This is a genomic window from Bacillus chungangensis (assembly GCF_030812995.1).
Taxonomy (GTDB): Bacteria; Bacillota; Bacilli; order Bacillales; family Bacillaceae_C; genus Bacillus_CF; species Bacillus_CF chungangensis.
The window spans coordinates 1-57,671 of sequence record NZ_JAUSTT010000001.1; the positions used below are offsets into that span (position 1 = coordinate 1).

Sequence of the window (57,671 nt, forward strand, 5' to 3'; positions counted from 1 at the left end):
GATTCGGGAATCGTTTTTACCTAGGTAACGTATTCCAACCTTTAACAATTCATTTGTGTAGCAAAGCTACACAAGGTGCGACTGCCCGTCGCACATGAAAAAACACACAATCATTCGATTATGTGTTGATATTTTTTTGAACATGATCTAGAATCGTATTTGCTGTTTCCTCAACCGCTTTATGCGTCACATCAATCACCTTGCAGTTGATTTTGCGAGCAATCTTATCAAAATATTCGATTTCTTTTTTGATTCTTTCAATGTTTGCATAACTTGCTTGATCATTCAGCCCCAGTGATTTTAATCTTTCCTTGCGAATATCATTAAGTTTTTCTGGACTAATTTTTAGTCCAATGCATTTTTTAGCAGAAATTTGAAATAGCTCCTCCGGAGGATCTACTTCTGGTACAAGCGGAACATTGGCAACCTTGATGCGCTTGAGTGCTAAATATTGGGATAAAGGCGTTTTCGAGGTTCTTGATATACCAACTAGAACAATATCAGCCTTTAAAATTCCACGTGGATCTCTGCCATCATCATATTTAACTGCAAATTCAATTGCTTCTACTTTTTTGAAGTATTCTTCATCCAACTTGCGAACTAAACCAGGCTCGTATAAAGGCGTTTTTCCATATAGTGCCTGAAATTTATCCATTAAAGGTCCAATCAAATCGATTGCACATAAATTTTCTTTTTCAGCTTGTTCGAATATATAATGGCGCATTTCCGGTACAACGAGTGTATAGACAATCAAACCGCGCGTTACTTTTGCTAAAGAAATGACTTCATCAATGTGAGAGTAGTCCTCTACATAAGGAAAACGTTTCAAGGTCGCACTAGACCCATTAAATTGGCTGATTGCTGCTTTTGTGACAAGGTCAGCTGTTTCTCCAACCGAATCTGAGACAATATAAATAATCGGTTCTATCACCTTTTTCACCTTCCTTTATAGATCTTCGTTGGCAAGCGCTACGAAGGCTTTTGTAATGTTTGTCTTTGTGATACGGCCAATAACCTCATATCCGTCAGCTTTTCTTTTGACGATTGGCACTGCATCAATTTGCTTATCGATCAGCTTAGTAGCAACATCAATTAATAAATCTTCTTTTTCACAGACAGTGATATTTGGCATTCTTGTCATAATAATATGAACTGGAATGGAAGATAGTTCTTGCTTGCCTAGCGCTGCCCTCAAAAGATCTTTGCGCGAAAGTACTCCAACAAGGCAGGACGCCTCGTCCACAACAAAAAGGGTGCCAATATCTTCTAAAAATATCGTGCAAATTGCATCGTAAACCGATGCACTTTCACTAACTACTACTGGTACAGATTGATGGTCTTTCACATATATTTCTTTCAAATTATCCGTAAGCAGCTGCGTTTTTGTTTTTCCTGTATAAAAATAGCCGACTCTCGGCCGCGCGTCTAAAAAACCTGCCATTGTTAATATTGCCAAATCTGGCCTTAACGTGGCACGTGTCAAATTTAAGCGTTCGGCAATATGCTCTCCAGTGATCGGACCGTTTTCTTTCACGATTTCCAAAATTTGGTGTTGCCTTTTATTGAGATCTATCGTTACCACCACCTAATAACTCAATTCTGGAACACTTTTTGTATTTCTCGATTGTTATATGCTCATTATATACGATTTTATGAAAAAAGACAGTTTTTAAGACACACTCCTCCTTGGAGCAGCTGCTTTTTATGGTGAATCCTATCCTTTTGATCAAACGTTAAAAATGAAACATCCATCAGTGGGGGTTTTCTCTCATCCCCTACTAATGGGAAGTAAACAAAGGCTAAGGTCGCACGTCCTCGAAAAAGGGGAGAATAGAGGTTGGCGGTCCTACTGCCAGTTAGGTTAGATGTGGGATAAAATTTTATCTTCTAAGAACGGATGGAGAAGCTCTCCATCCGTTTATACATTCATCTCAATCAATCGTATTATTTTACAATAATGTCATTCATCGCTGCATAGTTTTTAATCAAATCAGCTAATTCCTTCATTTGTGCCAAGCGATTCATTTTAAGTGATTCATCCTCAGACATAACCATCGTATGATCAAAATAATGTTCAATCGCTTGTTTTAATGCTCCTAATGCTTGAAAGGCTGCCTTCATATCTAGCTCATGCAAGTTTCCTTTTAACGCTGTAAATTGCTTGTACAGTTCCTTTTCATATTCATTATCAAATAATGTTGGATTAATAGGCTGTGATGTCTCTACATTTTTAGCAATATTCATTACCCTGCTTAAAGCTTCAATCGTCGATTTAAACTCATTGGAATCTTTCGCCTTATTTAATACTAATGCCCGTTCAACTAACTTTGGAACTAAGTCGACAGAGCTTTTTAGTACTGCTTCAATGATATCATAGCGAATGCCAATATCTTGCAAGGTGTTTTTAATCCGAAGTTTTAAGAAAGCGAGAAAAGTCTGTCTTAAATCTATGTCACTGTCGGCACCAATTTTATCTTCTTCTATGATTTGCACCGTTTTATCCAGCAGATGTAAAAGTGATACATCCCATTTATGTGCAATTAGTATTTGGACGATGCCTGCTGCTTGCCTTCTAAGTGCATACGGATCTTGTGAACCAGTTGGAATAATACCAACAGCAAAACAAGACACGATTGTATCAATTTTATCGGCAATTGCAACAACAGCAGAAACATTGGATGCCGGTGCCTCTTCTTTAGCATGACGTGGCTGATAATGCTCTTTTATTGCTTTAGCTACCTCAGGAGATTCACCTTTTTGCAATGCATACTGTTCGCCCATCCAGCCTTGTAGCTCTGGAAATTCATTAACCATGTTCGTAACAAGATCAAATTTGCAAATCTCAGCAGCACGATCAGCTGCTGCTTTTTCTTGTTCAGATAATCCAAGCAGATCTGTTAGCATGTTTGTAATCCGACGAATACGCTCCACTTTATCAGCAATAGTGCCAATTTTTTCATGATACACTACCTGTCCTAGTTTCTTTAAAGCTGTGGAAATGTCTAATTTCTGATCTTCAGCAAAGAAAAAAGCAGCATCAGCAAGGCGAGCGCGCAATACTTTTTCATTTCCCTTTGCTACTTTTTCCAGGTGGCGATGATCACCATTACGGACTGTCACAAAATATGGCAATAACTGTCCTTCTCGATTTTTCACCGGAAAGTAGCGTTGATGCTCTTTCATTGAAGTAATCAGAACTTCCTCAGGAAGCTGTAAAAAAGAGTGATCAAAGGAACCGTATAGAGCAGTAGGATATTCAACAAGATTATTAACCTCTTCTAACAGGGCTTCATCGATAGGGATGAGCCAGTCTTGCTCCATCTCTAGTTTGTGAAGCTGCTCACGAATCGATTGCTTACGATCCTCTGGACGAACGAGTACATATTGACTTAACAATGTTTTTTCGTATGCAAGTGGTTCGGCTAATGCTACTTTACCGCCGAGAAAACGATGTCCATGGGATATATTGCTTGTGCCGACCCCTGCAATCGAAAATGGGACAATCGTTTCTCCATAAAGGCAGACAAGCCATTTGATCGGTCTAATATACCGAAGGTCTTGATTTCCCCAATGCATATTTACCGGAAAAGTTAAGCCGCTAATAATGGTTTGCAAACTAGGTAATAAGCGAACCGTCTTTTGGCCCTTTTCCTCTTTCTTTACAAAGGCATATTCCACGTTATACTGTTCTTTATAATAAATATCATCTGTCGTTGCCCCCTGACCTCTGGTAAAGCCTAGAGCCGCTTTTGACCATTCGCCATCTTCTGTTTTCGCTACTTTTTTGGAAGGCCCTTTTACTTCAATAACTCGGTCTTCCTGGGCCTCAGCAACGTCCTTTATGATAAACGCCAAACGTCTAGGAGTTGAATATAGTAGTACTTCTCCGTATTCAAGCTGATGTTCTTGCATCCATTTCTTTGCTTTTTCACCAAGCTGCTCCATTGCAGCTTCCACAACCCGCGCTGGCATCTCTTCCAGACCGATTTCCACTAATAAATTCTGCTTATTCATTCTCCTGGTCCTCCTTTTTATTCAGAATTGGAAAGCCCAGTTTTTCTCTTTCAATATAAAAGGCTTTGGCAACTTTTCGAGCGAGCTTTCTCATTCGGCCAATGTAAGCCGTACGTTCCGTAACCGAAACTGCTCCACGTGCATCTAATAAGTTAAAAACATGGGAGCATTTTAAAATGTAATCATATGCTGGATGAACCAAGCCTTTTTCGATTTGCTTTTTTGCTTCCTCTTCGTATGTATTAAAAAGGTCAAAAAGCATCGTTTGGTTCGAAGTCTCAAATGCATAGGTTGAATGTTCAAATTCAGGCTGATAAAAGATATCATGGACAGTAAAGTCTTCCGTCCACTTTAACTCAAACACATTTTCTTTCTCTTGAATGTAAGAGGCTAGGCGTTCTATTCCATACGTCAGCTCAACCGAAACTGGTTTACAGTCAAGACCGCCAACTTGTTGGAAATAAGTAAACTGCGTGATTTCCATGCCATCTAGCCATACTTCCCAACCTAGACCTGCACAACCAAGAGATGGATTCTCCCAATTATCTTCTACAAAACGAATATCATGTTCCAATGGATCAATACCAAGTGCCCGCAAGGAATCTAAATACATATCTTGGATATGATCCGGCGAAGGCTTCATGATTACTTGAAATTGATGGTGTTGATACAAACGGTTTGGATTCTCCCCATAACGTCCATCAGCAGGACGCCTTGATGGTTCTACATAAGCGACATTCCACGGCTCAGGACCAATCGCTCGTAAAAATGTGTAAGGGCTCATCGTTCCAGCACCTTTTTCTACATCATAGGCTTGCATCAACATACAGCCTTGGCTAGACCAATAGTTTTGCAGTGTTAAAATCATTTCTTGAATATTCACAGCTCTCTACCTCCAAATTTTTTCACAAAAAAACTCGTCTCTATGCCTTTTAAAAGCATAGGGACGAGTTTTATACTCGCGGTTCCACCCTATTTGCTGTCCTCTAAAGCGACAGCCACCTCTCTACAATCTGTTCAGGAGCGCCTTTCATGTATGTTTGATCACCCTGCTTTCACTAATCCAGGTTCGCTTTTGATCAAGTGCACACATTACTCTTTTCCATCATTACAGACATATGTTATTGTTCTCACAGATTCTCATTCATCATTAAAGTCGCTTCATCTAACTATTAGAAGCTGATGAAAGAGAAAATAAAGAATCATTTTATTATTAAATAAAATACTCGAAAATTCGTTTGCTGTCAATGATTAAATGATAAGCCAATTTACATCTTACTTGAATATCTATAAAGACATTGAAGATACAAATACGACTTGTTATTTTCATACTGAACTCATTTGTCAGGCTGTTCGAAAGCATTTCACATCTTTCAGCCGTATACTTATAGCAATCCTTTTAAACGATCCATTTGCTCTAAAAATCGTTTCGTCTTTAAATTCAAGCCCGAATACTCATTGTAATACAATGATATTGCTGTTCGCAATTCTTTTTTTGTCTCTCGTTTAACAGAAATCGTACCAAGCCGGTTTAAATCAAAATGATAGAACAGCCGCAGCAGCTTCACTGCCGCTTGTGACATTGATAATCGATAGGGGTCTTTTTCATAACAACGATGACATATAAGGCCATTCTCTCTAATAGAAAAAGCAAAATGCCCCTCATGATTACCACAAACGGCACATTTGTTCATACATGGATATAATCCCAATACAGCTAACATTTTCATTTCAAATATATTGGTGATAATCTCCATATCATAATCCTCATCAATATAGCATAAAGATTGATAGATCAGTTCAAATAAAAAAGGATTAGGTTTCCGTTCTTCTGTACTCTTATCTAATAAATCCACCAGATAAGATACATAAGCGGTCTTGAAAATGTCTTCACGAATACTTCTTAATGAGGAAAGTATTTCACCCTGTTGAAGCGTTCCTAGACCTTTGCTTTTCATGTACAAAAAGGAGCCATGCATAAAGAGTTGGGAGATGGCTGAAAGGCGGCTATTCGTTTTTTTTGCTCCTCTCGCCATAAAGCCAAGTTTCCCAAACTCTCTTGAATATATGGTGACAATTTTATTCGTCTCACCATAATCTGTCGTTCTAATCACAATTCCTTCACATTTTTGCAGCATTATTTTCCCTACCCTTCCAAAGCAATGCTATTTGCCTCTTTCGGGTGATGTTAGAAAGATAGCGGCCTGCATCTGATTACACAACAGGAAAATCCACCTCAATTTTTTTCTCGCCTGTAATCCGGTTTTCAGGATGCTCTTTTTCAAGCTCTTTAAAAAGCAAATAGGTATCAATACTTCCTGTTTCCTTGAAAATATTCCAGGTAAACTCTAACATTAATAACCACGCCTTTCATGTTCTTATGCTATCTGGATAGCTTCATGAGCCTTGTAAGTTAGGATAACCTGTGACCTTTAAAAAATGTTACACAAAAATTGTTAATCGATTTTTAGTATAATAACTTGGCGTTGAATTTATTTCACATTCAAGGATTATTCGTAATCATCTTTGCTATATCCATAATCTTGCAAATAAAAACTTTTATTGCGCCAATCTTTTTGAACTTTTACCCAAATTTCTAAAAAAACTTTTGAACCAAGCAAATGCTCAATATCTGCACGAGCTTGCTTTCCAACTTCTTTTAGGAGCCACCCTTGTTTGCCGATAATCATGCCCTTTTGTGATGGGCGTTCTACAATGATTGTCGCCATAACATGGACAAGATTCCTGTCTTTTTTTTTCTCGACTTTATCAATAAGTACAGCAATAGAATGAGGAATTTCCTCTCTCGTCAAATGTAAAACTTTTTCCCGAATAAATTCTGCAATAATAAACCTTTCTGGATGATCTGTCACTTGATCTGCAGGATAGTATTGAGGGCCTTCCTCTAAGTACAATTTACACTGTTCCAACAGACGTTCGATATTATTTCCTTTTAATGCAGAAATGGGGATGATCTCTGTAAATTCATGCAGCTGCTGATAGCTAGTAATGAATGGCAGCAACTCATCAGGATGAACTTGATCGATTTTGTTCACTACCAAAAAGACCGGTGTATTTACTTCTTTCAGCTTCTCAATAATAAATTGATCACCGCGGCCAAGACCTTCTGCAGCATCGACCATTAATAATATGACATCGACCTCCCGCAGTGTATTTGTTGCAAGCTTTACCATAAAATCACCGAGCTTGTGCTTAGGTTTATGAATACCTGGCGTATCAATAAATACAATTTGGGCATCATCTGTTGTCAATACCCCTTGGATTTTGTTTCTTGTTGTCTGAGGCTTATCACTCATAATGGCAATTTTTTGACCAATTACATGATTTAAAAAGGTTGATTTTCCGACATTTGGCCTTCCAATGATTGCAATAAATCCTGATTTAAACGTTTGTTGTTTTTCGTTATTCATGTAAATCCTCCGGGGAAAAAGCGTCTGGCAATAGCGCTTCTATTGTCAATTCTTTACACTCACCTTTTAAATTCGTTAAATAAACTTTCATTTCTTTAGGACACAATTCAGCTATTACTTGCCGACAAGCGCCGCACGGGGAAACAGGACGCTCTGTATCAGCTATAACGACAAGTGCGGTAAAGTTTCTTACACCTTCTGCATAAGCACTAAATATCGCAGTTCGTTCTGCACAATTGCAAACACTGTAGGCAGCATTTTCAATATTGCAGCCATGATATATTTTACCGTCAGCCGTCAATAATGCAGCACCAACTGCAAATTGTGAATAGGGAACGTACGCTTTTTTTCTAGCTAATTTCGCTTCACTAATTAATGTTTCCAAATTCATATAACTTTCTCCTCTTTAATCAATCATCGCTATAGAAAGTTTCATTTTATGTCTTTAATTTCTATTTTACTACATTTTTACGGGAAAAAGGAGTGCAAAAGTGCACAACTAATCATTTGTTCTTGTATTTTAACCGATAAATAAATCGTTTTCAAATAGATAAAAGAAAGCTGTCCGAATAAGGGCAGCTTTCTTTTATCATCATGTTAAATAAGAGTACGAAATAATGATATTAATTTTGGCAAAAAAATGACAGAGCCAATGATCACCGTCATTAACGCATAGAGCAAGACGGCAGCAGCACTGACATCCTTCGCATATTTGGCCAATGGGTGGAAATCTTCTGTAATAAGATCGATTGTCTTTTCAAGTGCTGAATTTATTAGCTCTAATGAAAGCATGCCAAAAATACAGAAAAGAATGAACATCCATTCAAGTGCAGAAAGGCCGAAGAGAAAGCTAGCAATGACAACAATTACTGCCGCAAGCAAGTGGATTTTGATATTTTTCTCCTTCTTGATAACAGCACTCAATCCTTGTAATGCAAACCTAAAAGAGGACAACAGCCGCTTCTTATTAAAGGGATGATTATCGTTCAAGCCCATAGATGGATAGGATTTCCTTTTGTTTAGTGAACATAATGGCCTCTTCCTCTTCTGTCATATGGTCATAGCCAAGTAAATGTAGAAAGCCATGCAGCGCTAAAAACCCTAATTCACGCTGTAGCGAGTGGCCATATTCAATCGCCTGCTCTTCTGCTTTTGGGAGCGAAATGACAATATCACCTAACATTCGTGGCTCCTCTATCCCTAATATCTCAATCTCACCTTCACCGAGTTCCTCCATAGCAAAAGAAAGAACATCTGTAACTCGATCATACTGGCGATAATCTCGATTAAGTGCTTGAATAGTCGCGTTTGTGACAAACGTGACAGATATTTCCGCATCATGCTCCAACTTTTCATATTCAGCCGCAGTTTGCAGCAGCGCTTCTAGCGGCTGGAAATCTGTTTCGCTTAATTGATTCGTTTCATCATGAAAATCAATCACTAATGGCATGTTTTTTCTCCTTCTGTTTTTTAAATTCTGGATATTCAATTCGAGAATGGAAAATTCCGTTTAAGGTTTCACAAAAAATATTTTTAATGATTTCCAACTCTTTCAGCGTAATATCACACTCATTCAACTGTTCGTCTTGCAAACGATCTTGAATAATATTTTGAACAAGTGATTTGATTTGGTCATGAGTAGGATGTGACATTGATCGGACAGCTGCCTCAACGCTATCTGCAATACTGACAACTGCTGCTTCTTTCGTTTGCGGCTTCGGCCCTGGATAGCGAAAGTCCTCTTCTAATACATCTTCATTTTCCTTCTTTGCTTTATAATAAAAATACTTTAATAATGTTGTCCCATGATGCTGCTCGGCAATATCAACAATTTCTTTTGGAAATTTATTTTTCTTCAGCATATGTACACCATCTGTTACATGCGCTACGATAATATCTCTGCTCGTTTCCGGCGACAGATCATCATGCGGATTATGAATATTCATTTGATTTTCAATAAAATAATGCGGTCTTTTCGTTTTGCCTAAATCATGATAATAACAACCGACTCTTGCTAAAAGTCCATTTGCTCCAATGGCCTCACAGGCTGCTTCTGAAAGATTTGCAACCATTACACTATGATGGTATGTACCTGGTGCTTCCGTTAAGATTTTTTTCAAGAGTGGATGGTTTGGGTTCGATAGTTCAATTAATTTCATTGTTGATAACAAACCAAACCCGGCTTCAAAAAATGGCAGGAGCCCCATCGTAAGGACTGCTGATGATAATCCTGATACAACGGCATAGATGACGTTATACAAATAATCAATTCTTGTAAATTGACCTCCTCCGATAAACAGAATGAAAAAAATCAGCATAATATTTACGACTGCAGCACAAAGGCCTGCTTGTAAAATATTTGGGCGTTGATTCCTGTTGGATAAAAACATCACTCCTGATAAGCCGCTAAATAAAATATAGATGGCAATCTCGAAATTAATTGTTCCGGTAATATGATCATGAAAAATGATGCTTCCACATGCGGATAAGATAATCGTTATGATTAAAGCAAATCGCTCGTTCATCATAATCCTTATTAACATCGGCGCCATCGCTGCAGGAAAAATATAGCCGATATTATTAAGCTGTAGGTCTCTCATGAACCCAATAATATTCATAAGTACTAAGGCAATAATCAAAATAATGCTTGTCAAGAAAATGTAATTTTGCTTTTTTTCTTCGGGCGCTTTCATATTGTAAAAATACAAATACAGAGTGCCAATAATCATAAAGACAAAGATCACTAAGCCGATGTACGGCTTCACAGTAGGATTACTTTTTAATAACCCTAATAATTCTAGCTGACGATACGTTTCACGATCAATTAAATGGCCTTCTTGAACAATTACTTGCCCTTGTAAAATTTTTACAGGCTCAACATTCTCTTTCGCATAGCTTTTCTGCTCTTCTGTTAACTGTGGGTCATAGATATCATTCGCTACAATAGCATATTGTGCAAGTGCGATTGCCGCTTCTTTCAAATGATCACTAATGGATGAATTTCCAATCTTAATGGCAATATCTTCCTTTATTTTTGACACTTGATCTTCACGGATTTTTTCGTCCATGATTCCTTCAACCTGTTTTCCCACTTCTTTTTTTGCTTTTGTCAAATCTTCATTACTGGCTTTTAAAAGGGTAGAAAAGATTTGATCAGGAATCGCTTTTGTCACATCTTCACTCACATTTTTCGTAAGTGTTTCTTTTAACAGCTCCAACTTTTCTTCATGGGTCAACGGCGCTGCCTGCTTTTCAGAAGCATCGGTACTATCATTAGGTGTACCTGATTTTGCATCCTCTTGCATATCGAGAACAAAGTCAAAAATAGATGTAACTAAAGAAATCCGATTTTGAGCAATTTCTTTCTTAAAAACATATACTTTCTCGACTTCATCTACCGCTCGTTTGCGCTCTTCCTCCGTTTTCGCCTCATCCTCGACCGTTTTCGGTGAACGAATGGTCTTTTCAGCAACAGAAAACAATTCAACATCATATGTTTCTGGTTTTACATTATGATAAAGACCACCATAAATGAGCAAGGCCAGCAAAATAAAAATGATCGTAGTAAACACTTTATAGTTAAGTAAAGATTTAATTTTCATTTGTTTCCTCCATCACCTAAATTTGGTAGGTTGAAACGTGTCGTTCATTATCAGTATTCTTTTCGGCTTAAAATATTATGAAGCAGACTCTTTCTCTCAAACAGGTAAAGTTAACTTTCATCAATAGCTTTTTCTCAAACCCTATAGATAAAGTGAAACTTCCATCAGTGGGGGTTTTCTCTCATCCCCCACTGATGGTTAGTTGAACCAATCGGACATTTACTGGCAGTTATCCCCCACCTAGACTTCTTCGATTCCTCTTACTCTTGAGGTGGGGGTCTTACTGCCAGTTAGATGTGGGATAATCTAAGATCCTCAAAAAAGAAATACATTTTTTTCGAGCGATCTAAATCAAGAAGCTTTTCTTTTCCTGTAGGCCGGATTCATCCGATATTCGCCTGTCAGTTTCATCCCCTGCTATGCCAGTTAGAAGTGGGGTAATACACTATCTTGCTTTCGATGTTTATATACAGCAAAATGAGTTCACTAATTATGTAAGATGATACCATTTTCCCAAGTATATTTCATTAAAAAATTTTGCCTATTACAACATTTAAGATTTACAATCTATTCCACCTTTACTTATTGAAATTGGAAAGGTGAAATTTCCATAATGAAGGGATTATCTAATCATCTGCTGATGTGAAGTTGAACAAAGGCTAAAGCATTTTTTCTTCGTGCGATCTGATTCAGGTTTTCCTTCTTCAGTCGACCCCGAACGAATCGGACTTTGCCTTTCACTGATCCTACATGTTCCTCTAACACTTAAGTGAGAATCTTACATAGATGTGGAAAAAAAGAACCCGAACGAATAAAAACGGTTCGGGTTAATGAGTATGACGCTCATAAGCTTCAATAATTTTTGCCACTAATGGATGTCGTACAACATCACTTTGCTCTAAATAAACAAAAGAGAGGTCTGACACGTTTCTCAACATCTTTTCGGCTTCCACTAATCCCGATGGTGCTTTCATTGGCAAATCAATTTGTGTTTTGTCTCCGGTTACGACCATTTTAGAACCAAATCCCAAGCGAGTTAAAAACATTTTCATTTGCGCCTGTGTCGTATTTTGAGCTTCATCTAAAATCACAAATGCATCATCCAATGTTCGTCCTCTCATATATGCCAAGGGAGCAATTTCAATCGTTCCCCTCTCAATGAGCCGCTGTGTATGTTCAGCGCCATATATATCGTGTAATGCATCATATAAAGGACGTAAATAAGGGTCTACTTTTTCTTTTAGATCACCAGGCAAGAAGCCAAGGCTTTCACCAGCTTCTACTGCGGGTCTCGTTAAAATAATCTTATCTACTTGTCCGCTTTTTAAAGCTGATACTGCCATCACAACTGCTAAATATGTTTTTCCTGTACCTGCAGGACCAATTCCAAAAACCAAATCATTTTTGCGGATCGCATGTATATATTTTCGTTGGCCAAGCGTTTTCGGACGAATTGGTTTTCCCTTTACATTTCGAGCAATTTCTTCTGTATACAAGTCTGTAAAATAGGCAATAGTTCCTTTTTTCGCCATTTGAATAGCATACATCACATCTTGAAGTCCAATGCTAACTCCATTTTGAATTACTTTTAAAAGATTGTCTAATGTTTCTTCAGCGAGAGCGGCATTTGTTTCAGTACCAGTGACAGCAATCGTTTCGCCTCTAGTAACAAACGTCACTTGGAACTCATTTTCTATTGCTTTTAAATGCGTATCTGCATTGCCAAATAAAGCGAAGGCTTCGTTCGGGTTTTCAAGTTGCATTTGTATTGTTTTTAATTCTTCTGTCATTCCTCAGTCTCCTTGATGATTGGTTGCTCTACAGCAATGTTTTCAATCACTTGAAAATATATAGTTAGTTTCACTTTACCATTCTTAACCTGTTCATGTAAAATATTTTCCTTTATTACTTTTGCATCCTTTGGCAAAAAAGCGCGTAAATCTTTCAAAGCAAGCTCCTGTGCTCTTTTTACCCCTTCTTTTTCAGTCCATTCTCGCGTGACTGTTTCTTTTTCACGAATCGTTCTCTTTACGTATTTAACAGGCAAGGTAAAGCCGAGAAATTGAAACGACTTTTCATCATCTTCTTGATGATATTCACGAAAAGAATGCTTGCCAAATCCCCAGAATAAAAGATTCAAATTGCCAATTCTTAAATACCGGCGCTCTTTTTCACTTCCACTCAGTACTTCAAAATCAGTTTGTAATGCAACTTCTGTTGTCGTTTTGTACCATGTTTGTCCCCATACTTTACCACGTGAAGAGACTATTTTAGGCTTGTCTTCCAAACCAATAAAACCAGAGACGAGGAGCTGCCCTTTTTTCACATAATCGTGAACTTGTACAACAGGCTTCCCTTCTTCAACAAACATATCAACAATCACTGCTTTTTTGTTAGCAATGAGATGTTGAGCTGGTTGACTTTCCCTTGGTTTTGGAGTATTTTTCTCTACTACTTGAAAATCAAAGGTTGTCCCTTTTATTTGTACACCAACCCAAGTTAAATCAGGGATGCGATTTGTTAACTCATGTTGAATTTTTTCCACATTTTGCACAAAGAATAACAGTTTGCCTCTATAAACACCTAAATCTTTCAATTCGTTCTGAATTTTATGCTCAATTTCCGGGCTGGCACCTTTTATTTGTATATTCCAAATAATATTGGAAAGAAAGAAAAGAAGGGCAATAAATAATGTGAACCCGAAAAGAAAACCATTGTTTTTCCAAATTCTTTTCCATAGAAAGGGCAATCCTTTTCCGTACATTAATTTAATGCTGCATTCAGATTTCCTTGCTAATTTTCTTAATTGTGAAAGATCCTGCAAGCGGATAAAAAAAACAATCGCATCTGTTCCTACTCTTCTAACATGCCAAATAGATAAATGTGCTCGATTTAGGCTGTTGATAAAACGCTCCATTCCTTTTCCAGTTAATTTTACCAAAACCATGCCCCTTGCAAAAGCCATCCACTGGTTTTTCACTTTTTAATCCCCTCTTCATCCAAATATATAACCTCCACGATTCGGCCTTCTAGCAGTATCTCTTCCGGTAAAATCGTCTTAATGACAAATCCATTTCCTTTCACCAATAATTGGCCATGTTCAAGCAGTAATCGAACTTCATGTTCACTAAATGCTAGCAGCCCTCGGTGATTCTCGATGTAAATATGGATTTGACCAATCATTGTAATGCGTGGAAGGTCTAACATCGCATCCCCTGGAAGGTCCATTTGGTTTGTGACCCAGTGCAAAAACTTTTTGTAAACTTTTTTTGGCATAAAAAGACCCCCCTCTCCTACATTTGTATGAAGGAAAAAGGAGGTTCAGCACTAAATACTTCATATTCGTCGATAGTGTTTTTTTGCTCTTGGCGGGCCAAGGACTTCTGCCATTACAATTCCTTTTACTAAATCATTGGAATCAAGCAGGAAAGAGGCTTGCCTTTTCGGTTGTGTCTCTTCTACCTGTTTCTTTAATGACGTTTGTCTCGAACGCCTTGCTTCTTTTTGCTTTAATTCCATATACTGTTTTTCCGTTGCCTGTTTCTTTTCCAAAATATTTTTTTGAATATTATTATATTCATTCTTCTCAGGCACTTTTTGCACAACCTGTTTAATCCGTCTCTCGATAGGTTCAGTATGAGGGATATCTATTTCTATTGATTCTGGATTTTTCGTTTCTATTTCGTTCTTATTGGCATTTGTTACACGATTAAAAATAGCACTAATTACGGCAACAATAATGAGCAACAGAAAAGACTCCAAAGGAGCAGCCTCCTTTCATTTTTAACTTCTAAGATCGAGTTATCGCTTCAATGATGAAAGCTTTCTATCAGAAATCTATTATACTGCTTACTGGTGTGTCAGCTTTCTTCGGAGTGATCTTTATGCTGATCGTTAGCTGTCATTTTCCCAATTGCATCACGCATATCAGTATCAGCATTAATATTTCTGTAATTCATATAGTCCATTATTCCGATGTTGCCGTTTTTTAACGCATCTGACATGGCAAGCGGCACTTCTGCCTCTGCTTCAACTACTTTCGCTTTCATTTCAATTACGCGTGCCTTCATCTCCTGCTCAGATGCAACCGCCATTGCACGGCGCTCTTCTGCTTTTGCTTGCGCAATCTTTTTATCAGCTTCTGCTTGTTCCGTTTGCAGTTGCGCTCCGATATTAATGCCAATATCTACATCTGCAATGTCGATAGACAAAATTTCAAAAGCAGTTCCGGCATCTAATCCTTTTGTTAACACTGTTTTCGAAATCATATCAGGGTTTTCCAATACTTTTTTATGGTCGTCAGATGAACCGATTGTACTAACAATTCCTTCACCGACACGGGCAATCACTGTATCTTCCCCAGCGCCCCCAACAAGCCGTTCAATATTTGCTCTTACCGTAATTCTCGCCTTAGCCTTTACTTCAATTCCATCCATGGCAACACCTGCGATAAATGGCGTTTCGATTACTTTTGGGTTAACACTCATTTGAACTGCTTCTAATACATCACGACCTGCCAGGTCAATGGCTGCACATCGTTCAAATGTCAATTCAATATTTGCACGTTGGGCAGCGATCAAAGCATTCACAACACGGTCTACATTCCCACCTGCTAAATAGTGGCTCTCTAGCTGGTTTATCGTGACATTAATGCCAGCTTTAGACGCTTTAATAAGTGGATTGATAATTCTCCCTGGGATAACTCGGCGCAGCCTCATTCCAATTAACGTGAAAATACTGATTTTGACACCGGCTGCAAGTGCAGAAATCCACAGCATTACTGGTACAAACGTCAGCAACACTGCAATTAAAATAATGGCCGCAATGATGATAATTAAATAAAAGATAACTTCTGGTGTTAAATCCATTATAAAAAACTTCCTCCTTCTTTAACATGAACTTAAGTTCAAGTATTGTCCACTTTCCGAACAACGATTCTAGAACCTTCTACTTTTATCACTTTGACAGAGATGCCTTTGTCGAGAAAACCACCCTCGCTTACAACATCAATTCTTTCGTCGTCAATCGTGATCGTCCCAGCTGGTCTCAATGGTGTAATCGTTAAACCAGTACGTCCAATCAATTCTATACGATTCACATTCGAGACATAGCCGCTTTCTGCATTGGTGGATTCAGTTAAGATTATTTTTTTGAAAAATTTCATACGTTTTCCAAACACCTTTACCATAATAATTAAAACGATTGCTGTTAAAAATAATGCAATGAGAACAGAAATTGCCATATTTAAGACATTTTCGCCTGCCAAAAAAACGCTTGTTATTACTGCAATGGTACCGATAATACCAGCAATGCCGCCTACTATAAAGAATTCAAGGATAATCAAGCCTATCCCAATCAAAAATAAAATAAGCGATTCATAGCCAGCCAAGCCTGCTACAAGATGTCCGTAAAAAAACAAAAGCAATGCAGAAATTCCCATTGTACCAGGCAGCCCAAAGCCGGGTGAATAGAGTTCCAACACAAGACCCAAGCTTGCAATCGATAGCAAAATTGGAACAACGATTGGATCCGTAATAAAACGGGCAAGCTTTTCAGCAAATGTTTCATCAACTGACTTTACTGTTGCATTCTCTAATTTAAGCTTGATCAAAAGATCATCTAAGTTTTTTACAGTACCTTCAGAATAACCTACTTGATAAGCTTTGTCAGCTGTTAAGGTCAACGGCTTTGTTTTATTCGTCATTGCAACCGCAATTTCAAGGTCGCGTTGATGCAGATCAGCAACTGCTACCATTTTCTCACGCCAATAGCTTTCTGCTTTTTCCCCTGCAGTGTTGCCCTCGTTGTCAATAATCGCTGCTGCCCCAATCGTCGCATGCGGCACCATATAAATCTCATCAGCAGCAAGAGAAATAAACGCACCTGCTGAGAGGGCATTAGAATTGACGAAAGCTACTTTCCTTAAGCTTGTGGATTGAAATAAGTCACCAATATCGCTTGCAGCTGTGACTGCACCTCCAGGCGTATTAATGTCGAAAATGATTGCCTTTGCCTGCTCTTCTTCAGCAAGGTGAATGGCTCTTTTTAGAAAAGCATGCAGTCCTTTCTCGACATTTTGTTCGATTGGTACAACGAAAACGACATCCTCTTTCCCATCTGCCAAAGCTGGAAAAAAAGACAAAAAACCTGCAGCTAGAAAACAAAAAATAATAATAGCTTTTCGCAAATTATTTCCTCCTTTCCTAAAATAATTCATTATTGGAGCGAAGGACATGCTTGAGAATGAGATGAATGAATTTATTACATGTATCTACGTAAAAAAAGCGAAAAAGGTTTCATTGTACATATCTTTATTGTATCTCTTTTTCTCCTTATATACATCTTTTTTTCCTTTGTACATGAAAAAAAGCTAGAAAACGACTTACGTTCGCTTTCTAGCTTAGTTGCCTTATGTTGCAATGGGTCAGCACCACGCCTAAGATATTCAATATCTCTACGTGTGTTGTTTTGGCATATATAGGTTCACATAAGTTATTTCATTTTGAACTTTTTGGACGAGATCTTCCCGGCCTGCGTTTTCTAATTCATGGAGGGAGTCTTTGCGTTGCTTTACTTCGCGAGAAAGGACTGTCAACTCTTCATCTTCTGCCAATTTTTCTTTCCCTTGTTTAATAGCCTCGTTTTGTAAAGCGACTTTTAGCATCCGAATAACAGAGAGCTTTTCTTTTTCTTTCATTTTCATCGCTTGTTTCATATCTTCATTTAAACGCTCAAGAAGACTCATTGTTCCACCCTCTAATCAGAACTTGCGCTTTCTTGCTGCTTCAGATTTTTTCTTACGTTTTACGCTTGGCTTTTCATAATATTCGCGCTTTCTAAATTCCTGTAAAGTTCCTGTTTTAGAAACTGTACGTTTGAAGCGGCGAAGAGCATCTTCAAGCGATTCGTTTTTACGAACAACTGTTTTTGACATCTCTCTTTCCCTCCCTCCGAACACTTGCATTTACATGTTCATGCATGGAAATCCATGTACTTTGCAATTATAATATAACCTTTTTATTAGGTCAACAATCTTTCCTTTTAAAATAAGTAATCTTCATTAGAAGCATGTCTCTTTATGTACCACCATATGTATAGTATGAGGTGGTTGACATGTTATTATTGCTTGTTTTTATTTTTTTTGTTCTTTGTTTCTTATTAGGAATGACTTGGATGCGTATCGGACTTTTTAACCTTTCTGGCAAAAAGCTTGAAGGCTGGATCAAAAAAGTAACTCATACTCCATTTAAAGGAATGCTTGCAGGAATACTAATGACAGGAATGCTGCAAAGCAGTTCTGCTGTTATGATCATTACTGTCGGTTTTGTTTCGGCCAGACTGTTAATGTTCCCACAAACAATTGGAATTGTTTTAGGAACAAATATCGGGACAACGATCACATTGGAATTTATATCCTTCCACTTTACCAATATTATCCTTCCATTTTTCATTACTGGAAGCATGTGCCTCTTTTTTAAAAAAGCGAAAATAAAAAGCGTCGGTTTTATTTTTATCGGTTTTGCCTGTATTTTTGCTGCTATGGAAGGATTTGAAAGATTAGCAATACCGCTAACAAATAGTTCAGTAGGCAAGTCTATATTGCTTTTGCTAGATCGTCAGCTGCTCTACGCTTTTATTTTTGGCATCGTGCTAACCGCCATCATTCAATCTAGTACAGCCGTCACTGGAATGGCGATGAGCTTTCTCAGTGCCGGAATTTTCCCACTTGAAATAGGCATCGCGATGATGCTTGGCAGTAATATCGGGACGTGCGCTACTGCCTTCTTGGCAAGCGTTGGAGCAGGAGAAGAAGCACGGCTTACTGCGTATGCCCATGTCTGGCTGAATATAGGCGGGGCTATTCTTTGCCTTCCTTTTATCTCTCAGCTTGCTGAAATCAGCAGCATGCTCAGTCAATATCCTAACGTTCAGCTTGCTCATGCAAGCGTCCTTTTTAATATTGCTTCTTCCCTTCTAGTCTTGCCTTTCGCGGTAAAATTTGGCCATTTTATTATTTGGCTGCATGGAAAAAAAACAAGCATACCTTGATCAACGGCTTAGAATAAGTTGATCAAGGCCATATTAATAGTCGCTGTTTCCATTTAATCCTTGCAAAATTGCAACACCTGCACTTGCACCAAGTCTTGTTGCACCAGCTTCCAGCATGTCTTTAGCGTTTTGGAGATTGCGTATTCCTCCTGAAGCTTTTACACCCATTTCTGGGCCTACTGTTTCTCTCATTAAGGCTACGTCTTCAGCTGTTGCTCCGCCGCCTGAAAAGCCTGTTGAGGTTTTCACAAAATCGGCACCAGCTTCCTTTGCAAGTTCACATGCAAGAATTTTCTCAGCTTCTGTCAACAACGCTGTTTCAATAATTACTTTAACGAGCGCCTTCCCTTTCGCTTCTTTAACAACCGCTGCGATATCTTCTTTCACCATCGCATTGTCTTTACTTTTTAAAGCACCGATATTGATGACCATGTCAATTTCATGCGCACCATCTTCGATCGCTTTTTTTGTCTCAAACACTTTTGTCTCTGTCGTATTAGCACCAAGTGGGAAGCCGATTACTGTACAGACCTTTACTTCTGTTTGTTCCAGCCATTTGCTGGCAGTTGCAACCCAAAAAGGGTGAATGCAAACGGAAGCAAAACCATATTGTTTTGCTTCTAAGCAAATGGCTTGAATGTCCTCTTTAGCAGCATCTGGCTTTAAAAGTGTATGATCGATCATTTTAGCCATATTTGTCATGAATGTGGCTCCTCTCATTTCGTTTTCTCCAGCTTTTGATGTGCTAAAAGCCCTTGCTTTGATCTTTAACAGTAAAGTACAGCAAGGGGCATCTCATCACTTAAGTGAACTACTCACCACTTATTGACCTTGCGGTCTGATTGAAGTGAGAGAATTCTTTTCGGAAATCACGTTAAATTGCAGTTCTTGTTTGTTCATTCTCTCCAGTATCATCAAGGACACGCACAAATTGCCCCTCATTGTAAGGATAGCCAGCCTTTAAAATCTTCACCTTCACTAGCTTTCCTACCATCTCTTCTGTTGCTGGGAAAACAATTTTTAGATAATTATCTGAATAGCCTACATATAGACCACTTTTCGGATCATCTTTGAAAGGCTCTTCAGGGATTACTTCCAACACATCGTTTTCGAAACGTGATGCATATTGTTTGGCCAATTGATCAGATAGTTCGATTAAGCGGTGTACTCGTTCATTTTTCACCTCTTCATCAATCTGATCTTTCATTCTGGCAGCAGGTGTTCCAGTTCGTTTTGAATAAGGAAATACATGAAGCTCTGAAAATTGATGAGCTTTCACAAAGTCATACGTTTCCTTAAATTCTGCTTCTGTTTCACCCGGAAAACCAACAATGATATCCGATGTCACTGCCAACCCAGGCAGTGCTTCTTTTAAGCGTTCAAGTCTTTCCGCAAAAAATTCCATACGGTATTTGCGCCGCATTCTTTTTAACACTGTATCTGAACCAGATTGCAGTGGAATATGCAGGTGGCGCACAACTAATTGAGACTGAGAAATGACTTCGATTACTTCATCTGTTATTTGGCTCGCCTCAATAGAAGAAATACGAATTCTTTTTAAACCTTTGACATGCGCTTCTAAATCGCGCAGCAGTGCAGCAAGGTTGTAATCCTTCATATCCTCGCCATATCCGCCTGTATGAATCCCTGTTAAGACAATTTCTTTATAGCCAGCATCTACAAGCTGCTGGGCTTGTTTTATTACCTCTTGTGGATCACGAGAACGCATCAGCCCCCGTGCCCATGGAATAATACAAAATGTACAAAAATTATTGCAGCCTTCCTGAATTTTTAAGGAGGCACGCGTACGATCAGTAAATGCAGGCACATCTAATTCTTCATAAACACGGCTCTTCATAATATTTCCGACCGCATTAATCGGCTGCCGTTCTTTTTGATAGTGGTTAATATAATCAAGCATTTTCGAGCGATCTTGAGTTCCTACAACAATATCAACTCCAGGAATCGCCATAATTTCAGCTGGCGATGTTTGTGCATAGCAGCCTGTTACACAAATAACAGCATCAGGATTGCTGCGGATCGCTCTGCGAATCACTTGTCGACTTTTTTTATCTCCAGTATTTGTAACTGTACAAGTGTTAATAACATATACATCAGCAATCGCTTCAAAATCTACACGTTCGTAGCCTTGTTGCTTAAATAATTGCCAGATAGCTTCGGTTTCATAATGATTTACTTTACAACCTAATGTATGAAATGCCACTGATGACATTGAAATCACCCCATTAATTCAAAATGATAAGCGATTGCCGATAAAGCAAACAATGGCGCTGTTTCCGTTCGTAAAATCCTTGGTCCTAAGCCGCCAATAACAAAGCCATGTTTCTGAAGGGCATCTATTTCATGCTCTGAAAATCCGCCTTCAGGTCCGAAAACAAGCAGCAATTGCTCTTCTGTTTTCATTTTTTTTAATAGTGAAGAAAACTGCTTCGTCTCTCCTCGGCGTGCTGTTTCTTCATAAGCGGCCATCTTATAATGAAAGTTATCACTAAATGCTAGCAGTTCATCAAACGAAAGCAGATCGACTAATGTCGGTACACGCTGACGATGAGCTTGTTCAGCAGCCTCTTTTGCAATTTTTTCTAAACGTTCACGTTTTTTCTGCTGTTTTTTTCTCTCCCATTTTACAATGGAGCGAGCCGCAATAAAAGGGACAAATTGAAAAGCCCCTAATTCTGTTCCTTTTTGGACAATGAGTTCTAATTTGTCCCCTTTCGGCAACCCGCTCGCAATTGTTACATTAATTGGCAGTTCACGCTTGTCTTCTTCCCACTTTACGATGCTTGCGTATACTTCGCTGCTTGTCATTTTTTCAATCTGGACGAGCACCGTTTTTTCATCTTGAAATCCTACAAAAAATTGATCACCAATCTGCATCCTCATCACGCGAGCAATGTGATGATACACATCATCCTGAAGAACGACATAACCTTTTCCATTATATGGATCTGATAAAAAATAACGCTGCATCCGTTTCACCCACGCTTTGCAATAATTGCTGCCCAATCTTCCATCACGTTTACTTCTTCAATAAAAAATCCAGAAGCAATCATTGCTTCCTGTACTGCTTCCTTCTTTTGCAAGATAATTCCTGAAGCGATAAAATAACCATCTTTCTTTACATATTTTGCCGCTTCATTGGTAAAACCAATAATCACGTCTGCTAAAATATTAGCGACAATCACATCTGCTTTTGGAAAGCTGCCCTCTAATAGATTATTTTGTGTAACCTCGACAATATGGTGGCACTGATTGTGCCGTACATTTTCTTTTGCAACCCGAACGGCTACTTCATCTAAGTCCAAGGCATACACTTTCTCAGCACCAAGCTTAGCAGCAGCGATGCTCAACACTCCTGACCCCGTACCGACATCAATAACCTGGTCTTGTTTTGCAACAAATCTTTCCAGCGCTTGAATACAAAGGACTGTTGTTGGATGCGTTCCTGTTCCAAATGCCATGCCAGGATCTAATTCTATAATGATTTCATCGCTCGAGACAGGCTCATATATTTCCCATGTTGGTACAATTGTGCATTTCTCTGAAACTTTTACAGGATGATAGTATTTTTTCCAAGATGTCGCCCACTCCTCCTCATCAATCTCATTCACAGATAGATGGGACTTGCCAATATCAATTCCATAGAGTGGAAGATTCAAAATCGATTCCTTCACAGCTTCAAATGTTTCTTTTAAAAAGCTATTAACTGGCAAATAACCTTTGATGATAACTCCTTCATCAGGATAGTCATTTGTGTTCAGCTCATAGAGTTCACCATATACATTGTCCCAGTCTGCTTGAAGATCACTAGGGTCTTCAATAACAACGCCACTTGCTCCAGCTTCATGAAGAATATTCGATATCGGTTCAATTGCTTCATTTGTTGTTTGAATACTAATTTCAGACCATTTCACAGTCTGCCAACTCCGTTTCTGATTAATCTCCTTTGACTTTTCGCTTAATTTTGTCAAAAAAGCTTTGATGCTGTTCATCAGGCGTTTGTCCACTTATTTCAGCAAATTCACGCAGCAGCTGCTTCTGTTTTTCGGTTAATTTCGTTGGGGTAATAATTTTTACATGCAAGTGTTGATCACCGACACCGTATCCTCTCACATTCGGTACACCTTTTCCTTTTAAACGGAATTTTGTGTTTGTTTGTGTACCAGCCGGGATTTTCAACTTTACTTTTCCATGTAATGTGGGCACTTCGATTTCATCGCCCAAAGCAGCCTGAACAAAGGTGATCGGCATCTCAAAATAAATATCATCGCCATCTCGTTCAAAAAATTCATGTTCACGCACATGGAAAACAACGAACAAATCTCCTGGTGGGCCGCCATTGATTCCAGGTTCTCCTTGACCGCTCACCCGCATTTGTTGACCGTCATCAATTCCTGCTGGAATTTTCACATGAATTTTCCGACGTTTTTTCACTTTACCTGCTCCAGCACATGTGCGGCATTTCTCCTTAATAAATTTCCCAGTACCGTTGCAATGATGACAAACTCGCCTATTCACAATCTTGCCAAAAGGAGTATTTTGCTCAATATTAAGCTGTCCACTACCGTGGCAATGTGAACATGTTTCGATTTTAGAGCCAGGTTTAGCGCCAGTTCCTTTACATGTATCACAATTTTCTTCACGAGGGATTTCTATATCTGTTTCCTTTCCGAATACTGCTTCTTCGAAAGAAAGACCCATTGTATATTGCAAATCGGCTCCTTGTCGAGGTGCATTAGGGTCGCGACGCCTGCCACCGCCGCCAAAAAATGTATTAAATATATCTTCAAAGCCGCCAAAACCGCTTGCATTAAAACCGCCGCCGCCAAAGCCTTGAGTTGGGTCACTATGTCCAAACTGATCGTAGTTGGCACGCTTTTGATCATCACTTAACGTTTCATAGGCTTCCGAAATTTCTTTAAATTTTTCACTTGCATTGGCTTCTTTATTAATATCAGGATGATATTTCTTGGATAGCTTCCTATATGCTTTTTTTATTTCATCTTTAGAAGCCCCCTTGCTTAAACCAAGAACTTCGTAATAATCACGTTTGCTCATGTAACCACTCCCGCTTCTTTTCACATAAAGGTAATTTTATCATTGACCTACTTGACAATCAACTGACCACAGACAAAAAGTCAAAGCCTGAATCGCCTGACTTTGACTTTTTGCTTACCGTTTGATGCATGAAGCTATTCTTTTTTGTCGTCATCTACCTCTTCAAATTCTGCATCTACAACGTTATCATCTTGTGCTTTTTCTGCTGTTTCGCCGCCTTCTTGCTCCTGTGCCTGTGCTTGTTTTGCTGCTTCTTCATAGAGCTTCACGGATAAGTTTTGCACGATTTCCTGCAATGCATTTTTCTTTTCCTTGATTTCTTCTAAATCTTTTGTCTCTTTCTCTACAGCAGTTTTTAAAGCATCTTTCGCCTCTTCAGCTTTTTTCACTTCATCTTCGCTGACTTTTCCTTCTAAATCCTTCAATGTTTTCTCTGTTGTAAACACAAGCTGATCTGCTTCGTTTAAGAGTTCTACTTCTTCTTTGCGCTTTTCATCTGCTTCAGCATTTTCTTCCGCCTCTTTTACCATACGTTCGATTTCATCATCAGAAAGGCCGGAAGAGGATTTAATGGTAATATTTTGTTCTTTCCCTGTCCCTAAATCCTTCGCGCTTACATTAACGATTCCATTTTTATCAATATCAAATTTAACTTCAATTTGCGGAATTCCTCTAGGAGCTGGCGGAATATCAGTTAATTGGAAACGCCCTAATGTTTTATTATCAGCTGCCATTGGACGCTCGCCTTGCAATACATGGATGTCAACGGCTGTTTGATTATCAGCGGCAGTCGAGAATACTTGTGATTTAGATGTTGGGATCGTTGTGTTTCGTTCGATTAATTTCGTAGCGACGCCACCCATCGTTTCAATTCCTAGTGATAATGGCGTTACGTCAAGAAGCACAACATCTTTTACATCTCCTGTTAAAACGCCGCCTTGGATTGCAGCTCCCATCGCAACAACCTCATCTGGATTTACACCTTTGTGCGGCTCTTTTCCTGTTTCTTTGCGAATAGCCTCTTGAACGGCTGGGATTCTCGTAGAACCACCAACTAAAATAATTTTATCAATATCTGAAGCCGATAAATTAGCATCTTTCAACGCTTGACGTGTCGGCCCCATCGTACGTTCTACAAGATCTGCAGATAATTCCTCAAATTTCGCCCGTGACATTGTGATTTCCATATGCAATGGACCTGCTTCGCCTGCTGTAATAAATGGCAGGGAAATTTGTGTGGAAGCAACTCCAGAAAGATCCTTTTTCGCCTTTTCAGCTGCATCCTTCAATCGTTGTAAAGCCATTTTATCTTTGGAAAGGTCAATGCCATTCTCTTTCTTAAATTCAGCGACAAGATAATCAATAATGACTTGGTCGAAATCATCTCCGCCTAGTTTGTTGTCCCCAGAAGTTGCAAGGACATCAAAAACACCATCGCCAAGTTCTAAAATAGAGACGTCGAATGTACCACCGCCAAGGTCATAGACGAGAATTGTTTGGTCTTCGTCCATTTTATCTAGGCCGTATGCTAAAGCGGCTGCTGTCGGCTCATTAATAATCCGTTCAACTTCAAGACCTGCAATCTTCCCTGCATCTTTTGTCGCTTGACGTTCTGCATCATTAAAATAAGCTGGTACAGTAATAACAGCTTTATTTACAGGCTCGCCAAGATAATCTTCTGCATAGGATTTCATATATTGAAGAATCATTGCTGATAATTCTTGCGGTGAGTACTCTTTGTCTTCGATCTTTTCTTTATAATTTGTACCCATATGACGTTTAATAGACATCACAGTATTAGGGTTTGTAATTGCTTGACGTTTTGCGACTTCCCCAACTTGACGCTCTCCATTTTTAAAAGCAACAACAGAAGGGGTTGTTCGATTTCCCTCTGGGTTAGGGATAATTTTAGACTCGCCCCCTTCTAAAACCGCTACACAAGAGTTGGTTGTACCTAAGTCTATACCAATGATTTTGCTCATAATTCTAAAAAACCTCCTATAGCTTTATGTAATTGCATCGTTATAGCTGGCTGCAAAGTAGATGAATGCTTGCCATGATGATAACTCAGGAATATGTCGTTCTTACTTGAGTAAAGTATCTGTAAATAATTACTGATTTACCTTTACCATCGAAGGACGAATGACACGATCCTTTAATTGGTACCCTTTTTGAAATTCCTCAACAACAATATTGGAGTCATAGCTTTCATCCTCTACTTGCATCACTGCTTGATGGAGATGGGGATCAAACTCTTTCCCAACCGCTTCAATTTGGACTGCACCTTCTGCTTCTAAAGCCTTGATTAGCTCGCGGTAAATCATATCCATTCCCTGAATCAATGTTTTCGATTGCTCATTTTCTGGCTCTACCTGCATAGCACGTTCAAAGTTATCTAAAGCTGGCAGCAATGAAGAAATAAGGTCCTGTGCTCGATATTTTTTGTAAGACTCTCGCTCTTTTTGTTCTCTTCTGCGATAGTTATCAAAGTCAGCTCGTAAACGCAAGTAGCTATTTTCATATTCCGCTAATTTTTGCTCTAATTCCTTGATTTTCTCGCTTGGATCTATTTCTTCATCTGCAACTGCCTCTTGAACCTCCCCTTCATCTTTTTTCTCTTCTTCAAGATTCGGAGTTTCTTCAGCAGTTGCATTTGCTTCATTTTCTTGATCTTCTCGTTGTTCTTCTAATGGCTGTTCTTCATTTGCCATTTTATTCACCTCCCTTAAATCGTCAAAAAAGACTAGAAATCAGCTGTAATATGCCGATTTCCAGTGAGCAGTGAGTATTTTTGGATTTCTAGACAATTATCCGTGATAAAGCCTTGTCAACGCTTTAGACAAATCATCACTTAAAAAGTCTAATAAACTAATCACACGAGAATATTCCATTCTTGTCGGTCCAAGGATTGCAATAGTCCCTACTGGTTCATTGCTTATTTCATAGGTAGCCGTAATCAAACTGCAATGATTCATCACATTATGCTGATTCTCAGTTCCTATTTTAACATGAATACCATGGGGACTGTCTCGGAATAATTCATATACACCCTGTTCTTGCTCAATCATATCAAGCAGTAACCGAATCTTTTGCAGATCATGGAATTCAGGTTGATTAAGCATATTAGTTTTTCCGCCAAAAAATACTTTTTCATGAGAAGACAGCTCGAAAGCACTCATGATCGTCTGTAAAACAAAATCATCGTGTAAAATGTGGTGTCTTAGCACATCTAACACTTCATTTTTCATCTTTCTTTTTAAATCCATAATTGGTACACCAACAAGTTGGTCATTCAAGATGTTCACTACTTTTTCTAAGTCGCGAGAAGAAATAGCTGGGTGAAGTGTAAACATTTGATTCTCAACATGCCCAGTATCCGTTATTAATATCGCAACCGCTGTTTCTTCATTCAAAGGAACAAGTTGAATTTTTTTCAATTTGTTATCTTTCACAGCAGGTCCAAGTAAAATGGCAGTATAGTTTGTCATCTCTGATAAAATACTCGCAGATTTTTGCACAACCTTTTCTAATTCATACATCCGTTCGGAAAAGATCGAATGAATTTTAGATTTCTCATATGCATCTAGCTTTTGTGGTGATATTAGATGATCCACATAGTAACGATAGCCTTTTTCTGAAGGTATTCTTCCAGATGAAGTATGGGTTTTTTCAATATAGCCCATATTCTCCAAATTCGCCATTTCATTCCTAATCGTTGCTGTGCTAAAAGAGATATTGCCTATTTTAGAAATGGTACCAGAACCAACAGGGTGTGCATTCTCAATAAATTCATCAATAATGATCTGTAAGATGAGAAGCTGACGATCTGTTAACAATACAAATCACCTCTGTTAGCACTCTGCTGTAAGGAGTGCTAAATCTAATAATAAATTAACAAAATGAAAAACCATTGTCAATCATTTAGATTTCCATTTTAGACAAGTGCTATACTCCCAAAAAACAATAAATCGCAGCTCTTCTTTTTTAATAATACTTGTTACGAAAGCAAAAAGGCTTGAAATACTTCATTACCAAAAAATTTCCCTCGTGTCGTTAGGCGGAGCGCTCCTTCTTTTTCTTCGAGCAAGCCTCTCGAAGTCATCGCTTGTATTGGCTTAGTAAATACATCCTTTAGTTTATATGAGAATTTTTCCTCAAAGCGTTCTATGCTTACACCGGCTGTTTTTCGCAAGCCTAAAAACATTTCTTCTTCCATCTTTTCCTTGACTGTTAGCAGCTGCTCTTCATAGATTGGCAATTTATTCTCTGTTAAAGGTGTCATATAATGTTTAAGCGGACCATAATTAGATCGGCGTATGCCATTGATATAGCTATGTGCTCCAGCCCCGAATCCATAATAAGCTTCATTGTTCCAATAAACAAGGTTATGCTTGCTTTCAAAGCCTTGTTTGGAAAAATTGCTAATTTCATATTGGTGTAAGCCAGCTTCCTGCATGACATCCATTGCCAGTTCGTACATGCTTGCTTCACTATCCTCCGTCGGTAAATGAAGCTTGCCTTTTTTCATTAAGTTATAAAAAATTGTCTTTGGCTCTACAATAAGAGAGTAGATGGAGTAATGCGGAAGTTGTAATGCTATTGCTTTTGTTAATGTATCATGAAATTGGGCTTCTGTTTGCCCAGGCAATGCGTACATTAAATCAATGCTAATGTTATTAATGCCGATCGCTTGTGCATGTTCAATTGATGTATATACGTCCTCTGCACGATGAGAACGGCCGATTTTTTCCAATAAATCATTATGAAACGATTGAACGCCGAAACTTAGTCTATTTACACCATATTCATGCAAAATTTGGAGCTTCTCTTTTGATAAATCTCCTGGGTTGGCTTCAAACGTAAATTCACCTGTATGAAAAGGCAGTGTTTCTCTTATTCCTTTACAAAGAACTGCTAGTTGTTTTTCATTTAAAGCTGTAGGTGTACCACCGCCAACAAAAATCGTATGTAGAGAAGCGGCTGGTTCTTGCTCTAATGTTAAAGACATTTCCTTTATCAGCATCACTAAATATTCATCTACTGGCTGTTTTTCAATAAATACTTTATTAAAATCACAATAATGACAAATATGTTGGCAGAAAGGAATGTGGATATATGCGGCTCTCATTCAATCACAACCTGTCTATCTTCAATAGGATCATTTTTTCTTCTTTGTTCCTGTATTCTGCTTCACACAATAAGCGCTTGATTTCCTTTTAGAAGAGAAAAGGGAAGTGAGACGCCGCACTTGGCATGCCTTACTCCCCGACATTTAACTCGTATGATCATCATCCATCTTCAAGACGGCCATAAATGCCTCTTGAGGCACTTCTACTGAACCAACTTGCTTCATTCGTTTTTTCCCTTCTTTTTGCTTTTCAAGAAGCTTCCGTTTCCGAGAAATGTCTCCTCCATAACATTTAGCTAATACATTTTTACGCATTGCTTTTATTGTCGAACGGGCAATAATCTTTTGGCCAACAGCAGCCTGTACCGGCACTTCAAAATGTTGGCGAGGAATGAGCTCCTTCAGTTTTTCGACGATGTTTTTCCCTCGATCATAGGAAAAATCCTTATGAACAATAAAGCTTAATGCGTCGACGCGTTCTCCATTTAAAAGAATGTCCATTTTCACTAGTTTTGATGGACGATAGCCAATTAGTTCATAATCGAAAGACGCGTATCCTTTTGTGTGAGATTTCAATTGATCAAAAAAATCATATACAATTTCAGATAGTGGAATCTCATAAATAACATTCACTCGGATATCATCTAAATATTGCATATCAATAAAGTTGCCTCGCTTAGCCTGCGAAAGCTCCATGACTGCACCGACATAATCATTCGGAACCATCATCGAAGCTTTTACGTATGGCTCTTCAATCCTGTCAATTTTTTGGGGATCAGGCATATTGGAAGGATTATCGACCTTCAAGTCTGTACCATCCGTTAAAAAGACTTGATAAATAACACTTGGAGCTGTTGTAATCAAGTCAATTTTAAATTCTCGTTCAATACGTTCTTGGATAATCTCCATGTGCAGAAGCCCAAGAAAACCGCAGCGAAAGCCAAAACCAAGCGCTTGAGACGTTTCAGGTTCATATTGTAAAGCAGAATCATTTAATTCTAATTTTTCCAACGCTTCACGGAGGTCATTGAACTTTGCGGAATCAATCGGATATAGCCCGCAAAACACCATTGGGTTTAATTTCCGATAACCTGGGAGCGGGGCTGCTGCTGGATTTTGGGCACTAGTAATGGTGTCCCCTACCCTTGTATCGCCAACATTTTTAATCGATGCTGCCAAAAAGCCAACATCTCCAACTGTCAATTCCTCTCTACTCTCTGCTTTCGGTGCAAAAACTCCAACCTCTGTCACTTCAAAGCTTTTGCCAGTTGCCATCATCTTTATTCTGTCGCCTACTTTAACAGAACCATCCACAACACGAATGTTGGCAATCACTCCACGATAAGGATCAAAAACAGAATCAAAAATGAGCGCCTTTAGTGGAGCATTCGGATCTCCGTTTGGCGGCGGCACAGTTTTCACAATTTGTTCTAAAATTTCATCAATGCCGATGCCAGCTTTAGCAGAAGCTAATACCGCCTCTGACGCATCCAAGCCTATTACATCTTCTATCTCCTGCCGCACTCTCTCAGGCTCCGCAGCAGGTAAATCTATCTTATTAATGACCGGCATAATTTCAAGCTCGTTGTCGAGTGCCAAATAAACATTTGCCAATGTTTGTGCCTCTATTCCTTGGGCTGCATCCACTACAAGTATAGCACCCTCACAAGCGGCAAGACTTCTTGATACTTCATAAGTAAAATCGACATGTCCTGGGGTATCGATTAAATGAAAAATATAATCTTCCCCATCCTTTGAACGATATTTTAATTGGACTGCATTTAGCTTAATTGTAATGCCACGTTCCCGTTCTAAATCCATCGAATCAAGGAGTTGGTTTTTCATTTCACGGTGTGTTAATGCATTCGTCTTTTCAAGAATACGATCCGCCAACGTTGATTTTCCATGGTCGATATGCGCAATAATCGAGAAATTACGGATTTTTTTTTGTCTTTGACATTTTTCTTCACTATTCATGTAGTTCACTCCTGTTAAAAATCCCGCCTATAAGCCTTGTTCAGAAAAATCATTTGCTAAAACGTGCATGGAACTAGTACAGCTAAAAAATATGAATCGTAGTACGGATGAAGCCAACATTTTTCAGCAATAACATTGAATGCGCCATTGGTTATTTGGGACTTTTTGAACAACCTCTAAAAGTGAAACTCCATCAGTGGGGATGACCTTCATCAGATGGAGGATCTCAAGCCAAGAATACGGTGCTTATAAAGATCACTATTTCCGCTTGTCATGTATACGCTGCCGAAGCTTTTCCAGCCAATTTCTATACTTGGCGACTCACATTCGGACGCCATACACAAATTATCCTCCATTTTATTGTATGAAGGGGGTTGTTACAGCTCTTTAGACGTGGGATAAACTATTTTTGATTATATCAGCACGTTTTCCAAGATTCAATGGAAATTGGATAGTCAATGGCTGCTTAATGTTGAATCGACTTACAAAGCCTGTATAGAAATATTCAAATTAATAAGAGAAATTCTAGATTTCTTTTGACAGTTAGATGTAGAATAAAACACAAGATTAGAAAACATTGAGGCAAATTACGGGGCTTGAACCTTAGTAGAGTAGCGAAGCTTTAAAAGAGCGCAGCTATACCCTCTAGTATGTTTTCTATTAAAGTTGTTAACATAGTAGATAGCCATTGCGCCAACTGTGAGAATAGATTTTTCTTTTGTTGGTGAGTTATTTCTTTATAATCTTCATAATCTCCGTCTTTTGGAGTCGAAGCGATACTATTCCCTAAAACCGTCGCTTCCATTTCCCCATCTTTATTTTCTTTAATCATAAAAGGCGAACGAAAGGATTGATCATTATATCCTTTCATTTCTATCATTTTTTGATTAGCATGCTGCATCCCGACTAAAACACCAAGAAATAAAAGTGTTATTAAGAGTAAACATTTCAAAAAAAATCTCTTCAACTTCATCATTCCCTCATTTATCGGTTTACTGCCCATTTTTCTTTGCTCCTCATTTATAGAGTTTTTCTCTTCCAAAACATGAACATGTTTGGAAAAGCCCATAGCAGCTAGCATCGAATGCTTTGTGTATGGGCTCCCTTGCTAATACAATCTCTTAGAGGAGCTGAAATTTGTTTTTTTTAGAATATTATATGTAGATGCTAGAGAAAGTAGAACTCCGAGCTAGCTTTACTTTTAATTATTCTATTGAAAGAGCGAGAAGCATCAAGATGTTTTAAAGCCTGCGTCTTGTTGATCAATAGCAGCATGTAGAGCAGCATTTAGACCGTTGGCAATGACATTAGCCATGTCTTCCATAAAAACGTCTACTTCCTTCGGTGTTACCATTAGATTATGCCCTAACGGTACAAGGACTTCGTGAATAAGCTGGCGTTTTTCTTCTTCTTCCAGTGTCCCTACTATTCCCAAAAAAGTTGAACGCTGTTCTTTCTCCGGCAGGTCCTCTTCTGATAGCACTCGTTGTTCTCCAAACGTCATCCCAGCTGGGGTCAAAGCTTTTGCTGGTTGATCGCCTTCTTTCATTTCTTTTCCAAAATGCTTTAGCATCAAATCGATCGTATCACTTGTAATGGTGACAGCATCAACAACCGTAGGCACACCTATGGCAATGACTGGCACATGGAGGGTAGCACTGCTTAATTCCTTGCGCTTATTCCCTACTCCAGAGCCAGGATGAATGCCAGTATCAGATATTTGAATCGTTGTATTGACTCTTTCAATAGATCGAGATGCTAAGGCATCGACAACGATGATAAAGTCAGGTTTTGTTTTATCGGCTACTCCAAACACGATGTCACTTGTTTCAATGCCTGTCAGCCCCATCACACCAGGTGCTAAAGCACTAACCGGCCGATATCCTTTCTCCACTTGTTCACTTTGCAGCCGGAATAAATGGTTTGTAACAAATATTTTTTCGCTTACTTGTGGACCAAGAGAATCAGGGGTAACATTCCAATTGCCTAATCCTACAACTAAACAGCTTGCGTGTTTAGGTATATGTAATGCTTGCAAAAACTCAGCGAACTCTTTAGCAAAAAGCGATGCTACTTTTTGCTGTAATACAGTGTCCTGTTTTCTAATTCCTTGCATTTCCAAAGTGACGTAGTGGCCAGCTTTCTTCCCAATTCTTTTTTCACCCTCTTTGGAAATTTCCACATAAGTTACTTTTATTCCATCTTCGATTCTTTCCTCTACAAGAACATCATCGTCCTTGTTTTTTTCATCATTTTCCTCAAGCGTCATCTCATGAGCCTCTAAGGCTAAATCCGTTCTAATCCCATAGACACTTAAATCAAGCTCGTTTTCTTTTTTCATCGTAAAAGCCCCTCCTCTGTTGTCTTTCTGCGCTCTTGGCATTCATTCAGAAATTATTCCCTTTCCTTTTGCCCTTCATTCATTTATTGTCTTTATTAATAGAATGCGGGATATTATAGGCGGCAGATTGGAAAGACTGGATGATAAAGTGATGCTTTCATTAGTACTCACTTATAAGAAATAGAACGAAGACAAAAATCGCAGGCGTCCTCGAAAAAAACCGTTTTTTTCTTCGTGCGATGCTGATTCTAGAAGCTTCCTTATCCTGTCGGCTCGAACCAATCGGACATTTGATTTTCAGTTTTTCCCACCTATCGCTTCTGATTCCTCTCACTCCCTTGAGGGTGGTGGGGCCTTAATTTGCCAGTTAGATGTAGGATAAAACTTGAATGCCAGTTCATACAGTGAAAGATTAGTTTACAGCCAGTTCTCCCAGTATTTTTAAAATTTTTTCACTTATAAGCTGGCTAGTATTATTTAAAATGGCCGCAGGCAAAGGATTGATATTGCAATCTCATCATTGTTTTGATAAAATATCACTTGTTCTTCTTGAATAGAATCTTGTTTGTCGAGTAGGGTAAAATCCTCGATGCTTAGGAGGTGAAAGTAGTGCCAAATATTAAATCAGCGATTAAACGAGTGAAAAAGAATGAAGCTCGCAATGCACAAAATGCTTCTGTTAAAGCATCTATGCGAACTGCAATTAAAAAATTCGAAACTGCGGTAGAAAATAATGAAGGTGACAAACAACAACTTTATACAGTTGCTGTAAAAAAATTAGATAAAGCTGTTTCAAAAGGGCTTATTCATAAAAACACGTCTAACCGTCAAAAATCTCGCTTAACGAAAAAGTTACAAAAAGCAAATGCATAAAGCAACACGGAAGATGCTTCATTTAAAGATCAAATGTATTTGGCCTTTTCAATATTCGTATGATCCAAACACTGCGCATTCCCAATTTTCTTGGCAGTATAGACGCAGCGTTATGAAGCATGAGAATGAAGAGCGAGTGCTTGAGAGTAATTTACTCCTGACCTCGTTCTTTTATTTTTGTTCAAAAAAACGATCCTTTCCATTAGGATCGTTTTTAAATTAAGAAAAAGATTGCTGTTTCAAATGGGATAACTGAAATAAAAACATTTCAACTACCATAGACTTTTCCATTCTTCCTGTTTTCATTTGCAAATCGCACTCTGCAAGAAGGGTCATTATCTTTTTTAAATCTGCTTCTTGAAATAAATTCGCTTGTTTCATCGCAAGCTTAACTCGAAATGGATGTACTTTTAAAAAACTTGCAATTTGCTGTTGACCATAACCTTTCTTTAATAGTGCCTTTGATTGATAAACAAGACGAAATTGTCCTGCTAGAATGGAAAGGATTTTAATTGGTTCTTCATTTAATTTTAATAAATCATAATAGATTCTCAGCGCTTCCTCCATTTTACGCTGAACGACCATATCAACAAGAGAAAAAATATTTTGCTCCAGTGTTTTTGCTACTAATCGATCTACCATCTCATGATCAATTTCTTGCTCTTTGCCAGCATATAAAGCGAGTTTTTCAATTTCTGATGACAGCAGCATTAAATTTGTTCCTCCTAGCATCGCTAAATGCTCAGCCGCCTGTTTTGAAATTTTCACTTCATATTGAGATGCTCGGTCAGAAATCCACCCAATCAATTCCTGTTCCTTTAGTTGCTTTGCTTCCCCTATTACCGCATGTTTTTTTAACAGCTTTGTCAGCTTTTTACGTTCATCCAGTTTTTCATAATCAGCAATAAATACGACGATGGCATGCGGCGCTGGCTTCATTATATAGTTTTCAAGTTTTTTTAAATGGTGTTCCACTTTCCCTGTTTTTTTTTCAGCTGTTAAAAAAAAGGGATGATACAAGAAAAGAAGTCTTTTTTCTCCTAAAAAAGGAAAAGTTTCAGCATCCTCCAATGCTGTTTCAACTGGGACTTCTTCTAAATCATAAGAGGAAAAGTTAAAATCAATTTCTGTATCGGATAAAACATTTTTCAATAATTTTTGTTTTGTTTCATTGATTAAAAATTGCTCGGTGCCATATAATAAATATAACGGTGAAAATTGTTTTTTTGTGATTTTTCCCCATATGTTCATCATCATAAAATGCCTACTTTCCTGCTTTAGATAACTCTATCGTAAAAAAAGCAGGCTTAATAAGCAAGCGAAAGCAGCGTTTTCGTAATAAAGGAAGAGGGGAATGACTTCAGCTATCCATGATGTCAATCCCCCACAATCTATAATGAACGCTAATGAAAAAGGCCTAGGATACTTTTTCATTAACGGAAGCACGATTGTATTTTTATTTTCACCGAACGTAAAAAAAATATTGGTGTTAACTCTTAACAGTATAGGAAAAGGGATCACAGCGGTAGCTTTTTTCTCTTGCATCGTCTATACTAAAGTGGATATAGGAGGGGTAGGAATGAACGAATTTGAAAAAAATGTCCAATCAAAACGTAATGATGCGGTCGATTCTGGGGTCGGTTTTGTCGTTTCATTTTTATTTTTCACGCTTATGTTCGTGGTTGCAACAGCTATTCAACTTATTGGTTCGTAATATGCATGGGGAGATGATATATCATACATCTCCCCTTTTTAAATGTAGCCATGAGCAAGTGCTCGTCGTAATGATAAGCTCTCCAACTGATTTATTTTAGTTTATGGTTGTATCTTATAAAAGGTTCCTTTATTGCCAAAGTATTTGTAATGGATAGCTCCTTCGAGGTCAGTTCGATAAACGACTACTCCTTCTGCCTCAAGCAAGGAAACAACCTCGGAATTCGGATGCCCATATCGATTGTTCTTCCCTGCTGAAATCACCGCATATGTTGGTTGAAGCATTTGCAAGAAAACTTCTGTTGTAGACGTTTTGCTTCCATGATGACCTACTTTTAATACGTCTACTTGAAAATGATATCTTTGCATTAGCATTTCTTCTCCTTCTTTTTCTAAATCTCCAGTAAATAACCATTTCTTTGCTCCCATTTCCGCATAAAGAACAAGAGAATCGTTGTTTGCTCCTTCACCAGAACCATAAGGGTACACGATGCGAAAACGGCCTGCTTTATTTTCCCATCCATGACCATCCTTTACTTCTCGGATCGAGACATTTTTTTCACTAGCAGCTTGCAATAATTCTTGCATAACCGGCTGCCTCCATGATTGAGGAGAAAGAAGTATTTCTCTCACATTCAGCTGTGCCACCAGTTCATGGGCCGCCCCCATATGATCTAAATGACTGTGTGTAATCAGCAATGTATCAATCGTCCGAATACCCTTGCTTTTAAGGATAGGCAATAAAATATCCTTGCCTACTCGAAAACGCTTTTCTCTTTCTTGCCAAGATTCTTGAGAAAATGTAAATTCTCCCCCTGTATCAATTAAATACGTTCCCCGCCGATACGGGAGTTTAATTAAAATCGCATCGCCTTGTCCGACATCGATGAAAACGACTTCTCCAAATGGAGAATAGAGATTGATTACTGCTTGTAGAAGTAAAACTAGCAGCAAAGGCAGGATATATCGATATGAAAACCCCTTTTTTTCCCAAGAACGGAACAAAAAAATAAGCGCTGCAACAAATAAAAAAAGAATCACTGAATGAGGTCTGCCAGTAATGTATGTCAGCCAGTGAGATGCAAATGGATTGCTTAGCCATTTGCTTATTCCAATCACAGCTTCAAATAAATTGGTAAGCATGTTAAATGGAGTCTGATAAGTAAATGACATGAAAAATGTAACAAAAGCAAGTGGTAGAATAAAGAAAGTATAGAGAGGAACAAAGAATAAATTAGCTATAACTGCAACGAGAGAAAATTCATAAAAATGATAAGCGAGAATCGGTATGGAAGCAAAGGTAGAAACAAGAGAAATAACGAGCATTTTTATCCAAAACACTTGAGAGCGAGCAATTATTTTTTCCGAACAAACGAGTGCAGCACTAACAGCATATGATAATTGAAAGCCAATATGAAAACAGACGTATGGATCTACTAATAAAAAAAGGAGGAAACTAATACTTATCGCATCAAACGGTGTAAGCGGCCACTTCCAGCGCAGAGCAGAGAGTAACAGCATTGACATGACCGAGGCACGAAGAACAGGCGGATTGCCGCCGCTAATGATTGCGTAAAAAGGCAGAAACAGCATAAGCAGCAAATAACAAGTTTCACGAGTAATGCCAACTCTTAAAAGGAGATAATATAGTACACTAATAATCATTCCAACATGTAAGCCTGAAATAGCTAACAAATGGACAATGCCCAAGTGTCGATATATTTGTTCCGTTTCTTCATCCATGCTGCTGCGATCTCCAAATATTAATGCCTTTACATAAGGTATCGCTTCAGGTGGATACTTTTCTTCAATATGTTTCAAACCCTTTGCACGCATGATTAAAAAATGTTCATAGAAACTTTTTCCAGGATTTTCTTCATATAAAATAAGCTCTTCCGCTTTCAGAATCCAATGAATGTGGTTGTAATACAAGTATTGTTGGTAATTAAACTGGTGTTCGTTGCGATTTTTTTCTGGTCGCTGCAACTTCCCGATGATAAGAAGCTTATTGCCTGGGAACAATTGTCTAAGAAGATATTCTTTTTCAGTTTTAGAGGCAATCGTATAATGAAGAACGAGCTTTTCTTGTTCCTTTGTTTTTACGACACCTTTTAGGCGATCTCCATCTATTTGCGGTAGCTCAATCATTGTCACAATAAAGCGGGAATCATCTTCTGAGTATACAGTAATGCGCTGTAGTTCAAGAGAAACACCAATGAAGTAAAAAAAGAGAAACACAATAGAAGCTAGAAGCAGGAAACGAAGATGCTGTAAGAAGTAAATACGAAGTATAAGCAAAATAAACAACAGTAGTATACACCATTGCAGCGAAAGTGCAAGCAGGACCCCACTGAGTCCAGACAAAGCTAAATAAATCCAATTTCCTTGCATAGAACCTCCTATTCTTCAGGTGAAGCGAACCACTCCACCTGATCACTTTTACCGATACATTTTTTATTTCTAAAGCTTTCAAAAAGCTTAGATCTCTATTTAGAAAACTACTATCTCTAGTTGAAAGCTTAAATACGTTTATTTTCGAGTAAAGAGCATATCTGCCTGCTCTTGAAGAGCTATCAAATGATTATCCTCTAAGCCGCTTTCTTGTAAAATAGTAAGCAACATTTGTACAAAATCTCTTTTTTGTTGAGACAATCCATCAAGGCTTTGTGGATGAAAAAATACTTGTTCTACACGAACACCGGCTTGTTCGAATAATTCAATTGCGTAGGGATGATTCTTGTAGTCATTCGCATAATAAACTGTTTTAATGCCAGCTTGAATAATGGCCTTGCAGCATTGCAAGCAGGGAAAATGTGTTACATACATTTCGGCATTTTCAGTAGGAACGCCAAATTTTGCACATTGCAGGAGCGCGTTCATCTCCGCGTGAATCGTTCGAACACAATGATTGTCGATGACATAGCAGCCTTCATCGATACAATGAACACCACCGGCAATCGAGCCATTATAACCGCCGGCAATAATTCGCTTGTCACGGACAATTGTCGCTCCAACAGTGAGTCTTGTACAAGTACTTCGAAAAGACAATAGATGACTTTGTGCCATAAAATACTGGTTCCAAGCAATTCTTTCCATGTTATACTCCTTTTTCAACTTTCATGTTTTAGGTAACTGCAAATCCTCTGCTTCTAGTTTAGCGATTTTTTTAGTTTGTCGTCAATCGCGAGTCTGATTAATGAACAGTAATGTGTTCCTTTAATTTTTCAAATGTTCTATCCCCTATTCCCGAAATGTTTTTAATATCTTCAATTGCTTTAAAAGACCCTACTTTCTCACGATGTTCTAGTATCGCTCTTGCCTTAGCAGAACCAATACCTGGCAATGTTTCCAAGCTACTCTCATCAGCTGTATTAAGATTTATTTTTCCCTGCTCTGCTTGTGAATGAGAAGCTATGCTTGTTTCAAAATCAAAATCGTTTTCTTCTCCGATTTTTGGAATGTAAATCACCATCTCATCTACCACTTTCTGAGCTAAATTGACTCTATTAATTGCAGCATCCTCTTGAAATCCACCAGCTCTCATCACAATGTCTTGAATACGCTCTCCATCTTCAACACGATATAAACCTGGATGAACAACTGCTCCTTTTATATCAGCAAAAATTGGCTGTGCTGGTTCGGTCAAAACTGCCTCTGTTGTACGATTAGTCTCCTCTACGGTTTGAATCAATGGCTTGGATACATCTGAAACAACCTGGCTATTTTTCACATGTTGTATTGCCAGCCCTGTTCCAATTATTATTAAAATGACTACTCCAATCATAAAAGTTTTATATTTTTCCCATATTATTCTAATTATTTTACATCCCCCCACATTTTAATTCGTTTATCCCCTTAAAAGTGCAAATCGGACATTTTCGGAATAAGAGGAGAGAATGACTAACAATCTATTTCTCATTCTCTTACTCTGGAATAAAGTTAGTTATCGGGATCAAGAAGCATATTTTATGGCAAGAAGCATATTTTGTTATGAAGTGTGTTGCCATGAGAGGAGAGATCTTCATGAAAGTTGGAATGATTGGAACTGGTAACATTGGGCGCATTTTAATAGAAGCAATGGTGGATGGAAATGCTATTTCTCCTGAGCATGTTCTTATAACGAATCGAACACCGGAGAAAGCATACCGCATACAACAACAATATCCTTCCATCCATGTTTGTCACTCAAACGAAGACATTTTTCGAGATGCTGATTTAATTTTTATTTGTGTAAAACCATTAGAATATCTTGACATTTTGGAAAAGTATAAGACGTTTTTGTCACCCAATAAATGCCTTGTTTCTGTCACTAGTCCTATTTCCGTTGAACAGCTGCAAGCTAAAACAAATTGTTCATGTGCCCGCATCATCCCGAGTATTACTAATCGAGCATTAGCTGGAGTTTCTTTATTCACCTATAGTAAAAGCTGCAAGGAGGAATGGCGAAACAAACTGCATGACTTCTTTTCATGTTTTAGCATCCCCTATGAAATAAAAGAGGAAATTACTAGGGTTTCTTCAGATATTGTTAGCTGTGGACCAGCTTTTTTTAGTTATCTTACACAAAGATTTATTGATGGGGCAGTAGCAGAAACAAAAATCGATCAAGAAACTGCAACCGATTTAGCTAGTGCCATGTTAATTGGCTTAGGGGAGCTATTAAAGAAACAATACTACACATTGCCAACTTTACAAGAAAAAGTATGTGTTAAAGGAGGAGTAACGGGAAAGGGTATTGACGTATTAGAAGCAAATCTCGGAGATGTATTCCAGCAATTATTTCGTGCAACTGAAGAAAAATTTAAAGAGGATGTCAGGATGATTAGGAAACAATTCAACGCTTCTTTATAAGTATTCGATAGACATAACAAAAATCCTTTTTATTTATCATTTTATTAAGCGACCGCTTTTGCTAACGGTCGCTTGCATTTTTTTGACAAATGAAGAACAGTCTTTCTGATTTGTGATCTGGCTTATGATCTTGAAAATCTGCTGTTATTTCTAACAAAGAAAACCCTATTTCATTTAACCAGTTGACATATTGTTCTATTTCATATGTTCGTTGGCAATGGATTTCTTCAAACCGCTTATATTGTCCTGTTTGTTCGTCAAGGGTGAACAAAGTTAATTCATGTTCCACAGAATCTGGAAATGCCCCTTCATAACAATTCCAAATATAAGAGACTTCTTCTTCATTTTCTGTATAGGCTCGATCACTTAAATATTGTTTGATCTTATACGTGCTATGAATATCAAACATAAAGAGACCGTTGTCCGCTAAATGATCGAAGACACTTTTAAACGTTTTCTTTACTTCTTCAGGGGATGTTAAATAATTAAGTGAATCACAAAAAATGGTAACGATATCAAAGGTGCCTAAATCTGTTAATTTACACATATGTTGTTGAAAAAGCTGAATGTTTATATTCTCATGCCAAGCCTTGTTTTGGGCGATAGCAAGCATGTCTTCTGATAAGTCAACACCAACAACTTCAAAATCAGACTTCGCCAAACGAATCGCGAGTTCTCCAGTACCACACCCTACATCAAGCAATCGCTTCCCTTCCTGACAATAACGTTTCTGCCTGTTTAAAACATATGAACACCAATCGTCATAGGGAACATCTTTCATTAAGGAATCGTAAACAGAAGCAAGTTTGCCATAGCTCATGACTGAATCAGGCTCTCGATATCAACGAGCGGCGCATCTCCCCATAGCCTTTCGAGATTATAGTAGCTACGTTCGTCACGATGAAACACGTGGGCAACTACATCACCCATGTCGACTAACACCCATTTTGCTTCATCATACCCTTCTAATCGCTTTACTTCATAGCCTGCCAGCTCAGCTTCGGATTTCAGCTCTCTGGCAATTGCTTGCACTTGCTTATCAGAATTTCCATGGCAAATAACAAAATAATCAGCAATAAGTGAAATACCTTGCATATTTAATGCCATTAAATCTTCCGCTCTTTTTTCATCTGCTGCTTTTAGTACTGTTTCTAATAATGCTTCTTTATTCACACCTATTGGGCCCCCTTATTCTTTAACAAATCATGGTACATTTCTAATGAATCTGGAAAAACCATTTGGTCTCTGCTTACTAAAAAAATAATCGTATTCTTAGCCGCTTTTAACAATGCTTGATTCAGGTTCCTTTTTGCTATTTCCCTTACCTCATCTACTCCTGGGAAATAACGGCCTGGCTCTATATAGTCGGCTAAATAAATGACCTTTTCTAAAAGTGACATGTTTCGTCTGCCTGTAGTATGATAGCGAATGGCATCCAATATTTCCTGATCATCTATTCCTGCTTCTTTTTCAACTAAATATGCACCAACCGGAGCATGCCACAATTCATGATGAAATTGCAATAGCCTTTGATCCATTTTTTCTGTCAAAATCACTTTTTCCATTTCCTCTATTGGTCTAAATTTTGCATAATCATGGAAAATAGCAGCTAAGGAGGCTTTTGTTGGATTTGCTCCATACTGGGCTGCTAATTCAAGGGCTGTTTTTTCGACACCAAGTGTATGTTGATAGCGTTTTTCCGTTATTTGTTTCTTTACTAACAGTAATGCTTTATCTCGATTCATAAAGAGAATGCTCCTTTATATAGGAAATCACCTGATCAGGTATTAAATATTTTACACTTTGCTTTTGAGACAAGCGCCTGCGAAGCAATGTCGATGAAATTGAAATATCTGGAATATCAATAGATACGATAGGCATCTCACTTTCCGTTGAATAACGAGGGCGATTCACACCAACAAACTGAACAAGTTTGCAAAGCTCTGACACTTTATACCATTTGGGCAAATATTCTATCATATCTGCACCAATAATAAAATAAAAATCTACGTCTGGTTCCTGCGCTTTTAATAATTGCATTGTATCATATGTATAGGAACAACCTTTTCGCTTCAGTTCAATTGTCTCTAGTTTAAACTTTTCATGGTCTTGAATAGCCAGCTTTGTCATTGCCAAACGCTGCTCTTCTGTTACTTTATCTGTCATTTTCTTATGAGGAGGCTTTTGATTTGGCATAAAGCGAACCTCTTCCAATTTTAGAGCATGCAATACTTCATTGGCAATGATTAAATGACCAAGATGAGGAGGATTAAAAGTTCCCCCTAAAATGCCGACTCTTTTCCTCAATATATTCCCAACCTTTATGCCATGTTATTATAGGTCGAAGTCATATCTTCAAAAAAACAAAAGGACTTATGCCATTACCTTTATCAACTCAAAATCTACTCACCATTCATGGTGTATCATTTTTACGATACATGAACGATCTAAGGTAAAACAATTTTCTTTTTTTCCTTTGATTCTTTATAAAGGATAATGATATTTCCAATAATCTGTACAATGTCTGCATTTGTAGCATCCGCAAGTGCTTCCGCAACTGTATGCTTATCTTCATCGCAATTTTGTAAAACACTTACTTTTAATAACTCTCTTGCTTCTAATGCTTCACTTATTTGTTTGATCATATTGTCATTAACACCAGCTTTTCCAACTTGAAAAATTGGGTCTAGATGGTGTGCTGACGCTCGTAAAAATCGCTTCTGTTTACCTGTTAACATCATAGCCTCCTAATTGTTTTATTACTATTTTTCTCATTCTTTCTGTATCAGGCGTCAAGCCAGTCCACTTTTCAAATGCTAAAGCACCTTGATAAACAAACATACCTAACCCGTTTTGAATAAGTGCTCCTTTTTCCTGCGCCTGTTGTAAAAATGTCGTTTTAAAAGGATTATAAATAATATCAGATACAAACGTACCTGGTTTCATTTTATTTAAAGAAAGCGGAGTATCTTTCACTTTTGGACTCATTCCTATAGAAGTAGTTTGAATAATTAATGTATATTGATCTAAAGAAGATTCTGCCTCAAGCAAAGATAAAGCATTGGTTTCAGCTGGAAATGGACAACCTGCTGCTAAGTGTTCCCCTCGTTCCAACGTTCGATTACAAATATCAATACTTAGAACTCCCTCTGAAGCCAACGTATAATAAATTGCTTTTGCCGCCCCGCCAGCTCCCACTAACAATACTTTTTCTTTTTGCAAATCTGATTTCCAATCTTGTTTCAAAGCAGACATGAATCCATGTCCATCTGTGTTGAACCCAATCCACTTTCCATCCTTTAATATAACTGTATTAACAGCGCCAATCGCCTCAGCAAGCGGGGCTATTTCATCCAACAACGGTATAATAGTGCTTTTATGAGGAATAGTTACATTAAAACCAGCAATCCCAATCGCTTTCATTCCTTTAATTGCAGCTTCTAAATCCTCTGGTTTGATATTAAATGCATGATAATAGCCAGGAAGCTCTAAAGCAGTAAAAGCATCGTTATGCATCACTGGTGACATAGAATGTGCAATAGGATGACCGATTACACCATATAATTTTTTCATCTCTCTCACCCTTATATGCTTTTCAGCTTTTTATCTATCTCTTCTCCATTAAATGAGCGATGAGCGCAAAAACACACTGACTCCTTTCGGTGCATATGCAGCTACAATTGCTCCTGGTTCGTTGATTGTAATCCAACCAAGCCCAGAGAAAACAATATCTGTTTTCTCCTTTTTAAGAGAAAATTCATGACGGACAAAAGCTGGAAAATGTTCAAGCTCCTCTTTTCGCGGCGGCTGCAGCAGCTCACCCGCTTGTTTTTCATAGAGGGAATCTGCATTTTCTAATTTTGTGCGATGAATCTTTAGTTCATTTGACACATAGCAGACGAAAGATCTTCTCCCACCCTTTAAATAATCAAGACGAGCTAAACCACCAAAAAATAAAGTTTGCTGTTCATTTAATTGAAAAACAATCGGCTTCATTTCCTTTTTAGGGGTAATAACTTTTAGATCCTGTTTTTGAATATAATGTGCTATTTGATGATCATTCATTAATCCAGGAGTATCTACTATTCTTTTGCCGTCGCTTAACGGAATTTCAATCATATCAAGGGTAGTGCCAGGAAAATGTGAAGTAGTAATTACATTTTTTTCTCCAGTTAAGTCTTTGATAATTCTATTGATGAAGGTTGATTTCCCAACATTTGTACAGCCAACAACAAAAATATCTTCTCCATTGCGGTAGTATTCCATTGCTTTTAGTGCATCCTCCATATAGCGGCCTTTTGCTGCACTAACAAGCATGACATCGACAGGCCTTAATCCGAGCTCCCTTGCCTGCTTTTTCATCCAAAGGATCAACTTGTTTCTTTTCGTTGATTTTGGCAGTACATCCTCTTTATTCCCAATCAGTAAAACCGGGTTGCTGCCAACAAAGCGTTGGAGGCCAGAAATCCAACTTCCATTAAAATCAAAAATATCTACAACCAATACGATCAGGCCTTTTCTTTGACCAAGTTCATGCAACATTTTTAATAAGTCATTATTATCAAAAGAAACATCTTGAATTTCATTGTAGTGCTTCAATCGAAAACATCTTTGACAGATGAGCTGTTCTTTTTCCAGTGCTGATAGTGGAGCGTACCCGATTGTATCTGGATTTTCTGACTGAATTTTTACCCCGCAGCCAATACAGTGTAATGATTGATCTTTCACCTTTCATCCTCCCATTGAATAAGTCCTTTTCGATTAAAAAAAGCCATTAACCTTCGTTCAATCATACGATTAAAACGAGTTGCAAAACCATCTGATTGAGCAACTGGAATGACAAGAATCGTATAAAATCCTCCTCTATTGCCTCCAAATATATCTGTTAACAATTGATCGCCAATAATAACCGTTTCTTCTTTTTTTAATTCCATCTGCTTGACTGCATCATGAAATGCTCTTGTTAGCGGCTTGCGAGCCCGTGAAATAAATGGAATGCCCAACGGTTCTGAAAAATTTTTTACTCTTGTGTCATTATTATTGGACACAATTGTGATCTTAATATCGTTTTTTTCCATATTTGCAAACCACTCAATTAATTTTGGAGTAGCATTGGGCCTGTCCCACTCAACCAAGGTGTTATCCAAATCAGTAATAATCCCCTTTACACCTTTTTCCCGCAATGCTTCAGGATGAATCTGAAAAATATTTTTAACATATTGATTTGGCAAAAATTTCTTCAACAATTGCTTAACACCTCATTATTTTATTGCGAATCATGTAAATTGATTCCGATCTTTAAATCAATTTGATGTTTACTTCATTCACTTTATCAAAAAATAACGATCATTGGCTAGTTTTATCAGTTTTTTTATTTTAAATGCCGCAACAAAAGGCAAGTGAGCCTCTCTTTACTTTGCATTAATAAGACCACTGCTGCAAAGTAAAACCCCCTTGCCTTCATACAGTTTTTTTAAAAAGACTTCTTAGTTATGACACGATTTTACAAACAATTGACATAAAAAAACTTATCTATCAAAAACAATTAAATTTCTTTGAATAATGAGAATACTTTTCGACATATTTCTTATCTACTTTCTGTGGATAAAACTTATACACATATCAACTTCTATAAATACTGCTTTTTTCGACGTTATAAACAAATTAACCACAGGTTATCCACTACTGCCTGTGGATAAGAGAACGCTTGTTCCAAATGTTTTTTTTTGCTAAAGTATAGAGACAAGCTGACAACTTCTTATTATATGAAATAAAAATAACATGTAGTATTTTTTTTCGGAGGTGTATAGCTGATGCGCAAGTTATCTGACGAGCTGTTGATCGAATCCTATTATAAAGCAAAAAAACTAAAACTAAGCATTGAATTTATTGGGCTCATCGAAACAGAAATTCAACGTCGATCATTATCACAAAAAATTAAAATTTCTTGCTAACATTATCCCTTTTTGCGAAGGGTTTTTATTTTGGTAAAATCGCAAGGATGAGAAAGGATAAAATATCATTTCTTTATGCTTGATATCTTTAAAAAAAGCTTTCATTATTCTGTTGCAACGTTCGAATGGCATGACTTTGATGCTGATCTAGAGCCTTATTGAATCATTTTTTAGGAGAGAGAAGGAAGAAAGAGCTCACTCCCACTTCCATCCTCCGTTTAAAAGATCATCTAATCACTTTCAGCTTGATTCTGCTGTTTTTTTTCTTTTTCCGCTCTATAAAATTCATGAAACATTTTCATTAAAGCTCGCTTTTCAATTCTTGATACATAGCTTCTCGAAATCCCCAGCTCTTTTGCAATTTCTCTCTGCGTTTTTTCTTTTTTCAAATCAAGTCCGAAGCGTCCTATAATCACTTCTTTTTCACGTCCATCAAGGATATCAATATACTCCTTTACCTTTTCTAGTTCCATATTTAACTGAATGACATCAAATACATCCTCAGCTTCCGACTTCAAAATATCGATAAGTGAAATTTCATTGCCTTCTTTATCCTGTCCAATGGGATCATGAAGTGATATATCTTTTTTTGTTTTCTTTAGAGCACGGAGATGCATAAGAATCTCGATTCTAATGTCATTAGTTGTGCTTTAGAATGTAAAGATTCCAACTGTTGATCTGTACACGAATTTCCCTGACAACATGACGTATAAAGTCTACGGTCTTGATAGTGGAGTCGACGATTATCTGTCAAAGCCTTTCCACGCCGATAAGCTCTTGGCTCGTTTACGTGCATTAGGACGAAGGAAAACCGAACTGAATCATGATTGTATACTTGAGTTTGGCGATATTGAGTTGAACCCTCATACTCTTCTGCTCGTTTGTGGAAACATGGAAAGTAAGCTCACCTAAAAGAAGCTCAACTATTGGAGCTGCTTATTCAGAGAAACAATATAACTGTTTCAAAAGAAATGATTATCGAAAAGTTATGGGGTTGAATTGAAAACTCCACTTTCAATTATAAATGCAAATTATGACGCACTTTTAGTAAATCAAGAAGAGACAATTCAAAGCCAAAAAAAATGGCTTAACTATATTAAAATTGGAACAGATCGAATGAAGAAACTTATAAATGACCTTTTAATTTCGGCAAAGATAGAAGAGGTCAATTTAGAAATATGTAAAATGCCATTTAATCTTAGCAATACGATTAATGAACAAATATTGTCGATAGAAGCCGCAGCAATTGAAAAAGGGATTACCCTTATCAAATCAATAGAACCAGACATTATTGTTAATAGCGATTCAGAAAGCATTAAACAAGTTGTCACCATTTTATTTGATAACGCAATAAAATATAAAAATGAAAACGGGCAAATTGACATATCACTAACAAAATCAAAACACCAAATAATATATTCTATAAAAAATACGGGAAAAGGAATAGCAAAAAAAGACTTACCGAAGATTTTTGATAGATTTTATCGAACCGATCCCTCCAGAACTCAGGATAGCGGTGGTTTTGGTTTAGGACTATCCATTGCGAAAACAATGATAGATAGGTTAGGCGGCAGGATATATGTCACAAGTATAGAAAATGAAAGCACGACTTTTACTATTACACTTGAATTGTAATGTAGCAAGCAAAACGTTGGTTAAACCAGGTACATTTAAAATTTGCATATTTGGATATATCATCAGTGTTCAGTCCTTCCTTTAATAAGGATAACAGATACACGTCTTCTTAATAGGCGTTGCTAAAAATTAAAGTTTAATGTTGCTTTGAAATAAATTTTAATCAAAAATACTCCACAAACCCGTATTTTATGGCAAATAAGAGGAATCCATTATGAAAAAAATTGTTCAAAATGGATTCCTCTCTAACATATTTTTAGTTTCGATTTTATAAAAAAGTTTGATTAACCAGTGGATTTCTATGCTTGTTTTTCAAGGGCTGCATCGATAAAATATTGCTCAAACTAAAAACACGATATTGCTTCCGTAAAAAACAATACACTTTAATTGATTGTTTTACTTCGATCACCCTAATTTTCCGTTGACTTATTTCATTGCTGTTAGAAAGGTAAATGATCTCAAGTTTTTCTTTCGATTCAAGTGCTCTCATCAACAATCCATTCATAGAAAACCTCCACATTAAGAATGTTTGTTCTCATTATATACGAACATTGGTTCTTTTAGAGGGGTTAAATAATGGGAATTAGAAATGATTAGGGAAAAACGACTAAATTTGTTCATTGTCTTTTATCTTTCATGTTTTCTTTAACCATAATTCGACTACAAATGTCTTTTTACTTGCGTATCTTAACAAAAAAACAGCACCAGATTAGGTGCTTTCAATCGTTCATCTTCACCAAAAATAAAGTGAAACTTCCATCAGTGGGGGTTTTCTTTCATCCCCCACTGATGGTTAGTTGAACCAATCGGACATTTGACTTTCAGTTATCCCGCACCTAGACTTCTTCGATTCCTCTTACTCTTGAGGTGGGGGTATTACTGCCAGTTAGATGTGGGATAAATATGCTAAAAAAAGGAATGTCATAAATCCCATTGCATATACATAATAGCAGGAGGTGAAAAATATGAACAAAATTTATTTCGGATTTTTTACATTTTTGTTCTTCATCGTCACTTTTCTTGCTTTAACGATAGCCTTAGTAAAATAATAGTATTTCCTTGACACTTGGTGTTGCAGCACCAAGTGTTTTTCTTACATTGTTATCATATACAATAAGACTGATAAAGATGATTATTTTTTGCTCTTTCATAAAATTAATGAGGTTATAAAACCTTTTATCGTAGAAAAAACAATGTGCATTGGCGTTCTTAATTCAATTTAAACCACCATTCTCATCACTATTTATAATCATCATAAGACTCCTTTCATCAACTAAAATGTGACTCCAAATATTCCATCGTTTCATTAATATAATATCACTAGCGTTGCATAAATAAATCCTCCGTTCGCAAACTTTATCACCTATTAAAATCATCCTCTTCCATCAATCTCCTAAAATTTGCTCACTATTTCACTTACATAAATTACTTAATTTCCGTTAGTTTCACTATATTTTTTTATCACCGAAAAAAAATTATGATTAGGTTGTAAAAAAATAGCCGGCTAAAAAAGCTTTTCACCCTTTTATGTGAAAAGCTTCACAAAAAACTGTTTATGTGAAATAGTGAGCAAACTAATTTTTGGAGGAACATTCTATGAAACTGCTTGAGGTAATCCAAACAACATTAACTGACATGGAAATTATTAGTTCAATTACATCAACGCTCTTTATCATTTTATTAGGTTTCTTTTGCCGAAAAAAAGGGATATTTAATGATACAGTTGGAAAAATGCTATCCAAAGTTGTCTTAACTGTTGCACTTCCTGCATTAGCATTCAACTCGTTCATGAAAGATATTAACCGTGAATCGCTCGTTGAAGGGATGAATATATTAATTTGGGGAATTGTTATTTATATCATTTTAATTTTTATTTCTAAACCAATGTACCTTAAATATAAAGGGAATAAACAAGATACTTTACGGGTTCTAACAATTTTTGGTTCTACTACTTTTTTTGGTATTCCGATTGTCGGAGCAATATATGGAGCTGAAGGGGTGTTATATGCATCTATCTTCAATATTGGTTATCGCATTTTCCTATATTCATATGGCTATATCAAAATGAGTGGCTTGAAAATGGAAGCCAAAAACATTAAAGAAATGTTTTTAAATCCCATTGTCGTTGCGACATTTTTAGGATTATTCATTTGGGTTTTCCAAGCTTACTTACCACAAGTGACTGTTACAGCTGCAGATGGCGTGAAATCACAGGTTGCCTTTTTAAGACTTGACCAGACGGCAGTTTGGCTATTTAAACCAATGAATTATTTAGCAGGACTAGCCTCTCCACTTGCTTGGCTTTCTATCGGGGCTACACTTGGTGCAGTTGAGTTTAAAAAGGCTGTGTCTGACCGTACATCTTGGTTTTATAGCTTAAATAAAGTTATCGTTGTACCAACTATTAATATTGTACTATTAGCGATTCTTTCAATGACTGGCATTCTTTCAATGAGTGCAATTTGTGTAGGAACTGTTGTTATTATGATGGCTACACCAGCAGCTACTGTTGCAGCTGCCTATGCAATTAGTTTTGATAAAGAAGCAGTTCTTGCTTCAAATGGATCACTACTATCAACAATCACTGCTGTCATCATGATTCCAATTTGGATCGTTATTATTAATCTCATTAATCATATAAATATTTTTTAATATATTAATTATACTAATAAGGGGACATCAATCATGACACTTAAAGTTGTTTGTTACGGAGTACGAAAAAATGAAGTTGATTTCTTTCATCAACTAAATAAATATAACTTTGACTTATCTTTAATTGAAGATTTACTCAATCATGAAAATGTCGATACTGCAAAAGGTATGGATGCTGTTGTTTTGAGAGGAAATTGCCTAGCAGACAGACAAAATATCGAAAAAATGAAAGAGTATGGCGTTAAATATTTGTTTACGAGAACAGTAGGTTATAATCATATTGACTTACAAGCTGCCGCTGATTGTGATATGCATGTAGCAAGAGTTCCTTCCTACTCGCCAAATGCGATTGCTGAATTATCATTAACATTAGCAATGTCTCTATTAAGGCATACTACTTACACTACTCATAAAACAGCGAATAAGGATTTCACTGTCGATGGTGTAATGTTTAGTAAAGAAATTAGAAATTGTAAAGTCGGAATCATCGGTACTGGTAAAATTGGTTTAACAGAAGCGAAGCTGTTCAAAGGTCTAGGTGCTGAAGTTCTTGGATATGATTTATATCCAAACGGTAATGCAAAAAAATATGTAACCTATGTAGAATTAGATGAATTGCTTAAAGAAAGTGATATTGTAAGCTTACATGTTCCTTATTTTCCTGGAAAAAATGACAAAATGGTCAATGCAGAATTTATCGAAAAAATGAAGGATGGTGCGATTTTAATTAACACTGCACGCGGTGAATTACAGGATAATGAAGCGATTCTTCAAGCATTGCAATCACATAAGCTAGAAGGCTTCGGAACAGATGTATTTGCAAATGAAGCAAGTATTTTCTTCCAAAAATTTGATGAAACGAAATTATTAGATCCAACAGTACAAGCATTAGTTGATTTATACCCACGCGTTCTTATCACACCACATGTTGGTTCAAATACAGACGAGGCATTGTCTAATATGATTGAAACAAGCTTTGAGAACTTACATGATATGATTACATTAGGTTCCACTCCAAATGCGATCGCATTACCGAAAAAACGTGAGCTTGTCATGTAAAATTGATAAAGTGAAACTTCCATCAGTGGGGGTATTACTGCCAGTTAGATGTGGGATAAACATAAAGGATCTATTACATACTCTGTGTAATAGATCCTTTTTATTATAAATACGGCTTAATAATATGCTCATTTTCGAAAACAATATGGTAAACAGTGATCGGGCGCCCGACTGTTAAATATTTTAATTCTTCTCGTAAATAACCTAATTTATTTAAATACAGTAAATATTTTTTGGTTGAAATTCGTGATAAATCAACGAGATTAGCGATCTCTTCAGTTGAGAAACAATTCGTTTGTCTCATTACCGCACGCAAAATTTTTTTCAATGTTAATCTCGATAATCCTTTCGGTAATGTTGAAGCTAATTCATCCTCATGATGTGTTAATTGTAAAGAACACGCATCCGTTATTAATATTTGATCCAATGTTTCTTGATCCGTTTTTTTGAGTTTTGTCGTCAATGAATAATACTGGCTAAATTTCTCCATCGCTACATGAAACCTTTCATAAGTAAAAGGTTTTATTAAGAAATCAATAACGCCATATTCAAGTGCTTTTTTAATAGTCGGTATGTCATTTGCTGCTGTAATTAAAATAATTGGGATAGAAAGCTGCTTTTGGCGAACTGTTTGTAAAAAATTAATTCCTGTTTCTCCGGGTAAAAAAACATCAAGTAAAATTAAATCTGGGATTTTTTCATTTAGTACATCCCATAGTTCTGAAATGCTCTTAACAGTTGCAGCTATTTTAAATCCCCCGTAACGTTCCACAAATTGTTGATTGATCATAGCTACCATCGGATCGTCTTCTACGATGATTACTTCATTCATTACTATTCCCCCGTTTATATGGTAGTTCAATTCGGAAAATACTTCCTTTTCCTATTTTAGATCGGACGTCTACAATCCCATCATACCGATTCGCAATTGACTTCACAGCATCTAAGCCATAACCTCTTTTTTCACCTTTCGTTGAAAAGCCCCGAGAAAATATTTTTGTTATTAATTGCTCCTCCATTCCTTCGCCTGTATCATGAACTTCAATTAAGATAACTTCTTCATCACTGTCATAGTACAAAAAAAGCTTTACTTGTTTTTTATCAGATAATTTGACTGCTTCTTTTGCATTATCTAATAACACGCCAATTGAAATAAGTAGATCATGAAGCAGCTCCCCCATTTTCATATCTGGGAAATTAGAGTCGGAATCAATCTTAAGTAATACTCCCTGCTCCTTAAATTCACTCGATTTCCCTAATAAGAAGCCTGCAATAGCAGGAGATTTTATTTTCTCGGTTACAAACCCGATCTCATGGCGATAATCTGTATCCAATACACGGATAAAGTGAATGACATCTTCGTATTTTTCTAGTTCTATTAGACCAAGAATCGTATGAAGCTGATTCATAAATTTATGATTTTGTGCACGTAAAGAATCGACATATTGCTCTGTCCCGCTAAGCTCGCGAATTAGTTGCTGCATGTCTGACTGATCCCTTATTGTTGCTACTGCTCCATACGTTTTTTCTTTAACGTAAATAAGCTTTACACTAACAATTAGCTCAAGCTGATTAAAAACAATAACTTGATTATATATAGGTTGTTTCGTTTGAAAAGCTTCTTTAAATAATATGGAAAAAATATCTTCTGATAAATATCCAGCTTGCATGTATTCTTCTGTAAATTTTGCTTTTTCCATAACATTTGTAAAATTATTGTTATAGAGCAGGATTTTCCGATCAGGCGCAATAGCAATAATTCCTTCACTAACTGATTCTTTAATAAATTCCCTTTCCTTCAACGTTGCGGCAATTTCCTTCGGTTCAAGGCCTAATAAAATTTTCTTTAATTGTCGAGCTAAATAAAGAGCTCCTAATAATCCGAAAAAAAGGCCAACGCTTAGTCCAATATAAATATTTTTCTGGGCATCCCATAGCTCCTTATTTATCGTTTCCTGGACATAGCCTACACAAACAATACCTATTTGCTCTCCTTCTTCATCCCAAATAGGTGTAAAAAAACGTGTACCTTCTCCTAATATACCTTCTTCTCGTGAATAGTGTTCTTCACCATTTAATGATTTCTTAGCATCTTCTATATTTGAAAAAGGCTTACCGATCACCGTCTTATCTGGATGCGACAGGCGAATCAGCTGATTATTAAGTACGACAATAAAATTCACATTCGTCGTTTCCATAACATCCATTGTATAATCTTGAACGACTGAACGAATAGATCCTCTGCTTACTTCTTCAATAATCCGAGGATCTTTAGCGACTATTCGTCCAATATTTTTCAGCTTCTCTTTTACTATTTCATTTTCTCGCTCAACGACGTAATTATGTAAAAGCGCTGCCGAGGCGATTAATGATACAAACACAGACAATAATACAAGCAAAGTCGTCATTTTTCTTAAAGATAGTTTCGACAGCCATTTATTTTCAATCATTGTCAAAATTCCCTTACTGTTTTATTATCAGATTGGTGGAAATGAAATAAACCTTAGTTTTACTTTATTTTATCAAAGGTTGAAAGCATATTTGTATTGGAAAATTGTCAAAAAAAGAACACGTTTGTCGTGGCTTTTAACTGGAATTGTTTCATATACACGTCTTGATGTTGGTGATCCTGTTAGCTTTACTTTGCAGAAGATGTGGGATAAAAATAAAACAGATATAAATTAATCATAATATCCATATTTAAAGCCGAAAGTCTGAAGAATATTAGCTCTCTCCCAATAAACTATTCTAATAACCCAAGAAGAATATACTCTTTGTGAGTTATTGAACCTGTTACTTTAAGGTTCTGTTCCCTTTGAAATTGTTTCACTGCTAACTCTGTATGTATGTCATAAATTCCGTGACATTTTTCTTTATAATATCCTGCTGCTTTTAATCTGCATTGAATAATTTGCACTAAATTCCCTCGTGAATTTCTAGATAAAGTTTTGAATTCATGTTTTCCTATCCCAGTAATAGGCCCATCAATATAAACTTCTGTACCAACTGGAGTTTTATCAAATAGCGATTCAACATCTTTATTGTGCATACGAATACATCCACTGCTAACTCTTTCTCCAATTAGCCAAGCTTTATTTGTCCCATGTATGCCATATTTCCCCCATGGGACATCTAACCCAAGCCAATGTGAGCCAAATCCACCTCCCCATCCCTTTGATTTATTTATGATGTTAAATTTACCAATGGGGGTAGGGGACTTGTCTTTTCCAGGAGAAATAGGATACTCCTCAATTACTTTATTGTTTTGCATTAGATATAAAGTGTTCGTCCATAAATTAATATAAATTTTGTATTCGTTGGTTTTCGCACAAACAATATTTGTTGCGAAACAAAAAAAAGCAAGGAACAAAATTAAATTTGTATAATACCATTTTTTCATACACGACTCACCCTTGTTATGTTTTAAAATTCGAATTATAAATCCCTTAGTGATATAGGTTTTACTTGGTTTAGTATGTGAAGTTTAGGAGAGAATAGTCATGGATTTAAAATGATAAAAAACAAAGACTTAGCTTCTCATTGTATTCGAATGAAATAATTTTTGAAAAGGGAAGAGGATGATTAGTTATTTGTGAGTCGTAGAAAAAAACACTCTCTTGTTTCATTATTATATGTTTTGATATTGATAAACTTTTTAAAAGTAAAATTTTAAATTTTTGGGCATCATTTAGATTAACAGTCACAAATTTAATGAGAGAGGGTTTGGCTATTTATGTACCATAGGATAAATAAGGTTATTGTTATCGCTTTATTGATTTATTTTTCTATTTTAGTTTATCCTACAACTTCTTTTGCAGTGGCAGAAAAACGGGCTTTTGAAATTTTTGAGGAGGGTATTTTTGATTTAATTACCTTTAGTTTAGAACCATTAAATAAATTAGACACATTAAATGAAAAAATCGATGATGAAGGCTTATACTATATTGCCCTAGCAGCAAAAGAAAGGTTTAACGGGACTCTTTTGTTTTTAACTAATCTAAAGGTGCCTTCTAATGTACCAAAAGATATTAGGAAATCGTTAGAAGATGTAAAAGAATACTTATCTATAGGTTTTTATAATTTGGAGGAAAGTATGGACTATTTGGCGCAATACATTTTGAACCAAACCCCCATTTTATATGACAGGTATCTTGAAAAACGAGATAGGGGTTTTTCTTACATTGATGGCGGATTAATTACGTTAGCTACAGCAAGACTAAAGTTTTATCCTCCAGAATGGATAGAGACTCCAAAAAAATCTATTCCTAATGCATGGAAAGTTGGAAAAGAATATTTCTATAAGTTGGAAGATACTATTAGAATAAAAGTAAATAAATGATCTGTGAAAAGTCAGCATTTCCTCTACAACAATCAAAAATATTTTTTTTTCCAGACTAGCTGTCCAAACAAAAACAATTTAAAACCATAATATATTTTAGCCAATTAACTTTGGCCAAAGTTTTTTACCTCCTTTTAAAAGCAGGGTGCTACCCCTGTTTTTTCTACGGTTGAGCAAATTGAGTAGGAGAGCGTGATTAACTCCCTTCTCAGGGTAGAAAGGTCGCCCAGTTGGCAACTCCCCCCTCACGGAACCGGTGTGTGCCGCACGGGCTATTCAGAATACGTATATCCCAATTTCGAAAATGGAATGGAGAGTTTAGGATACTCTAGAGGAAATATCGATTTAATCTTATTACCAGCACCTATAAGAAACCTCTAGATTGAATTATAAAAATTATCTATAACTCTTAGTCACCCTTTTATAATATGAATTAGCGATTTCTGACTTTATTATTTTGAAAAAATATAGCATATCAATCGCAAACAAGGTGAGAGATACACCTATTGAAATGGTCATGTTTATGACTTCATTTAATTTAATTATTATTCCAATTATGTAGAAGGATGCTACCCTTGACAAGGGTTTACTTTGATAATAAATTGAAACCTGGTATATCGATTCTAATGTCATAAGTTGTGCTTTAGAATGTAAAGATGTCCAACTGAAGATCTGTTACACGAATTTCCCTGACAACATGACGTATAAGCTGTTGTTTATCTTCGAATGATAATTCGTCCTCTCCCTTATCTAAATAAAATGTAGCCGCTTCCTTGATTAGCTGTTGACTATGAATCTTGTTTTCTTTATTCGCAAGGATTTCTTTCAGCTGTGTTAATTGTGATCGAAGATACGTTTCTTTTTCTTTTAATTCTTTAAATGAATCACGTATATCTTCTTCTGATAAATCGATCCCCTCGGCAAATAAAGACAAGAGCCGCTTTCTACCATTAAAAATAGTCGTTAACTCATTT

Annotated in this window: 58 protein-coding genes and 2 pseudogenes (1 of these 60 running past the window's edge); 10 read left to right on the top strand and 50 right to left on the bottom strand. The window is 37.1% G+C overall.

Going from position 1 to position 57,671, the window contains the following annotated elements; genetic code table 11:
- Positions 1-118 precede the first annotated feature (118 nt).
- From J2S08_RS00005 to rpsU, 19 genes and pseudogenes are all read right to left on the bottom strand, one after another.
- Positions 119-931, bottom strand: coding sequence for a pyruvate, water dikinase regulatory protein (locus J2S08_RS00005; RefSeq protein ID WP_370875606.1), 813 nt, complete (start codon positions 929-931; stop codon positions 119-121).
- 15 nt (positions 932-946) lie between these two features.
- A complete protein-coding gene (locus J2S08_RS00010) occupies positions 947-1,585 on the bottom strand; it encodes a helix-turn-helix transcriptional regulator (RefSeq protein ID WP_307225436.1) in 639 nt (212 codons plus the stop codon).
- Between the two features lie 359 nt (positions 1,586-1,944).
- Positions 1,945-4,014, bottom strand: coding sequence for a glycine--tRNA ligase subunit beta (glyS, locus tag J2S08_RS00015; RefSeq protein WP_307225438.1), 2,070 nt, complete (start codon positions 4,012-4,014; stop codon positions 1,945-1,947).
- Positions 4,007-4,897, bottom strand: a complete 891-nt coding sequence (glyQ, locus tag J2S08_RS00020) for a glycine--tRNA ligase subunit alpha (protein ID WP_307225440.1) — start codon at positions 4,895-4,897, stop codon at positions 4,007-4,009. The genes glyS and glyQ overlap by 8 nt, the downstream gene beginning before the upstream one ends.
- Before the next feature lie 502 nt (positions 4,898-5,399).
- The gene (gene recO, locus J2S08_RS00025) at positions 5,400-6,152 is read right to left on the bottom strand and encodes a DNA repair protein RecO (RefSeq protein ID WP_307225442.1); all 753 of its coding nucleotides are present in this window, start codon (positions 6,150-6,152) and stop codon (positions 5,400-5,402) included.
- Between the two features lie 76 nt (positions 6,153-6,228).
- Positions 6,229-6,369, bottom strand: coding sequence for a YqzL family protein (locus tag J2S08_RS00030; RefSeq protein WP_307225444.1), 141 nt, complete (start codon positions 6,367-6,369; stop codon positions 6,229-6,231).
- A gap of 155 nt (positions 6,370-6,524) precedes the next feature.
- Positions 6,525-7,445: a GTPase Era gene (gene era, locus J2S08_RS00035; RefSeq protein WP_307225446.1), complete on the bottom strand. Its 921-nt coding sequence runs from the start codon at positions 7,443-7,445 to the stop codon at positions 6,525-6,527.
- The gene (locus J2S08_RS00040; RefSeq protein ID WP_307225448.1) at positions 7,438-7,836 is read right to left on the bottom strand and encodes a cytidine deaminase; all 399 of its coding nucleotides are present in this window, start codon (positions 7,834-7,836) and stop codon (positions 7,438-7,440) included. Before J2S08_RS00040 ends, era begins: the two co-directional genes overlap by 8 nt.
- Before the next feature lie 206 nt (positions 7,837-8,042).
- Positions 8,043-8,441 (bottom strand): diacylglycerol kinase family protein, encoded by a 399-nt coding sequence (locus J2S08_RS00045; RefSeq protein ID WP_307225450.1) that lies wholly within the window; start codon positions 8,439-8,441, stop codon positions 8,043-8,045.
- A complete protein-coding gene (gene ybeY, locus J2S08_RS00050; RefSeq protein WP_307225451.1) occupies positions 8,425-8,895 on the bottom strand; it encodes an rRNA maturation RNase YbeY in 471 nt (156 codons plus the stop codon). The genes J2S08_RS00045 and ybeY overlap by 17 nt, the downstream gene beginning before the upstream one ends.
- Positions 8,879-11,047, bottom strand: a complete 2,169-nt coding sequence (locus J2S08_RS00055) for an HD family phosphohydrolase (RefSeq protein WP_307225453.1) — start codon at positions 11,045-11,047, stop codon at positions 8,879-8,881. The genes ybeY and J2S08_RS00055 overlap by 17 nt, the downstream gene beginning before the upstream one ends.
- 827 nt (positions 11,048-11,874) lie before the next feature.
- Positions 11,875-12,837: a PhoH family protein gene (locus J2S08_RS00060; RefSeq protein ID WP_307225455.1), complete on the bottom strand. Its 963-nt coding sequence runs from the start codon at positions 12,835-12,837 to the stop codon at positions 11,875-11,877.
- Complete coding sequence (gene yqfD / locus J2S08_RS00065; RefSeq protein WP_307225456.1) at positions 12,834-14,027, bottom strand: sporulation protein YqfD; 1,194 nt, start codon at positions 14,025-14,027, stop codon at positions 12,834-12,836. Before yqfD ends, J2S08_RS00060 begins: the two co-directional genes overlap by 4 nt.
- Positions 14,024-14,323, bottom strand: a complete 300-nt coding sequence (gene yqfC / locus J2S08_RS00070; protein ID WP_307225458.1) for a sporulation protein YqfC — start codon at positions 14,321-14,323, stop codon at positions 14,024-14,026. The genes yqfD and yqfC overlap by 4 nt, the downstream gene beginning before the upstream one ends.
- Before the next feature lie 60 nt (positions 14,324-14,383).
- The gene (locus tag J2S08_RS00075) at positions 14,384-14,809 is read right to left on the bottom strand and encodes a hypothetical protein (protein ID WP_307225460.1); all 426 of its coding nucleotides are present in this window, start codon (positions 14,807-14,809) and stop codon (positions 14,384-14,386) included.
- A gap of 98 nt (positions 14,810-14,907) precedes the next feature.
- Positions 14,908-15,915, bottom strand: coding sequence for a flotillin-like protein FloA (gene floA / locus J2S08_RS00080; protein ID WP_307225461.1), 1,008 nt, complete (start codon positions 15,913-15,915; stop codon positions 14,908-14,910).
- Positions 15,916-15,953: 38 nt separating this feature from the next.
- Positions 15,954-17,264, bottom strand: a complete 1,311-nt coding sequence (locus J2S08_RS00085) for an NfeD family protein (RefSeq protein ID WP_370875607.1) — start codon at positions 17,262-17,264, stop codon at positions 15,954-15,956.
- A 246-nt stretch (positions 17,265-17,510) separates the two neighbouring features.
- Positions 17,511-17,792: pseudogene (locus tag J2S08_RS00090) on the bottom strand (GatB/YqeY domain-containing protein); the annotation flags it as partial.
- A 15-nt stretch (positions 17,793-17,807) separates the two neighbouring features.
- A complete protein-coding gene (gene rpsU / locus J2S08_RS00095) occupies positions 17,808-17,981 on the bottom strand; it encodes a 30S ribosomal protein S21 (protein WP_307225465.1) in 174 nt (57 codons plus the stop codon).
- Between the two features lie 179 nt (positions 17,982-18,160).
- Between rpsU and J2S08_RS00100 the strand changes: the two genes are divergently transcribed.
- On the top strand, positions 18,161-19,096 hold the full coding sequence (locus J2S08_RS00100) for a Na/Pi symporter (RefSeq protein ID WP_307225467.1): 936 nt from the start codon (positions 18,161-18,163) through the stop codon (positions 19,094-19,096).
- Between the two features lie 33 nt (positions 19,097-19,129).
- On the opposite strand, the gene deoC is transcribed toward J2S08_RS00100, so the two are convergent.
- From deoC to gpr, 13 genes are all read right to left on the bottom strand, one after another.
- Positions 19,130-19,798 (bottom strand): deoxyribose-phosphate aldolase, encoded by a 669-nt coding sequence (deoC, locus tag J2S08_RS00105; protein ID WP_307225468.1) that lies wholly within the window; start codon positions 19,796-19,798, stop codon positions 19,130-19,132.
- 172 nt (positions 19,799-19,970) lie between these two features.
- Positions 19,971-21,329: a tRNA (N(6)-L-threonylcarbamoyladenosine(37)-C(2))-methylthiotransferase MtaB gene (gene mtaB, locus J2S08_RS00110; RefSeq protein WP_307225470.1), complete on the bottom strand. Its 1,359-nt coding sequence runs from the start codon at positions 21,327-21,329 to the stop codon at positions 19,971-19,973.
- A 5-nt stretch (positions 21,330-21,334) separates the two neighbouring features.
- Positions 21,335-22,087 carry a 16S rRNA (uracil(1498)-N(3))-methyltransferase gene (locus J2S08_RS00115; protein ID WP_307225472.1) on the bottom strand — a complete coding sequence of 251 codons (753 nt, stop codon included), beginning with the start codon at positions 22,085-22,087 and terminating at the stop codon, positions 21,335-21,337.
- 5 nt (positions 22,088-22,092) lie between these two features.
- The gene (gene prmA, locus J2S08_RS00120) at positions 22,093-23,031 is read right to left on the bottom strand and encodes a 50S ribosomal protein L11 methyltransferase (protein WP_307225474.1); all 939 of its coding nucleotides are present in this window, start codon (positions 23,029-23,031) and stop codon (positions 22,093-22,095) included.
- A gap of 22 nt (positions 23,032-23,053) precedes the next feature.
- The gene (dnaJ, locus tag J2S08_RS00125; RefSeq protein ID WP_307225476.1) at positions 23,054-24,175 is read right to left on the bottom strand and encodes a molecular chaperone DnaJ; all 1,122 of its coding nucleotides are present in this window, start codon (positions 24,173-24,175) and stop codon (positions 23,054-23,056) included.
- 134 nt (positions 24,176-24,309) lie between these two features.
- A complete protein-coding gene (gene dnaK / locus J2S08_RS00130; RefSeq protein WP_307225478.1) occupies positions 24,310-26,157 on the bottom strand; it encodes a molecular chaperone DnaK in 1,848 nt (615 codons plus the stop codon).
- A gap of 129 nt (positions 26,158-26,286) precedes the next feature.
- A complete protein-coding gene (grpE, locus tag J2S08_RS00135) occupies positions 26,287-26,886 on the bottom strand; it encodes a nucleotide exchange factor GrpE (RefSeq protein WP_307225480.1) in 600 nt (199 codons plus the stop codon).
- A 96-nt stretch (positions 26,887-26,982) separates the two neighbouring features.
- The gene (gene hrcA, locus J2S08_RS00140; RefSeq protein WP_307225482.1) at positions 26,983-28,011 is read right to left on the bottom strand and encodes a heat-inducible transcriptional repressor HrcA; all 1,029 of its coding nucleotides are present in this window, start codon (positions 28,009-28,011) and stop codon (positions 26,983-26,985) included.
- 161 nt (positions 28,012-28,172) lie between these two features.
- Positions 28,173-29,303, bottom strand: coding sequence for a radical SAM family heme chaperone HemW (hemW, locus tag J2S08_RS00145; protein ID WP_307225484.1), 1,131 nt, complete (start codon positions 29,301-29,303; stop codon positions 28,173-28,175).
- Between the two features lie 144 nt (positions 29,304-29,447).
- Complete coding sequence (gene lepA / locus J2S08_RS00150) at positions 29,448-31,280, bottom strand: translation elongation factor 4 (RefSeq protein WP_307225486.1); 1,833 nt, start codon at positions 31,278-31,280, stop codon at positions 29,448-29,450.
- A gap of 212 nt (positions 31,281-31,492) precedes the next feature.
- On the bottom strand, positions 31,493-31,618 hold the full coding sequence (locus J2S08_RS00155; protein WP_307225488.1) for a hypothetical protein: 126 nt from the start codon (positions 31,616-31,618) through the stop codon (positions 31,493-31,495).
- Between the two features lie 284 nt (positions 31,619-31,902).
- Complete coding sequence (locus J2S08_RS00160) at positions 31,903-32,322, bottom strand: DUF3679 domain-containing protein (RefSeq protein ID WP_307225490.1); 420 nt, start codon at positions 32,320-32,322, stop codon at positions 31,903-31,905.
- Positions 32,323-32,511: 189 nt separating this feature from the next.
- Positions 32,512-33,621 (bottom strand): GPR endopeptidase, encoded by a 1,110-nt coding sequence (gene gpr, locus J2S08_RS00165; protein ID WP_307225492.1) that lies wholly within the window; start codon positions 33,619-33,621, stop codon positions 32,512-32,514.
- Positions 33,622-34,230: 609 nt separating this feature from the next.
- On the opposite strand from gpr, the gene rpsT reads away from it, so the two are divergent.
- Positions 34,231-34,494, top strand: coding sequence for a 30S ribosomal protein S20 (gene rpsT, locus J2S08_RS00170; RefSeq protein ID WP_307225494.1), 264 nt, complete (start codon positions 34,231-34,233; stop codon positions 34,492-34,494).
- A 219-nt stretch (positions 34,495-34,713) separates the two neighbouring features.
- Here rpsT and holA read toward each other — a convergent pair whose 3' ends face one another.
- Entirely contained in the window at positions 34,714-35,751 is a 1,038-nt protein-coding gene (holA, locus tag J2S08_RS00175) for a DNA polymerase III subunit delta (RefSeq protein ID WP_307225496.1), read from the bottom strand.
- Between the two features lie 322 nt (positions 35,752-36,073).
- On the opposite strand from holA, the gene J2S08_RS00180 reads away from it, so the two are divergent.
- Positions 36,074-36,208: a YqzM family protein gene (locus tag J2S08_RS00180; protein WP_307226128.1), complete on the top strand. Its 135-nt coding sequence runs from the start codon at positions 36,074-36,076 to the stop codon at positions 36,206-36,208.
- Positions 36,209-36,309: 101 nt separating this feature from the next.
- Here the strand turns inward: J2S08_RS00180 and J2S08_RS00185 are convergent, their stop codons facing one another.
- From J2S08_RS00185 to J2S08_RS00195, 3 genes are all read right to left on the bottom strand, one after another.
- Entirely contained in the window at positions 36,310-38,598 is a 2,289-nt protein-coding gene (locus tag J2S08_RS00185; RefSeq protein ID WP_307225498.1) for a DNA internalization-related competence protein ComEC/Rec2, read from the bottom strand.
- Between the two features lie 138 nt (positions 38,599-38,736).
- On the bottom strand, positions 38,737-39,303 hold the full coding sequence (locus J2S08_RS00190) for a ComE operon protein 2 (protein ID WP_307225500.1): 567 nt from the start codon (positions 39,301-39,303) through the stop codon (positions 38,737-38,739).
- Between the two features lie 97 nt (positions 39,304-39,400).
- On the bottom strand, positions 39,401-39,991 hold the full coding sequence (locus J2S08_RS00195; protein WP_307225502.1) for a helix-hairpin-helix domain-containing protein: 591 nt from the start codon (positions 39,989-39,991) through the stop codon (positions 39,401-39,403).
- Between the two features lie 239 nt (positions 39,992-40,230).
- Here J2S08_RS00195 and comER point away from each other — a divergent pair, with 239 nt between their 5' ends.
- The gene (gene comER, locus J2S08_RS00200) at positions 40,231-41,058 is read left to right on the top strand and encodes a late competence protein ComER (protein ID WP_307225504.1); all 828 of its coding nucleotides are present in this window, start codon (positions 40,231-40,233) and stop codon (positions 41,056-41,058) included.
- A gap of 61 nt (positions 41,059-41,119) precedes the next feature.
- Here the strand turns inward: comER and J2S08_RS00205 are convergent, their stop codons facing one another.
- From J2S08_RS00205 to J2S08_RS00240, 8 genes are all read right to left on the bottom strand, one after another.
- Positions 41,120-41,878: a class I SAM-dependent DNA methyltransferase gene (locus J2S08_RS00205; protein WP_307225506.1), complete on the bottom strand. Its 759-nt coding sequence runs from the start codon at positions 41,876-41,878 to the stop codon at positions 41,120-41,122.
- A complete protein-coding gene (gene rsfS / locus J2S08_RS00210) occupies positions 41,875-42,231 on the bottom strand; it encodes a ribosome silencing factor (RefSeq protein ID WP_307225508.1) in 357 nt (118 codons plus the stop codon). The genes J2S08_RS00205 and rsfS overlap by 4 nt, the downstream gene beginning before the upstream one ends.
- A 2-nt stretch (positions 42,232-42,233) precedes the next feature.
- Complete coding sequence (yqeK, locus tag J2S08_RS00215; protein ID WP_307225510.1) at positions 42,234-42,803, bottom strand: bis(5'-nucleosyl)-tetraphosphatase (symmetrical) YqeK; 570 nt, start codon at positions 42,801-42,803, stop codon at positions 42,234-42,236.
- On the bottom strand, positions 42,790-43,365 hold the full coding sequence (locus J2S08_RS00220; protein WP_307225512.1) for a nicotinate-nucleotide adenylyltransferase: 576 nt from the start codon (positions 43,363-43,365) through the stop codon (positions 42,790-42,792). Before J2S08_RS00220 ends, yqeK begins: the two co-directional genes overlap by 14 nt.
- A 140-nt stretch (positions 43,366-43,505) precedes the next feature.
- On the bottom strand, positions 43,506-43,796 hold the full coding sequence (gene yhbY / locus J2S08_RS00225) for a ribosome assembly RNA-binding protein YhbY (protein ID WP_307225514.1): 291 nt from the start codon (positions 43,794-43,796) through the stop codon (positions 43,506-43,508).
- A complete protein-coding gene (gene aroE, locus J2S08_RS00230; protein WP_307225516.1) occupies positions 43,783-44,631 on the bottom strand; it encodes a shikimate dehydrogenase in 849 nt (282 codons plus the stop codon). Before aroE ends, yhbY begins: the two co-directional genes overlap by 14 nt.
- 48 nt (positions 44,632-44,679) lie before the next feature.
- Positions 44,680-45,786: a ribosome biogenesis GTPase YqeH gene (gene yqeH, locus J2S08_RS00235; protein ID WP_307225517.1), complete on the bottom strand. Its 1,107-nt coding sequence runs from the start codon at positions 45,784-45,786 to the stop codon at positions 44,680-44,682.
- Positions 45,783-46,304: a YqeG family HAD IIIA-type phosphatase gene (locus tag J2S08_RS00240; RefSeq protein ID WP_307225518.1), complete on the bottom strand. Its 522-nt coding sequence runs from the start codon at positions 46,302-46,304 to the stop codon at positions 45,783-45,785. The genes yqeH and J2S08_RS00240 overlap by 4 nt, the downstream gene beginning before the upstream one ends.
- Before the next feature lie 567 nt (positions 46,305-46,871).
- Between J2S08_RS00240 and J2S08_RS00245 the strand changes: the two genes are divergently transcribed.
- The gene (locus J2S08_RS00245; protein ID WP_307225519.1) at positions 46,872-47,012 is read left to right on the top strand and encodes a sporulation histidine kinase inhibitor Sda; all 141 of its coding nucleotides are present in this window, start codon (positions 46,872-46,874) and stop codon (positions 47,010-47,012) included.
- Between the two features lie 230 nt (positions 47,013-47,242).
- Here the strand turns inward: J2S08_RS00245 and J2S08_RS00250 are convergent.
- A pseudogene (locus tag J2S08_RS00250) lies at positions 47,243-47,647 on the bottom strand (sigma factor-like helix-turn-helix DNA-binding protein); the annotation flags it as partial.
- 291 nt (positions 47,648-47,938) lie between these two features.
- On the opposite strand from J2S08_RS00250, the gene J2S08_RS00255 reads away from it, so the two are divergent.
- Together J2S08_RS00255 and J2S08_RS00260 are read left to right on the top strand one after the other, a co-directional pair.
- Positions 47,939-48,010, top strand: a complete 72-nt coding sequence (locus J2S08_RS00255; protein ID WP_307226130.1) for a helix-turn-helix domain-containing protein — start codon at positions 47,939-47,941, stop codon at positions 48,008-48,010.
- A 1-nt stretch (position 48,011) separates the two neighbouring features.
- Positions 48,012-48,647, top strand: a complete 636-nt coding sequence (locus J2S08_RS00260) for a sensor histidine kinase (protein WP_307225520.1) — start codon at positions 48,012-48,014, stop codon at positions 48,645-48,647.
- 268 nt (positions 48,648-48,915) lie between these two features.
- On the opposite strand, the gene J2S08_RS00265 is transcribed toward J2S08_RS00260, so the two are convergent.
- Positions 48,916-49,152, bottom strand: a complete 237-nt coding sequence (locus tag J2S08_RS00265; RefSeq protein WP_307225522.1) for a WYL domain-containing protein — start codon at positions 49,150-49,152, stop codon at positions 48,916-48,918.
- 1,091 nt (positions 49,153-50,243) lie between these two features.
- On the opposite strand from J2S08_RS00265, the gene J2S08_RS00270 reads away from it, so the two are divergent.
- Positions 50,244-51,299 (top strand): AEC family transporter, encoded by a 1,056-nt coding sequence (locus J2S08_RS00270; RefSeq protein ID WP_307225524.1) that lies wholly within the window; start codon positions 50,244-50,246, stop codon positions 51,297-51,299.
- Positions 51,300-51,332: 33 nt separating this feature from the next.
- Positions 51,333-52,358, top strand: a complete 1,026-nt coding sequence (locus tag J2S08_RS00275) for a 2-hydroxyacid dehydrogenase (protein ID WP_307225525.1) — start codon at positions 51,333-51,335, stop codon at positions 52,356-52,358.
- A gap of 103 nt (positions 52,359-52,461) precedes the next feature.
- Here J2S08_RS00275 and J2S08_RS00280 read toward each other — a convergent pair whose 3' ends face one another.
- The 3 genes from J2S08_RS00280 to J2S08_RS00290 form a co-directional block, all read right to left on the bottom strand.
- On the bottom strand, positions 52,462-53,190 hold the full coding sequence (locus J2S08_RS00280) for a response regulator (protein WP_307225527.1): 729 nt from the start codon (positions 53,188-53,190) through the stop codon (positions 52,462-52,464).
- The gene (locus tag J2S08_RS00285) at positions 53,183-54,808 is read right to left on the bottom strand and encodes an ATP-binding protein (protein WP_307225529.1); all 1,626 of its coding nucleotides are present in this window, start codon (positions 54,806-54,808) and stop codon (positions 53,183-53,185) included. Before J2S08_RS00285 ends, J2S08_RS00280 begins: the two co-directional genes overlap by 8 nt.
- A gap of 293 nt (positions 54,809-55,101) precedes the next feature.
- Complete coding sequence (locus tag J2S08_RS00290; RefSeq protein WP_307225530.1) at positions 55,102-55,758, bottom strand: L,D-transpeptidase family protein; 657 nt, start codon at positions 55,756-55,758, stop codon at positions 55,102-55,104.
- Positions 55,759-56,091: 333 nt separating this feature from the next.
- Between J2S08_RS00290 and J2S08_RS00295 the strand changes: the two genes are divergently transcribed.
- Entirely contained in the window at positions 56,092-56,697 is a 606-nt protein-coding gene (locus J2S08_RS00295) for a hypothetical protein (RefSeq protein ID WP_307225532.1), read from the top strand.
- A 643-nt stretch (positions 56,698-57,340) separates the two neighbouring features.
- On the opposite strand, the gene J2S08_RS00300 is transcribed toward J2S08_RS00295, so the two are convergent.
- Positions 57,341-57,671: the final stretch of a recombinase family protein gene (locus J2S08_RS00300; protein ID WP_307225534.1), read on the bottom strand. Its footprint extends 1,169 nt past the window's final position; 331 of the gene's 1,500 nt are visible here — the last part of the coding sequence; its start codon lies beyond the right edge, outside the window; it ends in the stop codon at positions 57,341-57,343.

What these genes read in the sequence shown, in the direction of transcription:
- glyS (WP_307225438.1), bottom strand. Translation starts at nt 4,014, where the DNA reads ATGAATAAGCAGAATTTATTAGTGGAAATCGGTCTGGAAGAGATGCCA.
- recO (WP_307225442.1), bottom strand. Translation starts at nt 6,152, where the DNA reads ATGCTGCAAAAATGTGAAGGAATTGTGATTAGAACGACAGATTATGGT.
- J2S08_RS00030 (WP_307225444.1), bottom strand. Translation starts at nt 6,369, where the DNA reads ATGTTAGAGTTTACCTGGAATATTTTCAAGGAAACAGGAAGTATTGAT.
- era (WP_307225446.1), bottom strand. Translation starts at nt 7,445, where the DNA reads ATGAATAACGAAAAACAACAAACGTTTAAATCAGGATTTATTGCAATC.
- J2S08_RS00040 (WP_307225448.1), bottom strand. Translation starts at nt 7,836, where the DNA reads ATGAATTTGGAAACATTAATTAGTGAAGCGAAATTAGCTAGAAAAAAA.
- J2S08_RS00045 (WP_307225450.1), bottom strand. Translation starts at nt 8,441, where the DNA reads ATGGGCTTGAACGATAATCATCCCTTTAATAAGAAGCGGCTGTTGTCC.
- ybeY (WP_307225451.1), bottom strand. Translation starts at nt 8,895, where the DNA reads ATGCCATTAGTGATTGATTTTCATGATGAAACGAATCAATTAAGCGAA.
- J2S08_RS00055 (WP_307225453.1), bottom strand. Translation starts at nt 11,047, where the DNA reads ATGAAAATTAAATCTTTACTTAACTATAAAGTGTTTACTACGATCATT.
- J2S08_RS00060 (WP_307225455.1), bottom strand. Translation starts at nt 12,837, where the DNA reads ATGACAGAAGAATTAAAAACAATACAAATGCAACTTGAAAACCCGAAC.
- yqfC (WP_307225458.1), bottom strand. Translation starts at nt 14,323, where the DNA reads ATGCCAAAAAAAGTTTACAAAAAGTTTTTGCACTGGGTCACAAACCAA.
- floA (WP_307225461.1), bottom strand. Translation starts at nt 15,915, where the DNA reads ATGGATTTAACACCAGAAGTTATCTTTTATTTAATTATCATCATTGCG.
- J2S08_RS00085 (WP_370875607.1), bottom strand. Translation starts at nt 17,264, where the DNA reads ATGAATTATTTTAGGAAAGGAGGAAATAATTTGCGAAAAGCTATTATT.
- rpsU (WP_307225465.1), bottom strand. Translation starts at nt 17,981, where the DNA reads ATGTCAAAAACAGTTGTTCGTAAAAACGAATCGCTTGAAGATGCTCTT.
- J2S08_RS00100 (WP_307225467.1), top strand. Translation starts at nt 18,161, where the DNA reads ATGTTATTATTGCTTGTTTTTATTTTTTTTGTTCTTTGTTTCTTATTA.
- deoC (WP_307225468.1), bottom strand. Translation starts at nt 19,798, where the DNA reads ATGACAAATATGGCTAAAATGATCGATCATACACTTTTAAAGCCAGAT.
- mtaB (WP_307225470.1), bottom strand. Translation starts at nt 21,329, where the DNA reads ATGTCATCAGTGGCATTTCATACATTAGGTTGTAAAGTAAATCATTAT.
- J2S08_RS00115 (WP_307225472.1), bottom strand. Translation starts at nt 22,087, where the DNA reads ATGCAGCGTTATTTTTTATCAGATCCATATAATGGAAAAGGTTATGTC.
- dnaJ (WP_307225476.1), bottom strand. Translation starts at nt 24,175, where the DNA reads ATGAGCAAACGTGATTATTACGAAGTTCTTGGTTTAAGCAAGGGGGCT.
- dnaK (WP_307225478.1), bottom strand. Translation starts at nt 26,157, where the DNA reads ATGAGCAAAATCATTGGTATAGACTTAGGTACAACCAACTCTTGTGTA.
- grpE (WP_307225480.1), bottom strand. Translation starts at nt 26,886, where the DNA reads ATGGCAAATGAAGAACAGCCATTAGAAGAACAACGAGAAGATCAAGAA.
- hemW (WP_307225484.1), bottom strand. Translation starts at nt 29,303, where the DNA reads ATGAGAGCCGCATATATCCACATTCCTTTCTGCCAACATATTTGTCAT.
- lepA (WP_307225486.1), bottom strand. Translation starts at nt 31,280, where the DNA reads ATGAATAGTGAAGAAAAATGTCAAAGACAAAAAAAAATCCGTAATTTC.
- J2S08_RS00155 (WP_307225488.1), bottom strand. Translation starts at nt 31,618, where the DNA reads ATGGCGTCCGAATGTGAGTCGCCAAGTATAGAAATTGGCTGGAAAAGC.
- gpr (WP_307225492.1), bottom strand. Translation starts at nt 33,621, where the DNA reads ATGAAAAAAGAAAACGAGCTTGATTTAAGTGTCTATGGGATTAGAACG.
- holA (WP_307225496.1), bottom strand. Translation starts at nt 35,751, where the DNA reads ATGATGATGAACATATGGGGAAAAATCACAAAAAAACAATTTTCACCG.
- J2S08_RS00180 (WP_307226128.1), top strand. Translation starts at nt 36,074, where the DNA reads ATGAACGAATTTGAAAAAAATGTCCAATCAAAACGTAATGATGCGGTC.
- J2S08_RS00185 (WP_307225498.1), bottom strand. Translation starts at nt 38,598, where the DNA reads ATGCAAGGAAATTGGATTTATTTAGCTTTGTCTGGACTCAGTGGGGTC.
- J2S08_RS00190 (WP_307225500.1), bottom strand. Translation starts at nt 39,303, where the DNA reads ATGGAAAGAATTGCTTGGAACCAGTATTTTATGGCACAAAGTCATCTA.
- J2S08_RS00195 (WP_307225502.1), bottom strand. Translation starts at nt 39,991, where the DNA reads ATGATTGGAGTAGTCATTTTAATAATAATTGGAACAGGGCTGGCAATA.
- comER (WP_307225504.1), top strand. Translation starts at nt 40,231, where the DNA reads ATGAAAGTTGGAATGATTGGAACTGGTAACATTGGGCGCATTTTAATA.
- J2S08_RS00205 (WP_307225506.1), bottom strand. Translation starts at nt 41,878, where the DNA reads ATGAGCTATGGCAAACTTGCTTCTGTTTACGATTCCTTAATGAAAGAT.
- yqeK (WP_307225510.1), bottom strand. Translation starts at nt 42,803, where the DNA reads ATGAATCGAGATAAAGCATTACTGTTAGTAAAGAAACAAATAACGGAA.
- yhbY (WP_307225514.1), bottom strand. Translation starts at nt 43,796, where the DNA reads ATGTTAACAGGTAAACAGAAGCGATTTTTACGAGCGTCAGCACACCAT.
- aroE (WP_307225516.1), bottom strand. Translation starts at nt 44,631, where the DNA reads ATGAAAAAATTATATGGTGTAATCGGTCATCCTATTGCACATTCTATG.
- J2S08_RS00245 (WP_307225519.1), top strand. Translation starts at nt 46,872, where the DNA reads ATGCGCAAGTTATCTGACGAGCTGTTGATCGAATCCTATTATAAAGCA.
- J2S08_RS00265 (WP_307225522.1), bottom strand. Translation starts at nt 49,152, where the DNA reads ATGAATGGATTGTTGATGAGAGCACTTGAATCGAAAGAAAAACTTGAG.
- J2S08_RS00270 (WP_307225524.1), top strand. Translation starts at nt 50,244, where the DNA reads ATGAAACTGCTTGAGGTAATCCAAACAACATTAACTGACATGGAAATT.
- J2S08_RS00275 (WP_307225525.1), top strand. Translation starts at nt 51,333, where the DNA reads ATGACACTTAAAGTTGTTTGTTACGGAGTACGAAAAAATGAAGTTGAT.
- J2S08_RS00280 (WP_307225527.1), bottom strand. Translation starts at nt 53,190, where the DNA reads ATGAATGAAGTAATCATCGTAGAAGACGATCCGATGGTAGCTATGATC.
- J2S08_RS00285 (WP_307225529.1), bottom strand. Translation starts at nt 54,808, where the DNA reads ATGATTGAAAATAAATGGCTGTCGAAACTATCTTTAAGAAAAATGACG.
- J2S08_RS00290 (WP_307225530.1), bottom strand. Translation starts at nt 55,758, where the DNA reads ATGAAAAAATGGTATTATACAAATTTAATTTTGTTCCTTGCTTTTTTT.
- J2S08_RS00295 (WP_307225532.1), top strand. Translation starts at nt 56,092, where the DNA reads ATGTACCATAGGATAAATAAGGTTATTGTTATCGCTTTATTGATTTAT.